The following is a 43,567-nucleotide window of genomic DNA, read 5'->3' as shown; positions in this document are numbered from 1 at the left end:
GCCGCCTGGGAGGAGGAAGTCGTCATCAGCCGAAGTAACGGACGCGGATGGCGTCGATCGCAACGGCGATGAAGATCATGAAGCCGCCGATCATGCCGACATAGAAGGACGGGACCGCAATGATGGCGAGGCCCACCTGGATCACCGTGAGCAACAGCACGCCGCCCAGCACGCCAACCACATTGCCGCGTCCACCGAAGACGCTGACGCCGCCGATGATGGGGGCCGCGATGGCGTAGAGAAGGTAGCTGGACCCCTGGTTGGACGTGATGGCCATCTGCCACGACCCCAGCAGGAACCCGCCCACGCCCGCTAGGAACCCGGCGATCGTGAAGGTTATGATCTTGACGTGGTCCACGCGGATGCCGGCCGAATTCGACGCGATCGGATTGCCGCCGACCGCATAGATGCCGCGTCCGAGAACGGTCTTGCGCAAAAGCACGGCTATCGCGATCAGCGCCGCCACGAAGATGATCGGCATGACCGGCCAGCCGCCGATGGTCGCCTGGCCGATCCAGACATAGCCGTCGGGCAGGTTGGTAATGGTACGCCCCTGCGTCAGCGCCAGCAGCGCGCCCTGCAGGATGATCATCATGGACAGCGTCTGGATGAGCGACACCATGCGCAGCTTGGTGATGCACAGGCCGTTGAAGAAGCCGATCAGCGTCGCCACCGCCACGCCGATCAGCATGGCGAAAAACCAGGGGAAGCCGAGATTGGAATAGACCATGGCGCCGATCGCGGAGGAGAAACCGAGATTGGCCGGCAGTGAAAGATCGATCTCGGCCACCAGCAGCGGCAGGGCGACGGCAAGTCCGATCATGCCGAGCACGGTCGCCTGCACCATGATGTTCTGCAGGTTGAAGGTGGTGAAGAAATATTCGTTGAACAGGCCGAAGATCACCACCAGGGCGACCAGCCAGATCCACACGACATTGTGCAGCACCCATCCCAGAATGGAGGTGCCCTCCCCGCTGGCGGACCTGGTAGCCGCCGATGCAAGGGCGGGAGTGGCTTGGCTCATGGTTTCCTCCTTCGACGCCTGCTGCTCAGCCATGGGATGCAGTACCCTGGCGCAGCCGCTCGCTCGATATCGCAGCGCCCGTGATCTCCTCCCGGACGGCTCCGTTGTCGAAGATGCAGACGCGGTCCACGGAGCGGACGATCTCGTCCGTATCGGTTGAGACGATGATGACGGCAACGCCGCTGCGGCTGAGATTGTCGATGATGCGCAGCACGTCCTGCTTGACGCCCACGTCGATGCCGCGCGTCGGCTCGTCGAGAATGAGAAGGCGCGGCCCGGTCGCCAGCACGCGTCCGAGGCACACTTTCTGCTGGTTTCCGCCGCTCAACGTGTCGACCGTCGCGGACGGCCCCGAAGCCTTGATGCCCATCGCCTCGAAATAGCGGTCTGACAGGCTCCGCTCGGCGTCGGCGCTCAGGAAGCCGGACCTTGCGACCGAAGCCAGCGAGGAAAGCGAGATGTTCTCGCTGATCGTCATATGCTTGACGAGACCGTCGCGATGCCGGTCGTCCGAAAGGAATGCGATGCCGGCGTCGAATGCGTCGCGCGGCGAGGAGGGAAGCCTGCGCGGCCCTTCCCCGGCAAAGGCAATCGTTCCTGATCGAATCGGAACGAGACCGAAGATCGCGCGCACCAGTTCCTTGGCGCCGGCGCCCGGAAGGCCGGTGAAGCCGACGATCTCGCCGGCATGCAGGTCCAGCGCCTCGACCCGTACGCCTGCACTGACGACGGAGCGCAGGCTGACGGCCGGCGCTTCGTCGGCGAATTGCCGCCGCTCCCGCTGGAACAGGACGAGCCCCCTGCCAAGCACGAGCTCCGACAATTGCTCGGAGGTCAGCGCCTGGACGTCCTCGGTTCCGCCGGCGAGCACGCCGTCGCGCAGCACCGAGCAGGCGTCGCAGATTTCCAGGATCTCGTCATTGTAGTGCGAGATGAAGATGAAAGTGACGCCCTGCGCCTTGAGGTCGCGCATGAAGGAGAAGAGCTGCGCCCTGTCCTCCACGGTCAAGGCCGCGGTAGGCTCGTCGAGGATGATGATCTTGCCGCCGCTGAACATGGCGCGCAGGATGTTGAGCTTGCGCCGGGCCACGGCGTCGAGGCGGCCGGCCATCAACTGCGGATCGATGCCGGTTCCCTCCAGCATACGCGCTGCCTCGGAGCGCAACCTGCCCCATCTGACGAAGCCGCCGGCAGACGGCCATATGCCAAGCATGAGATTCTCGGCGGCCGTCAGATGATCGACGATCATCGGCTCCTGCGTGACCAGGAAGACGCCCGCCTCCTCCATCGCCTTGATGTCGACATTGGCGATGGCCCGGCCGTCGAGGGAGATCGTGCCCGATGTCGGGGTGCGCTGGCCGGAGATCAGGGACACGAGAGTGGATTTGCCAGCGCCGTTCTCGCCCAGAAGACCGTGAATGGTGCCCCGGCGAAGGCCGAGCGAGACGTTATTCAGCGCCAGAACGGGACCATAGCGTTTGGTCAGATTCTCGACCCTGAGGATGAACGGGTCCTGCTCCGATGAGACTGCCGAGGGTGCTGTCAAAATGAGCTCTCCGACGAAGACCAGAAAGGAAACTTCCCTTCGGCGCCGACGCGCCACGCCGGCGCGGGGCCAGCGTGGCGCAGGTCATGTCTGCGACCAATCGCGATCAGGCATTGGGCGCGATCAGGTGTAGGGAATGCCCCAATCCTTCTCCGCGATCGCACCCCAGTGGCGCTTGTCGGCAGCATTCTCCCCGTCGATGACGAATGGCGGGATGATCAGGGTCGGACCGGTCTTGCCGGCAACGATCTCGCCCTGCTCCCAGAAATACTTCTTGTTCTCGTAGGCGCCGATCGGAACCGCCTCGTCCTTGAGCGAGTGCTTGACCAGCATTTCGACCGCTATCTCGCCATAGGCGATCGGATCCTGCGAGACGCAGGCGTCCATGTAGCCTTCCTGGATCCACTTCAGCGCGATCGGCTCGCCGTCGATGTTGACGAAGATGACGTGGCCATCCTCGCCCACCTTCTTCCAGCGGTTCTTCTGCTGCAGCGCCGTGACGATGCCGCGCGACGGCGAATCGCTCGGCGCATGGACCGCGTCGAGATCCGGATATTCCGACAGCGTCGAAAGCGTCACCGACAGCATCTGGTCGAGAGCGCCCTCGGTCGGGCGGGCCAGATAGTTGATGTCGGGATACTTGGCGAATTCCTCGTCCATGCCTTCCTTGCGCAGCCGCCAGGCCACGCTCTGCAGGGCGCCAAAGCAGTTGAGCACCGTGCCCTTGGGGCTGCCGTGCTTCTTGGTCAGCCGCTTGATGATCTCCTGCGCGGCTATCACGCCGCCGAGCTTGTTGTCGAAGCTGACGGTGATGGCGACATCGCCGCCATCCGCGGGCGTGTCGATGATGGCGACGGGAATCTTCTTCATGTTGTAGCGGCGGATCGCCGAAACGATCGCCTGGCTGTCGATCGGATCCGACACGAGCGCCGACGGCTGGCTCAGCATCAGGCTCTGCCACTGCTCGAGCTGCCTGGTATTGTCGAAGCTGGCATTGGTGGCCTGGAAGCGCATCTTGCTCGCCTCCACGGCGCGCTTCACCGCCTCTTCCTGAATGACGAAGAAATAATAATCGAGGCTCTTGTTGCTGTAGGGGATGAAGCCTTCATCCGCCCAGGCAGCGCGCCCCAACAGCGTGCTGGCGCCGGCCGCGATACCCAAAGAGCCGCCGGCCTTGAGCAGGCCGCGACGAGTCAATCCATCCAATCTGTCCATATGCTTCCTCCCTCGGTTCATCTAGTAATACTAGATTTATAGAAATCCTTCAAGCCTTTTTCGTGGCCTTCGGCAACAAGAATATTGGCTGGCGCATGGTCGAAGCCTCAAAAAATTACGTTATAAAATCCATTGTAATTCAGTGTGTTGAAGCGTTTTACGGATTCGGCGAGGCGAGCGCCGTCGCGCGTCATGCCGCCGCCTGCGGTGCGCGCAACAAAATATCGCGAATATGTAGTAGTCACTACTTATTGCGTAGCTTCACATATGCGGTGCCGTCAAAGCAGCCGACGACCATTCCCTGCGACTCCCGCGTGAAAAGGCCGTTTTCCACCACGCCGGGAATGCGATTGAGCTCGATCTCGAGTTTCGCCGGCGCGGGAATGACGCCGCAGCGACAGTCGAGGATGAAATTGCCGCTGTCGGTCACGACCGGCTGGCCGTCCCGCATCCTGCGTTCGATCGCCGCCCCCTTCACGCGATTGTCCACGAGCGCGTCGGCGACCATCCGCTCGGTCTGCTTCCAGGCGAACTGCACCACTTCGACGGGCAGCGGAAAGGCGCCGAGGCTGTCGACGATCTTGCTCTCGTCGCAGATGGTGATCATGCGTTTCGAGGCGTGCGCCACGATCTTTTCCCACAGCAGGCACGCCCCCCCGCCCTTGATCATGTTGAAGTCGTGATCGATCTCGTCGGGGCCGTCGATCGTCAGGTCGATCTCGCCGATGTCGTTGGGATCGGTGATCGCGATGCCGACCTCCCGCGCCACGTCGTTGGTCGAGCGGGACGTGGTGGTGCAGGTCAGCTTCATGCCCCGCGCGACATGATTGCCGAGCTCGCGCACGAAGAAGTGCGACGTCGTCCCCGAGCCCAGGCCTAGCTTCATGCCGTCCCGAACGAATTCCTCGATCACCCTGCGGCCGGCGGCTTTCTTCGCCTCGTCCTGTGCAGTCATCAGTGCTCCCCGCTATGCCCGCGTCCGCCATCGCGAACGCAGATCAGATCTTTTCCGTCTGCCAGAAATCGAGCGCCGGAAGCTGATCCGGAAACTCGCTGCCGCTGGTCATCGCGATCGCGGTGACGAGCATGTTCACCACCAGGTGGTGGTAGAGCCGGGACGCCAGCGGCGTCATCAGCTCCGTGCGATCGTAGGGCAGGACCGAGATCAGCAGGTCCGATACCTGGGCCAGCGGGCATTCCGCGGCCGTGACCGAAAGCACGCGCGCGCCCTTCGCCCGCGCGGCGATCGCGATGTCGACCATCTGCTTGGTGTGGCCCGACTGCGAGAAGATCAGCACCACCTCGTTTGGCCTGGACGTCTCGGCATGAAGCCATTGCTTCTTGCGCCCGATGAGCGCCGCGCACCGCATGCCGAGCCGCTGGAACTTGTGCTCGGCATCCAGCGCCGTGATCTCCGAAATGCCGCTGGCGTAGATGCCGACCCAGCTTGCGGCGTGCAGAAGCCTGGCCCCCTCGTCGACCTGCTGCGGGTCGAGGTCTTCCAGCAGCCGCTGGATCGCGTTGAGCGAATTGCGCGCCGTCTTGCGCACGACGTTCTGGATGGAATCGTCGGGCACGATCTGCTCATAGGCGAATGGCGCCGACGGAACGAGGCTCTGCGCCAGGTGCAGCTTGAAATCCTGATAGCCCTGGAAACCGAAGCGACGGCAGAAGCGCATGATCGTCGGGTCGCTGACCTCGCATTCCTGCGACAGCCGCGCCATGCTCATGTGAATGACGTCCGAAGGATTGGCGCTGACGAAGCGCGCGACGCGCAGCTCGGCCGAGCCCATCCCCTCGCTTTCCTGCAGGATGCGCTGGAGCAGACTGCCCGCCATCGTCAATCCTCCCTGCCGCCGTCGTTCGTGTCGTCGAGGTCACGCAGGCGGGTCAGCCGCCTGGAAGGCTCGACGTCGATATGGCGGCCGCCACCCCAGGGCACGGCATAGAAGGGAATGCCGGCGGCAGCGGCGGTCGTCTTGTCCACCATCGTGTCGCCGACATAGGCCCAGGGTCGTCCATTCAGCTTCATCCGCTCGGCCACCGTCATCAGATGCGCCGGATCAGGCTTGCTCGCCGGCGCGATGTCGGCGCCGACGACGGCATCGAACAGGTCGGCAATGCCGAGGATGCCGAGAATATTCACCGTCAGGTCGTGCGGCTTGTTGGTGCAGATGCCAAGCCTGATGCCATTGTCATGCAATGCCTCGAGATCCTCGCGCACATGCGGATAGAAAAGTGTCTTGTCGGCCGGCCTGCGCGCATAATTGTCGAGGTATTCCTCCAGCGCGGTATCGATCGTCGCATCGTCGGAAGGCAGATCAAGCGAAACGAACAGGTCATGAACCAGGCGGCGTGCCCCGAAGCCGATAAACCTTTCCACCGTCTCCACGCTCTGGGTCGGCCAGCGGTTGCGCTCCAGCACCAGGTTGAGCGCGGCCGCGATGTCGGGCGCGCTGTCGATAAGCGTGCCGTCGAGGTCGAAGACCAGCGCCTCGTAGCGATGGGATCGGGTTGCAGTGGGCATTCGTCTCCCCGCTTCTTATCGGTCCAGACCGGAACCGGATATGGTCGAAAAGGCCCCGGACAAGTCATCGTAGAGGCCCGCATAGATCGCAAACGCCTCGCGCATCGCGGCAGTGCCGGCCGCGTCCGGCGTTTCGCGGGTCACCGCGCGGCAGGATTTCGCCGCCTCGTCCGCATCGGGCCACATGCCGACGCCCACCCCGGCGACAAGGGCCGCGCCGAATGCTCCGCCTTCAGCAGCGCCTTCCGTCGTGACGATGTCGCAGCCAAAGAGGTCGGCCTGCATCTGACGCCACAATACAGAACGCGCCCCGCCGCCCGATGCCTTGATGACGCCGCGGCCGACGCCCGCTGCCTCCATCAGGCGATAGATGTCGAAGAGCGAATGCGTCACCCCTTCCATCAGGCTGCGCGCCATGTCCGCCGCGCCGTGACGGGCGGTGAGACCCACGAAGCCGCCGCGCGCCGATGGCTCAGGATGCGGGCAGCGTTCGCCATTGAGATAGGGCAGGAAGACGAGCCCGCGTGACCCGGCCCGTGCATCGGCCGCGATCCCGGCAATGTCCTTCGCCGAAAGCGCCTCGCCGCCGCGGAACCCCGCCAGCATGCCGCGGAACCACTCCATCGCCCCTCCGGCATTGAGCGAAACGCCCATGCAGTGCCATTTCGCCGGCGCGACGTTGCAGAATACCTGCAGCCGGCCGTCCGGATTGGCGACCGGCTCATCGAGCGCGGCCGCGACGATGCCGGCCGTGCCGATCGTTGTCTGCAACTCGCCGGGCGCTATCACGCCCGAGCCTATGGTCTGGATGACGCTGTCGCCGCCGCCGCCGGCAACCGGAGTGCCTTCGGAAATGCCGAAAAGCGCTGCCCCGGACCGGCTGACCCTGCCGGTGACGACATGCGACTCATGGCAGGGCGGCAGGATCGCGGGATCGATCTCCAGAATATCCAGCAAGCCGGAGGCCCAGCGCCGTGCCCGTGTGTCGAACAACCCGGTGCCAGAGGCATCGGAAACCTCCGTCGCGACCTCGCCGGTAAGGACGAGGCGCAGATAGTCCTTGGGATTGACCACATGACGCAGCCGCCTGAACAGCTCCGGCTCGTGATCGCGCATCCACAGGATCTTGCCGCCGGTAAACCCGACCAGCATGCGGTTGTTGGTCCGCGCCAGAAGGCCCTCTATCCCACCCGCGCGCTCGGTGATCGCGTCGCATTCGGCACCGTTGCGCTGGTCGTTCCACAGGATAGCCGGGCGCAGCACCTCGTGGCCGGCATCGAGCGGCGTCAGGCCGTGCATCTGGCCGGACAGGCCGACCGCTGCGATCCCGACGTCCGGACGCTCGGCAAGAACCGCCGCAACCGCCGCACGGGCGCCGTCGATCCACAAGGCCGGATCCTGCTCGGTCCAGCCGGGACGGGGCTGCGACAGTCCGTATGTCTCGGTGCGGCTCACCAGCACCGTACCCTCGCCGTCGATGAGCAGTGCCTTGCAGCCTGACGTTCCGATATCGATGCCGAGGAGCGCCTGGGTCACGGGCCTACCTCGCCTTTGGCTCGCCATAGCGGATGCGGACATGCTTGAAATTCATATATTCGAGCATGCCCTCGCGGCCGTGCTCGTAGCCGACGCCGCTCTGCTTCCGCCCGCCATAGGGCGCGTTCATGATTCCCGCATCGACGTTGTTGACGGCGACATTGCCGTAGTCGAGGCGGGTCGAGACATGGCGCACCTCGTCCATGTCGCGGGCGTAGAGATAGGAGGCGAGGCCGTAGGGCGTGTCGTTTGCCAGTTCGATCGCCTCGTCGAGGCCGTCATAGGCCATGACGCCGACGAGCGGACCGAATGTCTCCTCGGTCATCACTTTCATGGCATGCGTGCAATCGGCCACCACCGTCGGGCGGAAGAAATGCCCGCGCGCAAAAACCTCGCCTTGCGGCGCGCCGCCGCCCGCCACGAGCCGCGCGCCCTTCGACAGCGCATCGGCCAGATGATCCTGCGTCTTGGCCAGCGGTTCGGCGGACGCCATTGCGCCGACATCTGCGTCGGGAAGGTCGATGCCATTGCCGATCACCAGTTGGTCGGCGGCGCGCCCGAGCCTCGCTGTGAAGTCGTCTGCGACGGTGTGCTGGACATAGATGCGGTTAATCGCGATGCAGATCTGTCCCATGTTGCGGAAGGAGCGTCGCGCGGCCCCCTTCACCGCGGCGTCGATATCGGCCGACGCCGTCACGATCAGCGGGCAGTTGCCACCGAGCTCCAGCGACAGCCGCTTGATGGTCGGGCACGATTGCTGGATGCGCAGGCCCACCGCGCTGGAGCCGGTAAAAGCGATCTTGTCGACACCGGAATGCTCGACCAGCGCCTGGCCAACCTTGGAGCCCGGGCCGGTCACCACATTGACGACACCCGCCGGTATGCCCGCCTCCTCAGCCATGCGTGCGATCGCCAGCGCCGTGAACGGCGTCAGTTCCGCCGGCTTGATGACGATGGTGCAACCCGCGGCCAGCGCTCCGCACAGCTTCCAGCCGATCAGCTCGGCCGGATAGTTCCAGGGCGTAATGGCGCCCACCACGCCGATCGGCTCGCGCACGACCAGGCTGTCGATATCGGTGGTCGTGTTCGGAACGATCTCGCCATGGATGCGCACCGCCTCCTCGGCATAGAAATGACAGGCCTCGGCAAGCTTCAAGACCTCGCCCCGCGCCTCGTTGAGCGGCTTGCCCTGCTCCAGCGTCATCGTGCGCGCCATGGCGTCGGCGTGGGCGGCAACCGCCTCGCCAAGCCGGTGAAGCGCCTTCGACCGCTCGACCGGCGCCAGCCGTGACCATGACCCGAACGCCTTGCGCGCCGCCGAAACGGCGGCATCGATTTCCGGCCCGGTGGCCGACGCTACATGCCCCAGCACCTCTCCGGTAGCCGGATTCTCGACGGGAATCTGCGCGCCTTCGCCACGCCTCCACACACCGTCGACAAAGAGCATGCCGGCCAGTTCCTGAATCACGTTCCTCAATCCTCCCGATCGAACCCGCGGCTCTTTTCGCGTCAATCGTCAATAACTAGATTTACTACATCGCGCAACCGTCTTGAAACGCGCCGCGACCCAGGCTGCTAGAAGCACTGGCATTCTCTCTATAAAATATTGTTTTGTATATGCTATTATTCACGTTATCTGCATTTTCCAGACATTGACATGGCACCGGGAGGCAAGGAATTGATCTGAAAACCCAATTCAGGCAGGATGAGGCACCGGACAAAATGTTAGTTCTACTACTACCAAAAACTCGTGCAAGAACGCGAAAAATTGGCTAGAGACGCCTGCGAAGCGGTCATTCAAGCGACTCTTCGGGAGGAAAACTACATCTTCTGTCCTTTGGGCCAGATCTGCGGATACGCATAGCGGAGGAAACGCGTCCATGTCCTACCTGTCTAAATTCGATCTCTCGGGTCGTCGCGCTCTCGTGACCGGTGCAGGCCAGGGGATCGGTGAGGCCTGCGCCACCGCCCTTGCCGAGGCCGGCGCGCATGTCGCGGTAACGGACCTGAACGGCGCCGCCGCCAAGGCAGTCGCGGACCGGTTGACGGACAAGGGCTGGAAAGCGGAATCGCACGAACTCGACGTGACCGATAAGGCCGCGCTCGATTCCCTCGCCGCCTCATTGCCGGCCATGGACATCCTGGTCTGCAACGCCGGCATCGCTTCCAACACCCCTGCCGAAGACGTTTCCGACGAGGAGTGGGACCGCGTCATCGGCATCAACCTGACCGGGGTCTTCAAGACCTGCCGCGCCTTCGGCCGCGGGATGCTGGAAGCCGGCCGCGGCTCGATCGTCAATATCGGGTCGATGTCGGCCGATATCGTCAACACGCCGCAGCCCCAATGCCACTACAACGCCTCCAAGGCCGGGGTGCACCACCTCACGCGGTCGCTGGCGGTCGAATGGGCGCCGCGTGGCGTGCGCGTCAATGCGGTCGCGCCGACCTATATCCAGACGCCGCTGCTTGCCGACCTCGAGGACAGCAAGGACATGGTCGACCGCTGGATAGATCTCACGCCCATGAAGCGGATGGGCCAGGCGGACGAGATCGCCTCGGTCGTCCTGTTTCTGGCTTCCGACGCGTCGAGCCTGATGACCGGCTCCATCGTCTCGGCCGATGCCGGCTACACCTCGATCTGAGACCGGAGAAACCCATGCCGACCGCATTGGTGCTCGAAAGGCAAGGTGAACTGAGCCTGCGCGACATCGCGCTCGACCAGACGCTGGGCGACAACGACGTCCGCATCCGCATGGAAGTGGTGGGCATCTGCGGCAGCGATGTCCATTATTATACGCATGGGCGGATCGGACCTTTCGTTGTCAACGCGCCGATGGTGCTTGGGCATGAAGGCGCGGGAACCGTCATCGAGACAGGGACGGGGGTGAAGGGCCTCGCGGCCGGCGACCGCGTCTGCGTCGAACCCGGCGTGCCGGACTTCACTTCGCGGGCCAGCAAGCTCGGCCTCTACAATCTGGACCCGACGCTTACCTTCTGGGCGACGCCGCCGGTACACGGCTGCCTGACCCCGGAGGTCGTGCATCCGGCCGCCCTGACCTTCAGGCTGCCGGACAATGTCAGCTTCGCGGAAGGCGCGATGGTCGAGCCGCTGGCCGTCGGCATGCAGGCGGCCGTCAAGGCGCGCATCACGCCGGGCGATCGCGCCCTGGTGCTCGGTGCCGGCCCGATCGGCATCGTCGTCGCGCTGGCCGCCCTTGCCGGAGGCTGCGCCGAGGTGCTGATCGCCGATCCCATGGAGGCCAAGCTCGACGTTGCCGAACGCTATGACGGAATCACGGCGCTGCGCGCCGCCGGCGGAACCGTGTCCGAGCAGATCGCGAAGGCGACGGATTTCTGGGGTGTCGACCTGGTGTTCGAATGCTCGGGCGCCGGCGCTGCCTATGACGGGATCGCGGATCTCCTGCGGCCGGGCGGCGCGCTGGTCCTGGTCGGAATGCCGGTGAAGCCGGTCAGTGTGGACATCGTCGCTCTCCAGGCGAGGGAAATCCGCATCGAGACGGTATTCCGCTACGCCAATGTCTACGACAGGGCCATCGGCCTGCTGGCGAGCGGCAAGATCGACGTGAAGCCGCTGATCACCGAGACGTTCGACTTCGCCGGAAGCGTCGCCGCGTTCGACCGCGCCGCGCAAGGCCGTCCGACGGACGTCAAACTGCAGATCCGCATGCGCTGATCTTGCAAGCCGCGGGCGGAGCCGGAGGCCGCCTGCCCGGAGGAAGGGAGGACGACTTGAGCGACGAGCTCTATCTCGCCATCGACGTTGGGACGGGCAGCGTACGCGCGGCGCTCGTCGACAGGACCGGCAGGCCGACCGCCATCCGTGCCTTCGAGCACGAGCAGATCGTGCCCGAATACGGCTGGTCGGAACAGCGCCCGGCCGACTGGTGGGCCGGCGTGACGCGCGCCATCCGCGCGGTGCTGGACGACGTGCCGGACGCGGCGCGACGCATCGCGGCCATCTGCGGCTGCGGCCACATGCACGGGACGGTGCTGCTCGATGCCAACGGAGAACTGACCCGCGATACGGTCCCCTTGTGGAACGACAAGCGCACCATGGGTCAGGTCGCGGCGTTCGAGAAGCGCTACAAGCTGGACGAGTTCATCGCCGAGAGCGGCAATCCCCCTGCCCCGCCCTGGCCAGGGTTCAAGCTGCAATGGATCCGCGACAACGATCCGGAAGCATATCGCCGCGCGGCGGTGGTGCTGATGCCCAAGGACTACGTGAATTACCGCCTCACCGGCGAGATCACGATGGACCGCACCGAGGCCGCCTGCTCCTTCATGATGGACCCGCGCACCGGCGACTGGTCGCAGTCGATGTGCGACCGGCTGGAGCTCGATCGCGGCAAGCTGACGACGATCCGCGAGCCGGTCGAGGTGCTGGGCGGCGTAAGCGCGCCGGCGGCGCGCGAGACGGGGCTCCGCGCCGGAACGCCCGTCCTCGTCGGCGGCGGCGACTATCCCGTCGCCCTGCTCGGCTCGGGCGTATGCCGCCCCGGACTCGGATCGGACGTGACCGGCACCTCATGCATCATCACGGTCGTCGCCGACCAGCCGCTTCTGGCGCCCGAGATCTCCAATGTCGGTACGCCGGAAGGCAATTGGGGCGCCTTCATCCTGCTCGAGACCGGCGGCGACGCCATGCGCTGGGCGCGCCGCGCCTTCCATGAGAATGGCTGGAGCTATGAGGAAATCGCCGCCAAGGCGGCGGAAGCGCAGGCCGGCGCCCAGCGGCTCTTCTTCATGCCCTATCTCGTCGGCGAGCGTTTCGGCGAGCATCGCAATGCCCGCGCGCAATTCTTCGGCATCACCGCCGAGCACGGGCTGGCCCAGCTTCACCGCGCCGTGCTCGAAGGCGTGGCCTTCGGCGCCACGCGACACCTGCATCTGATGGAGGACATTTCCGGCCGCAAGGTCGAGCGGATCGTTGCCTCGAGCGGCGGAGCGAAGTCGGACCTGTGGCTGAAGATCAAGGCGAGCGCCTACAACATTCCGATCCTGTTGCCAAAGGAGCCGGAATGCGGCGTCGTCGGCGCCGCGGCGCTGGCCGCGACCGCGGAAGGCAGGTTCCCGAGCGCCGAGGACGCGGCCGCAGCCTTCGTGCGCTACGAGCGCGAGATCCTGCCTGATCCCGACTGGGCCGAAACCTACGCGCGGATGCAGCCATTCTTCGAAAAGCTCTACCACCATTCGCAGGCGCTCTATGACGATCTCGACCGGCTTTAGCGCACCGGGCGGAACCGGCGAGAAGTCGTTTGACAGCCTGTCGCCCCGGCTATACCTGTCCGTACAGGATGATAAGTTAAGGAGATGGACCGGTGACGGATCATGCGCGTGACCATCGCAGGCTGGCCAACGCCATCAGGGCTTTGACCATGGACGCCGTACAGGCCAACAATTCCGGCCATCCCGGAACGGCGATGGGCATGGCCGATATCGCCGAGGTGCTCTGGAACGATTTCCTGAGCCATAACCCGGCCGATCCGGACTGGCCGAACCGCGACCGCTTCGTGCAGTCGAACGGCCATGGATCGATGCTCATCTATTCATTGCTGCATCTGGCCGGCTACGACCTTTCGCTGGACGACCTGCGCAGGCATCGGCAATTCGGCTCCAGAACGCCCGGGCATCCGGAACGCGGGATGACGCCGGGTGTCGAAACGACGACCGGTCCCCTCGGGCAGGGTTTTGCGACCGCGGTCGGCATGGCGCTCGCCGAACGCCGGCTGGCCGAGGAATTCAACCGCGACGGCTTCCCCGTGGTCGATCACTTCACCTATGTCTTTGCCGGCGACGGCTGCCTGATGGAAGGCATCAGCCAGGAAGCGGCTTCGCTCGCCGGCACGCTCGGCCTCTCCAAGCTGATCACCGTCTATGACGACAACAATATCTCCATCGACGGAGAGGTCGGCGACTGGTTCGCCGATGACACCGCAGCCCGTTTCCGCTCGCTGAACTGGCACGTGATTGCCGACGTTGACGGGCACGATCCCGCCGCTGTCCACGCGGCCTACCAGGCCGCGCGTGCCTCCGACCGGCCGACGCTGATCTGCTGCAAGACGACCATCGGCTTCGGCTCGCCCAACAAACAGGGCAAGGAGGAATCGCACGGTGCGCCGCTCGGCGTGGAGGAAGTGGCCCTGACGCGCAAGGCGCTCGGCTGGCCCCATGCACCCTTCGAGATCCCGGAAGATGTCGCTGCCGGCTGGGATGGGCGCGGGAAAGGCAAGGCCGCGCAAGCCGAATGGGATCGGATGTTTGCCGCCTACCGGACATCCCATCCCGAACTCGCGGCCGAATTCAGCCGCAGGATGAAGGGCGAGCGGCCTCCCGGTCTCGACGCGCTGGTGAAACAGGAGGCGGCCGCCATCATCGAAAAACCCGCGGTCGATCAGCCGTTGCGCAAGGCGTCGAACCGTGTTGCCGGGCTGATGGTCGAGGCCGCCCCCGAGCTGGTCGGCGGCTCTGCTGATCTCAGCGAGTCGACGCTGGCCTGGACCCAAGGGTCCCGCTCCATCCGGCCGGGCGACTTCTCCGGCAATTTCGTTCACTACGGGGTACGCGAGTTCGCCATGTCGGCGATGATGAACGGCATGGCCGCCCACGGCGGCGTGGTCCCCTATGGCTCGACCTACCTGGTGTTCAGCGATTACAGCCGCAACGCCGTGCGCCTTGCGTCCCTCATGAAGCTGCGCTCCATCTTCATCTACACCCATGATTCCATCGGCGTCGGCGAGGACGGGCCGACCCACCAGCCATCGGAGCAGCTTGTGGCGCTGCGTGCGATTCCGGATTTCTCCGTATGGCGGCCGGGAAGCGAGCTGGAGGCGCTCATCGCCTGGGATGAGAGCCTGCTCCGCGACGGACCGAGCGCCATGGTGCTGGCAAGGCAGGGCAGCAAGGGCGTCGACCACCAGCCCGGTGACGACGAGAAGATCCGCAAGGGCGGCTACGTGCTTTCCGACCCGGCCACCGGCGCGGCGCCCGATGTCGTGCTGGCCGGCACCGGTTCGGAGCTCGTCCTGGTTCGTCAGGCCGCCGCGCGGCTCGCGGCGGAGGGCGTGGCCGTGCGCGTCGTGTCCGTTCCCAATGCCAATATCTTTGCGCGCCAGCCCGAGGAATACCGGTCGAGCATCCTGCCGCGCCACCTGCCGACCGTCGTGGTCGAGGCAGCGTCATCCCTCTACTGGTATCAGTTCCTCGGCGGACGCCGAAGGATCATCGGCGTCGACCGTTTCGGCGAATCCGCACCCGGCGCGGAAGTGTTCTCCCACTTCGGCTTCACCGTGGACGCCATTGCGGAAGCGGCCCTGGCTCTTCTCGCCGACAAGGGCGACGTCTTTGCGGTTACCGCATAGACGGGCGACGGGAGCGCTCTGAATGTTCCTCGGAATCGACCTTGGCACCGGCTCCGTCAAGGCGCTGCTGATCGACGAGACCGGGCGGCCTGTCGCAGAGGCGAGCCGCGCCTACGAGCTCCGATCGCCCGTCCCGGGCCATGCCGAGACGGACCCGGAACTGTGGTGGTCGAAGACCGTGGAGGCCGTGCGCGAGGCATGCGCGGAGCATGGCGAGGCGGTGCGCGGCATCGGCCTGTCCGGCCAGGGACATGGATTCGTCCTGGCGGATGCGCAGGGAACACCGCTCAGGCCGGCCATTCTGTGGCCGGACCTGCGAACGCGACAGGAAGTCCAGGACGCGCTGGCGCTCGACGGCGATTTGCGGCTGTCGCTGTGCAATCCCGTCGCCACGGGCATGGCGGGGCTGGGCCTGTTGTGGCTCAAGCGGCATGAGCCCGCCCTCCTCGGCCAGGCCAGCGTCGCACTCTCGCCGAAGGACTGGCTGCGGCTGCGGTTGACGGGCGAGCGCGCGACCGAGCCCGCCGACGCTTCGATGACGCTGCTCTACGACATGGGCAACGATGGCTGGGCGGAACCCTTCGCCGAAAGCCTCGGGGTCGATCTCTCCCTGCTGCCGCCGCTTCGCGCCTCGACGGACGTCGCTGGCGGCCTTGCCGGCCCGGCTGCCTCCGCACTTCGCCTGCCGCGGGGCATTCCCGTTGCCCACGGGCTCTCCGATACCGCCGCATGCCTGCTTGGGCTCGGCCAGACCGCGCCCGGCGAGACGGTGCTTCAAGTGGGATCCGGCATACAGATGATGGCGGTGGTCGATCGCGCCACGCCGGAGCTCCAGCCCTTCTACAACACCTTCCGCGGAGTCGGCGCGGGCATCTACAAGATGGCCGCGCTGCAGAACGGCGGCACCGTGTTCGAATGGGCGCGCCGCGTTCTCGGCGCCGAATGGACGGAAATGTATGCGCGCGCCTTCGCGCCGGGGGTCGACAATGGCGGGGCGGTCTTCCTGCCCTATGTGAGCGGCGAACGCGCACCGTTGCTCGACCCGCAGGCGAGCGCGGTCTGGTCCGACATGCGCCTCGGCGCCGGACGCGACCAGATCATCCGCTCGGTGTTCGAGGGCGTGGCGCTGGCGGTACGCGACAGTTGGGACGCTCTGAAAGCGACCGGCGTCGAAGCGTCGTCCATGCTGCTGACCGGGGGCGGCGCGACCGACCCGCGCTGGCGGCAGATGCTGGCGGACATCGTCGGCGTGCCGATGCGTCCGTTTCAAGGCCGCGATGCCGCGGCGCTGGGCGCGGCCTATATCGGCGGCATGGCCGCCGGACATTGGGGCGGGATATCCGAGCTTCCCTTCATCACGTCCAGCGAACCCCTGCTCGAGCCGCGTCCCTTTCCCGGCCTCGACGATCTCCTGGCACGCTTTCGCGCCACCTATCGCGCCCTGAAATCCAACCGCGACGTCTAGTCGTGGCGTTCAGCCCTTCTGACGGTAGAGATCGATGCTGAGGCGGGTCCGGTCCGGATGATGCCAGGATTCGTAGTATTCGATCGCCCTGCCGTCCTGGTCGAACGTCGTCTCCCGGTTGAACAGGACCCGGTCGCCTCGTTGCAGATCCAGCAGCGACGCGATGTGGCTGTCGGCACGGCCAATCTCGATCGCGCGCTTGCCCGTCGAAGCGATGACGCCGCAGGCTTCGTCCAACCAGTCATAGAGCGACTTGGTCTCGAGTCCGTCGAAATCGAGAAGCGCTGAAAAGCGGCTGAGCGGCAGGTAGTTCTGGACGACGAGCAGCAACTGCCCGTCGACGTAGCGCACGCGCTCGAGAAAGACGACCCTGTTGTCGCCGATCGCCTCCGCGACATGCGCCGGCGCCACTATCGCCTCCTGCCGCAACACTTTCGTGGTGAGTGTGAAACCCGCCTTGGCCATGCCCTCCTGCAGCGGGTCCAGCCGCTGCTGCAGCACGATCGGCACCTTCTTTTCCCGGACGAAGGCGCCGCGCCCGCGCTCGGTCTCGATCAGCCCGTCCAGCGCGAGCGACTGGAGGGCCTGCCGGACCACGGAGCGCGAGACCCCGTATTCGGCGCACATCTCATGCTCGGAGGGCAGCTTGCCGCCACTGGCGATCGCACCCGAGGCGATCTCCGACCGCAGATGCTGGGCAAGCTGGAAATAGAGCGGAACGGGCGTGGTTCGATCGATCATGGGGGTACCCGGTGAAGCCGCCGGGACCGTAGCGCGGTCCGGACAGCCGGACAACCGGCGGCTCCGGGCGCCACGTCTCAAATCGTCATTCTGTATTTTTGCTACATATATATTGCCCATGCTACCAATCCAAGGGTGAAAATAGCCACAACTACCCTCTCAAGGACGATGTTTCTCTCGTCACCGCCCATTGACAGCGATCATAAATGTAGTTTTATTACAAAAACTGAAGCGGTCTTACGAAGGGTGGCGGGGAGGCCCGATATGTGCTCAGGAATGCTCCGGCCGAACGGTCGGAGTGCGCTCGTCACCGGCGGCAGCCGCGGCATCGGCTGTGAATGCGCCCGTGCGCGGCGGCATGGGCGCACGGGTCGTCCCGTCGGCACGTGGCAACGCGGAAGACAATGACGATCACCCATACGCGCCAAGAGTTCTGACATGGCCAGTCCCGTATCCGAAACCATGCCCGACCTGCTCGATTTCGCGGGCCGGTCGGTTTTCATAACCGGCGCGGCCGCGGGCATCGGGCGCGCCGTGGCCGACGCCTTTGCCGCGCGCGGCGCGCGCCTTGCGCTGATGGACCGCGATCCGCGTATCGAGGAAGGCGCGCGCTCGCTTGGTGACGGCCACCTCGGGCTGGTCGGCGATGTCACCGACGAGGACAGCGTCCAGCGCTGCGTCCGGGCCGCGGAGCGGGCATTCGGCGGCATCGACATCCTCGTCAACAATGCCGGCATCGGCCCGCTCGCCCCGGCGGAAAGCTATCCGACCGCGGAGTGGGACCGCACGCTCGGCATCAATCTCAAGGGCGCGTTCCTCGTCGCGCGCACGGTCGCGCCGGCCATGCTCGACCGCGGCAAGGGCCGCATCGTCAACATGGCCTCTCAGGCGGCGGCGATCGGCATCGAAGGCCATGTCGCCTATTGCGCCTCCAAGGCCGGCATCATCGGCATGACCAATTGCATGGCGCTCGAATGGGGGCCGCGTGGCGTCACCGTCAACGCCGTTTCGCCCACCGTGGTGGAGACGGAGCTCGGCCTGACCGGCTGGGCGGGCGAAAAGGGCGTCAGGGCGCGGGCCGCGATCCCGACCCGCCGCTTCGCCAAGCCATGGGAGGTCGCGGCCGCCGTTCTCTATCTCGCCGGCGATGGCGCGGGGATGGTCAACGGCGCCAACCTCGCGATCGATGGCGGCTACACGATCGTCTAGAGCCTGATCCCAAAAGTGGGTCGCAAGCATGAAATGGAAGGACCGATACTCGTGAAGAAACATTTCGAACCGGTCGGTTGCGACGTCGACCTTGCGACCGGAGCAATGACCAATGCCACCGGCAGCTACGAGAAGCGCTTCGGCGATCTCGCCGGTCTCTACGGCGACGAGGCAGCCTTCGAGGCCATGCGCGCCGAGTGGGACGACAGGGTGGTCTATGCCGTTTCGGATTTCCGCCCTTCCGACCGGGCCGGCGACGTGATCTTCGGCGTCACGCGCATGGCGCCCGGCAAGGTGGGCGAGGAGTTCTTCATCACCCGGGGCCACATCCACCGGCAGGCCGACCGCCCTGAAATCTACTACGGCCAGAAGGGCAAGGGCCTGATGCTGATGGAATCGCCGGAGGGGGAGACGCGCATCGTCGAGATCGAGCCCCTCACCTGCTGCTACGTACCACCTTACTGGATCCACCGTTCGGTCAATACGGGCGCCGAAGAGTTCGTGATGCTGTTCTGCTACCCGGCGGATTCGGGCCAGGATTACACCATCATCGAGCGCTCGGGCGGCATGCGCAGCCGCATCGTCGACGACGGTGCGGGCGGCTGGAAGGCGGTCGAGAATCCCAACTGGCATCCACGCGACGAAGCCGCGCTCGCGGCAGTCTACGCCTCTTCGAAAAAGGACGCGGCATGACCTACCAGCCGGCCACGCAACCCACCTTCTACTTCATCGGCGTCACCACGGCGAAAAGCTCCATCATGCGGGTGTTTCCCGCCTGGGCCAGGCATCTTGGCCTCAAGGATGCGGTCATCAGGGGCATGGATTTTCCGCTTCATGCCGACCCGCAGGCCTATCGCGATGCCGTTTCCTTCATCAAGGATGACCCGCTCTCGCTGGGCGCGCTGGTGACGACGCACAAGCTGGACCTGTTCAAGGCCGCGCACGACCTGTTCGACGAGATCGACCCGCATGCCCGCGCCATGAACGAGACGAGCTGCCTCTCCAAGCGCGACGGCAGGCTGATCTGTCACGCCAAGGATCCGATCTCCTCCGGCCTGGCGATCGACAACTTCCTGCCAAGAGACCATTTCGGGCATACCGGCGCCGAATTGATGTCCATGGGCGCCGGCGGCTCCACCATCGCGATCACCTGGCACCTCATGCGCCCCGAGCGCGGGCCGGACCGTCCGTCCCGCGTGGTGGTGACGAACCGTTCGCAACCGCGGCTGGACGAGATCAGGCATTTTCACGAAGGCCTGGGCTTCGGCGTACCGGTCGAATACGTCCTGGCCGACAGGCCGGAACTGAACGACGATGCGATGGCCAGGCTCAAGCCCGGATCGCTTGTCATCAACGCGACCGGCCTGGGCAAGGACGCCCCCGGATCGCCGCTCACCGACGCCGGTATCTTTCCCGAACGCGGCATAGCATGGGATCTCAACTACCGCGGCGATCTCGTCTTCCTCGACCAGGCAAACCGGCAGAAGGCCGAGCGCCATCTGCAGGTGGAGGATGGATGGACCTACTTCATCCATGGCTGGACGCAGGTCATCGCCGAAGTCTTCCATATCGACATCCCGACATCCGGGCCGGAGTTCGACGAGATTTCGCGTATCGCCATCGAAGCGGCAAAGAGCTGAGCCATGGCACGCATTCTCGTCACCCCCCGCTCGCTCACCCAGGACCCGCCGCGCGAGCTTTCCATCCTCACCGAGGCGGGCCACGAATTGGTCTTTTCCACCCCCGGCAAGCTGCCGGGCGAAGAGGAACTGATCGAGCTCCTGCCCGGCTGCACCGGCTGGCTTGCCGGCATCGAACCCGTCAGCCCGCGGGTGATCGCCGCCGCCGACACCCTCAAGGCCGTGTCGCGCAACGGTACCGGCGTCGACAACCTGCCGCTGGCCGACCTCGAACGAAAGGGCGTGCGCGTTCTGCGTGCCGAAGGCGCCAACGCGACCGGTGTGGCGGAACTGGCGGTAGCATTGATGCTCGCGGTCCTGCGCGGCATCCCGGCCGCCGATCACGGCATCAAGGCGGGGGGCTGGCCGCGGCAGCGCGGCAAGGAGATGCGCGGACGGGTGGTCGGCGTCGTCGGCTGCGGCGCGGTCGGGCGCCAGGTGGCGCAGATTGCATCCGCCATGGGGTCGCAGATCATCGGCTACGACCCCTATCCCCGCGACTTCGCCACCAGCGGACCATTCTCCTGGGCGTCGCTGGACGAGCTTTTCTCGCAATCGGACGTCGTCTCGCTGCATTGCCCGCCGCTTGCCGACGGCACCTTCCTCATCGACGAGGCGCGCGTGGAATCCATGCGACCGGGCTCGGTCATCGTGAATACGGCACGCGCGGCGCTGGTCGACGAGCAAGCGCTGCGCGCTGCGCTGGACGGAGGCCGGCTGCACGGCTACGGCACGGACGTGTTTGCGGTCGAGCCGCCGGAAAGCGGAAGCCTGGCCTTTCATCCGAAGGTCGTGGCCACCAGTCACATAGGCGGCTTTACCGAGGAGAGCGTCAGCCGCGCGACCGAAGCGGCGATCCGCAACTTGCTCGACGCCTTAGCGAGCTGATGGCGCGACTGGACGTCCTCGATCTTGCCGGACCGCCGGCCGCCGGCCCGAACTCAGCGCCAACGGCGTTCCCGGCAATCTCTCGCTCGACGAGGCCATCGGTATCGCCCGCCTGCTGGACGCCGATGCCGCCGTCTTCCACCACTACGGCATGTTCGCATTCAACACCTCCGACCCGCAGGCGATAGACGCGGCGGCCGAGGCCCCCGATGCGGGGCGGTTGCGAAACAAAATTGCTTAGGGCACAAACCGGCAGAGAATATCTGGTTTCCCAGAGCTGACGGATCGGCTCGCGGGCATCTGCGCCTTCCGCGGTGCCGTATCGCCGTGCGGCCAAGCGCCGGTGCAGGCAAACCGTCCGGCAGCCTCGCAGCCGCAACGGATATCCATGCCGCGCAAGCCAAGAGTCTCCGAAACGATCGGAACCAACGAGAACGTCATCGAGACGGTCCGCACACGCATCGACCTCCTGCGCAAGTCCGACCGCAAGGTGGCCGAAGTCGTGCTCGACAATCCGCGCCGCATCCTTCACGCGACCCTTGCCGAGACCGCGGAATGGGCCAGCGTCAGCCAGCCGACGGTGATCCGCTTCTGCACCTCGATCGGCTGCCTGGGCTATCAGGACTTCAAGCTGCGGCTGGCGCAGTCGCTCGCGCTCGGCACGCCCGCCACCCATTCGGTCATCATGCCCAGCGACAGCCCCGAGGAGGTCGCGGAAAAGATATTCGACTACACGATCACCAGCCTGGACTGGGTTCGCAGCCGCCTCGACGGCGAGGCGATCCGCAAGGCGGTCGACATCCTCGCCAATGCCAGACGAATCGAATTCTTCGGCTTCGGCGCATCCGGCATCGTCGCGCGCGACGCTCAACAGAAATTTCCGCTCTTTGACGTGCCGTGCGGCGTGGAGATCGATTCGCACCAGCAAATCATGGCGGCCTCCATGCTCAACCCGGGCGACGTGCTGGTGGTGATCTCGAACACCGCCGCGACCACCTCCCTCTTCGGCACCGCGGAGCTTGCGCGCAAGCGCGGCGCGGTCGTTCTGGGCCTCGTCGGGATGCACGGTCCGCTGGTCGAGCATTGCGATCACGTGGTCCTCGTCGAGACACTGGACAACACCAACATCTACACGCCGACGATCTCGCGCATCGCCGCCCTGGCCGTCATCGACATTCTCTCGACCTCGGTCGCGCTGCGGCGGGGCGAGGAGCACGTCGAGAGCTTCGGCGAGATGAAGAGGCACCTGAGCTATCTGCGCACGAGCGACCGCTGATCGCGTACCTGTAGTACTGATTCCCGATATATTTCTGCCTGACTGATGCGAAATAGCCCTGCTTCGTTGACATTTTTGTAGTCGTGCTACAGAAATGGCCGGCATTCAGTCCGGGAGGAGCAGGGGCATGTCGGCCGTCGCATCGGCACCCGCAAGCATGGACGCGGCGGAGCTCGCCGCCCTCATCGACATCAGCGCGGTCCAGGCGTTCCACACCGAGCAGGATATCCGCGCTCTGGCGAAGATCGCGACGGAGAACCGCTTCGTCGCGGCCCATGCCCTGCCGCATTTCGTGCCGCTCCTGCGCAGCCTCATTCCGGCCGGCGCCTTCACCATGGTAGGCGGCCCGGTCGGCTTCCCCTCGGGCGGCCACGCCACCCGGACCAAGATCGTCGAAGCCACCGCCCTGGTCGCCGACGGGGCGCAGGAACTCGACATGATGATGAATATCGGCCGGCTGAAGTCTGGCGACACCGACTATGTGGCCAAGGAAATCGCGGCCGTGGCGGAAGCCATCGCACCCGTGCCGCTGAAGGTGATCATCGAATTGTACCATTTGAACGACGAGGAGATTCGTCGCGCCAGCGAGATCGTCGCCGAGAGCGGCGCGGCATTTGTCAAGACCGGGACAGGATGGACACCGAGCGCAACGACGGTCGAGAAGATCCGCATCATCGCCAAGACCGTGCGCGGCCGCGTCGCCATCAAGGCGTCCGGCGGCATCCGCGGCCTTGAGACGATCCGCGAAATGGTCGGCCTTGGCGTCAGCCGCTTCGGCATCAACACCAGGACGGCCGTCGATCTCCTTCGCCAATGCGCGGCGCTGCCGGGCGGCAGGCTGGTCCTGTCCGACACGGCCTAGGTCTGCGAATGCCGCGTTCTGTCGCCGCATTCGATCTCGGCACGGGCGGGATCAAGGGAGGCATTTTCGACGCTGGCGGCATCTGCCTTGCCGAGCATGTCGTCCCCTACCAGACGCTCTTCCCCGCCCCGTCCCGCCACGAGCAGCGGCCGCAGGACTGGTGGCAGGCCTTTCTCGACTGCCTGCGCGCGCTGCTCGCCCGGCCCGAGGTCGATGCCTTGCAGATCGCGGCCATCGCGCTGTCCGGCCACAGCCTCGGCTGCATCCCGCTGGATGAAGACGGCGCCCTTTTGCAGGATGCCGTGCCGATCTGGTCGGACGGCCGCGCCGCAGCACAGGCCGACGCCTTCTTCACGCGCTTCGACCGGGTCGATTGGTACCAGATGACCGGGAACGGCTTTCCCGCGCCGCTCTACACGCTGTTCAAGATCATGTGGCTGCGCGACGAGGCGCCGGAGGTCTTTGCGCGCATCCGCACCGTCATCGGCACCAAGGATTACCTCAACCTGCGCCTGACCGGCCGCATCGCGACGGACGTCTCCTACGCGTCGGGCTCCGGCTGTTTCGATCTGAGGGCCGGCCGCTATTCGGATGAAATCCTCGCCGCCGCCGGCATCGATCCCACCCTGCTTCCGCCGGTCATCGCATCGACGGAGGCGGTCGGCGCGCTGCGCGCCGAAATCCGTGACGAATTCGGCCTCGCATCCGACGTCAAGGTCGTGGCGGGAGGCGTCGACAACAGTTGCATGGCGCTCGGCGCCGCGACCTTCGCCGAGGGCGACATCTTCAGCTCCATGGGATCGTCGAGCTGGCTCACCGTTTCGTCGGCAAGGCCGCTGCTCGATGACGATGTCCACTCCTATGCCTTCGCGCATGTCGTGCCCGGCCAGTTCATCTCCGCCACGTCCATCTTTTCTTCCGGCACCAGCATGGGCTGGATCCGCGATCGTCTGATGCCCGACATTGGGGAAGAGGCGGCCGCCAGCGGTCGCAACGCCTATGAGGCGATGATCGAACGCGGGCTCACCTCGCCTCCGGGAGCGCGCGGGTTGCTGTTCGTGCCGACGCTGGCCGGCGGCACGGCCCTGGAAGGCGGCCCGTCGGTTCGCGGCGCGTTCGTGGGGCTGGACCTGCAGCACGAGCGCGCCGACATCATCCGCGCGGGACTGGAAGGCATCGCCCTGGGCCTGCGCGTGGCGCTCGATGAGTTGCGCCGCATGACCGCGGTCAGCGACGAGATCATCGCCGTCGGCGGCGGCGCGCAGAGCACCGCCTGGCGACAAATCTTCGCCGACATCTTCGACTGCACAATCCTCAAGACGGGAGTGGACCAGGAAGCCGCGGCGCTCGGCGCGGCGGCGCTGGCGCTGGTCGGAATCGGCCTATGGAAGGATTTCGAGACGGTTCGCGCGCTCCACGTGCCGGAGGGCCGATCGCGGCCGCGACCACGAAATCGCGCCGTCTACGACGCGGCACTGACGGCCTATCGGCAGGCGGCGGAGCAGCAGAAGCAACTTGCGGGCGGGCTGGAGGCGCTGCGCGCAATATCGGACTGAACACGGCGTCGGCCGGCGCGCCGGCGACCGCTCCAGGCAACAGGACAACTCAGATCGGAGAAACGACAATGGACGACATCATCGGCACATTCAGCAAGGATCTCTTCAAGGGCAAGTCGGTGCTCGTCACCGGCGGCTCAAGCGGCATCGGGCTGGCGATCGCCCAGGGCTTTGCCGGGCTCGGCGGCCAGGTGACCGCAATCGGAAACTCGGCAGCGAAGCTGGAGGCGGCCGCGAAGGATCCGGCCAACCGGGGCATCCGATTCAAGCAGGTCGACGTCCGGGACCTCAAGGCGATCAGGGATTTTGTCGCAACCCTCGACAAGCTCGACGTGCTGGTGAACGGCGCCGGCATCGCCCGCCCCACGGCCGAGTTCGAGGACGAGACCTACACGGAAGTCATGGACGTCAATCTCAACAGCCAGATGCGCTTCGCCATGGCCGCGCACCCCCTGCTCAAGGCATCGAAGGGGTCGATCATCAACATCGCCTCGATGCTGAGCTACGTCAGCGATCCGGTGGTTCCGGCCTATGGGGCGAGCAAGACCGGCGTGCTCGGCCTCACCCGCCATCTCGCCCATGCCTTCGGGCCGGACGGCATCCGCGTCAATGCCATTTCGCCCGGCTATCACAAGACCGACATGACCAAGAGCCTGTGGACGGATCCCGAGCCCGCCGCAAAGATCGAACAGCGCTCGGCGCTCAAGCGCTGGGGCACCGTCGACGACCTCGTGGGAACCGCGATCTTCCTGTCGTCGCCGGCCGCGGCTTTCGTGACCGGAGCCGACCTTCCCGTCGATGGCGGCTTTGTGGTCGGCGGCTTCTAGGACCGGCGCCCCGCCAGCACGGGCGTCGAGAGGAAAGCTGCCGGAACGCCGCCCGTAACCGTAGTTATACTACCCATCCGGATTCTGCGTCCGATTCGGCGACACGAGCCGCCTTCGCCGAATTTTCCTTGAGTAGTCTTCCTTTTCGTCCAATCACGCGGCAAACCGGCCAACGAATGGGCGCATGCAACTTGTCCGAACAGGATTATTGGATGCGCGACATTTTTGTAGTTGAATTACAAAATGGCTTTGTTAACATCCCTTCACCGGGGTCCTGATGAGGCTTGCCGGGGCGCGGTTCGGTGGGGCCGCCGCAACTGCTTTTTCGGCCTTAGGCGGCCTTTAGGGAGGAAAGAATGCGATACGGATTTTCCAGATTCATGGGCTATGCCGCGCCGGTTGCGCTGGCGGCCGGCCTGATCTCGGCGGCGGCGCTTCCGGCCAATGCCGAGGACCAGATGCCGATCGAGATCACCATCGGCTGGGCGCCGCCGGACATCACCGGCGTGTTCAAGACCGCGACGGATTTCTTCCAGAAATCCGCCGACGAAGCCAACCAGCACGGTTTCAACGTCACGCTCATCACCCGCTCCCAGACCAGCCCGACCGCCTTCGCCGAGCAGGTCGCGAACATCGAGGACATGATCCAGCGCGGCGTGGACGTCATCGCCGTCTCGCCCGCCGAGGTGGCCACCGTGACGCCTGCGCTGAAGCGGGCGCGCGAGGCCGGCATTCCGGTCATCATCGTGAACCTGCTGGAACCGATCCAGGGTGTTGACGTCAACTCCTATATCGGCTTCGACAATTCGGACGGCGGACGCGTCAGCGCCAATGCCGTGGCCGACTATTTCGGCGCGCCCGGCGTCCTGGGCAGTGGCGACAAGGTCGATGTCCAGCCCGACACCTATCTCGACCTCGCCTTCTGGAACGATCTGGTGTCGAAGGAAAGCGAAGCCGACCGCGCCAATGTCAAGGCGCGGGGCGCCATCATCGAGGGCGTCGCCGGCGGCTTCTACTCCACCGAGCGCCTCAAGGGCTTCCGCGAGGTGCTGGAGCAGTTCCCGGGCATCGAGATCGTCGGCAATCCCTGCGCCGGCGACTGGAACCGCGAAAAGGGCACGCGCTGCGCGGAGGATATCCTGCAGGCCAATCCCGATAACCTGGACTTCATCTGGGCGGCGTCCAACGAGATGGGCCTCGGCGCCATGCTCGCGGCCAACGCACAGGGCCGGCTGGAAACGGCAGACGACGGTCCCAACACCGGCGACAACAAAGTGGCGATCTTCACCAACGACGTGACGCCGGAGTCGGTCGACCGCATCGCCGAGGGAAAGATGATCGCAGAGACCACCCACGGCTTCGCGGACTGGGGATGGTTCGGCACCAAGTTCGCGGTGCAACTGGCCTGCGGCATCGACACGCCCAAGACCTACGACATTCGTCCGCGCACGGTCTACAAGGACAACGCCCGCAACTTCTATCCCGAGCCGAAGCTTGAGGCGATCGACTGGGACAGCATCCACGCGAGCTGCAAGAAGGCGGATAAGTAGTCACGCCGACACGGAAGGGCAGCGCGCTTCGGCCGCTGCCCTTTCCGCCAATCCTCTCGCCGGCTCCGGACTGCGCTTGGCCGAAGCGGCAAACGTCCGAGACACGCCTTGAGCGAACCCGAAATCCTCCTGAAGCTCGACCAGGTCGAGAAGCGCTTCCCCGGTGTCATCGCGCTCCGGTCCATCTCTATGGATCTGAGGGCGGGTGAGGTGCAGGTCCTGCTTGGCGAGAACGGCGCGGGCAAGTCCACGCTGATGAAGATTCTCGCCGGCGAGTACCGGGCGAGCGCCGGAACGGTCACGATCGGCGGCAAGGCGGTCTCCACGCTGACCCCGGAAACGGCGGGCGAGCTCGGCATCGGCCTTGTCCATCAGGAGCTGAGCCTCGTTCCCGCACTCAGCGTCACCGAGAATATCTTCCTCAATCGCCTGCCGCGCGGCCCGCTTGGACGCATCAACTGGCGCAAGGCGCACGACATGGCGCGGCGCGCGCTCGGCGAGCTTGGCGTATCGATCGACCCGACCATCGAGGTGCGCAGGCTGGAGGTTGCGGAACAGCAGCTCGTCGAAATCGCCCGTGTCCTCGAACGCGGCCCCCGGATCCTGCTGCTGGACGAGCCGACCTCGGCCTTGTCCGACGGCGAGCGGCTGCGTCTCTTCGATGTCATCCGCCGTCTGAAGACCCGCGGCGTCGGCATGATCTATATTTCGCACCACCTCGCCGAGATCCCCATGATCGCCGACCGCGTCACGGTACTGCGCGACGGCGTGGTGGTGGAGACCCTTCCCGCCGAGAAAGCGGATGAGGAGACCGTGGTGCGGATGATGGTGGGCCGCACGCTCGACGAGCAGTTTCCCAAGCAGGTGGCGGAGATCGGCACACCGGCGCTCGCGGTCGAGAACCTTGCTTCCGGCAACTCGCTGAAGGACATCTCCTTCACCCTGCGCCGTGGCGAGATCCTCGGCATCTATGGCCTCATGGGCGCGGGCCAGTCCGAGGTTGCGCCGGCCCTGTTCGGCCTGCAGCCGATCAAGGCCGGCAGCGTTGCCGTAGACGGCAAGCCCGTGCACTTTTCCTATTCCTCGAACGCCATTGCCGCCGGGCTCGGGCTGATTTCACGCGACCGGCGCCAGAGCCTGGTGCCGATGCAGCCCGTCGGCCCGAATCTCAGCCTGTCATGGCTGTCGCGCCGCCGCCTGCTCGCTCCGCTGGAGCTGAAGCGCGAGCGTGAGGAAAGCGAGCGCTATGTGAAGGAGCTCCGGGTTCGTCCCTCCTCGCTCACACATCAGCTCATGTTCTTCAGCGGCGGCAATCAGCAGAAGGTCATCCTCGCGCGCTGGATGTCGAGCGGCGCGCATACGCTCATCTTCGACGAGCCGACCCGCGGCATCGATGTCGGCGCCAAGGCCGAGGTCTTCGCGCTGATGAGCCGCCTGGTGAACGAAGGTGCGGCGATCCTGATGATCTCGTCCGAACTCAACGAGCTGATCGGCATGGCCGATCGTGTGCTCGTACTGCATGGCGGTCGCGTCACGGCTGAACTCGACCGCGACCAGCTTTCCCAGGAAAACCTGCTCCGTCACGCGAGCTGAGGACCCAATCCATGAGCGAATCGACCGCGACAAAGACCTCGGACGAAGCGGCCATAGCCGCGCAATCCGGTCGAGCCCATCTACGGCACCTGCTGTTCCAGGCAGGTCCGCTGATCGCACTGATCCTGCTCATGGCCTACCTCTCCTTCGCCACGTCGAACTTTCTGACGGTCGACAATCTTTCGAACGTCGCCCGCCAGAGCGCCTTCGTCGCGATCGTCGCCGTGGGACAGACTTTCGTCATCCTCACCGGCGGCATCGACCTCTCCGTGGCTGCCATCGCCGCCCTGTCCGCCTCGATCACCGCCGTTCTGCTGACGCAGCCGCTCGCCCTGCTCGGCTTCGATTTCGGCCTGCTGCCGCCCGAGCTCGCGGTGGCGATCGGATTGCTGATGGGCCTCGTGGCGGGCGCCTTCAACGGCTGGGTCATCGCAACCTTCAAGATTCCCGATTTCATCGCGACGCTGGGCACGATGACGATCTTCCGGGGAGCCGCGCTTCTGGTCACCGACGGCCTGCCCGTGCCCTCTTTCGATGCGCAGCGGCAGCTTCCCGACACGTTGATCTGGGTTGGCGGCGGAACCCTGTTCGGCTTTCCCGTCAGCGCTCTCCTGGCGCTGCTGTGCGGGCTGATCGCCTGGTACGTGCTGCGCTACACGGTCCTGGGGCGCGCCATCTACGCGGTCGGCGGCAACAGGGAGGCGGCGCGCGTTTCGGGCATTTCCATCGAGCGCACCAAGATCATGACCTACGCGATTTCCGGCCTTCTGGCAGCCATTGCCGGCATCGTTCTGGTCGGCCGTCTCAACTCGGCCAACGCCCTGATGGCGGAAGGCGAGGAACTGCGCTCCATCGCTTCGGTCGTCATCGGCGGCACGAACCTGTTCGGCGGCGAAGGCAGCGTCCTCGGCTCGATTGTCGGCGCGGCCATCATCGGCGTCCTCGGCAACGGCCTCAACCTGCTCGACGTCAGTCCCTTCTGGCAGCGCATCGCGCAGGGCTTCGTCATCGTCGTCGTCGTGATCTTCGATCAGTGGCGCCGGCGCAGCATGACACGCATCTGACAGGCATGGAAACCGGAGCCCTGGAAGGCAGCGCATGAACAAACTCGGCTTGCACGCGAATGTCTGGGTCAAGGACTGGAGCCGCGACGAGTGTACCCATGCCGTCGCCAGGACGGCGGAACTCGGCTTCGACATTATCGAGATATCAGCTCCCGATCCCCGGGCCATGGATCTCGCCTTCACCCGCAGGCAGGTGGAAGCGGCCGGCATCGAGGCGGTCATGTCGCTCGGTCTCGACAGTTCCAGCGATATCTCCAGCAACGATCCCGATCGCGTCAGAGCCGGTGAAAAGCGGCTCGACGAAGTCGTGTCCGGCGCGCGCGACGTGGGCGCGAAATATGTCGGCGGGATTCTCTATTCCGCCTTCCAGAAATATGCCGAACCACCGACCGAAGCCGGCATCATGGGCGCCGCCGACGCTATTCGTCGTGCGGCCGAGAAGGCGGCCGCCAGCGGCATCACGCTGGGCATGGAGGTCGTCAATCGCTACGAGTCCAACATGCTCAACACAGCCGCCCAGGCGGTCGAATTCTGCAGGCTCGTGGATGTCCCGAACGTCAAGGTGCACCTCGACAGCTATCACATGAACATAGAGGAAGCGAATGTCGAGGCGGCTATCGTCGATACCGGCGGCCACCTCGGCTATATTCATATCGGCGAGTCCAACCGCGGCTATCTCGGGGCCGGCTCCGTCGATTTCCAGCGCATCTTCGCGGGACTGGCGCGCATCGGCTACGAGGGGCCGATCACTTTCGAATCGTTTTCTTCGGTGGTCGTCTCGCAGCCGCTATGCGGCATTCTCGGCATCTGGCGCAACCTGTGGGAAGATGGCGAAGACCTTGCCCGTCATGCCCGAGCATTCATCCTGGCCCAGCTTCAGGCCGCGCGCGAGGGATTGGCGGACGGCCCCCGTTCCCGGCTGATCGGCCACGCCTAGATCGGCACGCATCCGAGCCCGCAGGCCGGCGGCCGCTCTTTGGAGAGCAGAAATCGAAGGCTCGCAGCCCTGCTATGCCTCTCCAATCCGTCCGGTCACGTCAGCGACGGTCGACGGGGAGATCAAACCCCGCCTCGACGAGAAGCCTGTCGACGGCGACGAAGTCGATAGGCCGGGTGGTGTCGATGGACAGGAGCTTACCCTCTCCGATCGGCTGTGCGCGTTCCGTCAAGGCCATCAGCTCCTGCACATATTCAAGGCCCGGATGCCCGACCGAGCGCAGGGCGACACGGCTTGCATATCTTTGACCAATCACTTCGGCCGGCGCGTGGCACCAGATTTCCACAATGTCGCCGAGCCCGGCTTTGGCGAGATGCTGCCTCAGGAGATCGGCGGGCTGAAAGCCGAACCAGGCCTCGACGACCACGGTATGGGGAGTGGGAAAAGCGGCGATCGTATCGAATATCGCAGCGTAGGCGGCACGGCCCAGCTTCCGGTTATAGTCGCGGTCACCGGTGCCTATCTCGGCAAAAAAAGGTTCCTTGACCGTATCCAGGGCGAAGACCGGCCAGTTGTAGCGACCACTGATGGCGCGGGCGACCGTGCTCTTTCCGCTGGCCGGTACACCATTCACCAACACCGCTCGCTTCATCTCGCAACCTGCTCCGGGTTGGCCGCTACCCAGGCACCGCCCACCACGCCGGCCGTATCGCCCAGCGCCGCCGGCACCACCTCCGACTGGTACCAAGGCGACTCGGCGGGTACGAACGAGAGCGCTCTTGCGGCGACGGCACCCAAACCGCCGCCCAGAACTATCCTTTCGGGATCGAGGCTTGCGACAAGGCTGTCGATCGCCGCTCTGAGCGGGCCGGCCCAGTTGACCAGAATGTCCCGGGCGAATGCCTCGCCGGCCTCGGCCGCGTCGGCCAGCGCTTCGGCCCGCATCGAGCCCGGCAAGCCGGCCTCGAGCATAAGCTGCCCGAGCCGCGTGCCGGAGCTCGTCGTCTCGACGCAGCCACTGCGGCCGCAGGCACAAGGCCGGCCGGGGCGTTCCACGGTGACATGGCCGAACTGGCATGCGCAGCGCATCCCGCGAAGGATCCGTCCCTCGACCACCGCCGCACCGCCGATACCAGTACCAATGGTAAGCATGACGGCGTTGTCCGTCCCGCGTGCCGCACCGAAAATCCATTCTGCCACGAGAGCAAGATTGGCGTCGGTATCAATGACCACCGGCCTGCCGATGGCTGTCTCCACGGCCGCTGCGAAGCCGAATCCCGACAAATCCAGGAAACCGCCCGAGAGCACCTGACGTTCCTTCACGTCAACCCGGCCCGGCACGCCAATGCCGATGCCAACGACCGCCGGGGTCGTCAGCTCGCGACTAAGAGCGATGATCGAAGCGAACGCATCTTTCGAATTGCCATCGGTGCGCGCGGACCGCGTCTCCCGGATATTTCCGTCCAGGTCGACTCTTGCAACGCGAAGATTCGTGCCACCTACGTCGACGCCAATCGCTTCCATGCGTGTCGGCTCATGCGCGGCTTTGACGAACGACGGAATTGATCTCTTTCAGGCGCAGGATACCGATGTCCGTCAGCCGTTGGCGGGTAACCTCCCGGTCAAGCGAGATGCAGTCTTTCCAAACCGCCCGGCCGGCGATGACCCCGGCAGCCCCCTTCGCCACCGCCGATCGAACCTGATCGAGAAAGGTGGCATGGTCGACACCGGCAGATAGAATCGTCCAGGGCGTTCCGTCCGCCATATCATTGATCGTCGCACACGATTCCGGAGTGCCGGGATAGGGGACCTTGAGGACCTTTGCCCCGCAATCGAGCGAAATCCTCACGCCTCCCTCGACCAGCGCCGGCATCGCCTCGGCGTATGCCTCCTTGCTTTCTCCCTCGAGGGCATAGGTCAGAAACTCGACAACGAGAAGCAGGTCCTCTCGGGCGAAATCATCGATGCAGCGCTTCAGGATGTCGATGTTGTGATCGTTGGCCTCCGGCCGGTCGGCGCGCAGATAGACCATGATCTTGCCGCCGGTGCCGCCAAGGGCCCGTACCCGGCGTGCGTCGACGTTCTTGGCAAGGCGCGAAAGACGATAACCGGCAGGATCCGTGTCGAAGCCGGACGCATCGAGCCCGACCAGGAGGCCGACATCGCGTGGCAGCGCGCCGCTCTCGACAACGCCGGGCAGCGCGCAAACCGGATCCAGCAGGAAGCAGGAGGCCTCCGCGCCAAGGTAGCGCACGATGTCGGACTTCACCAACCCAAGGTCGGAATCGCTTATCGCGGCCTGTTTTTCGGGATCGCTCGCGAGGAGCGACCGCATGCCACCGCGCTGGTCACAGGCGATGGCAACGACAGCGCCTTCAGGGGTGCAGATCTGCTGGAAGCCGCGTAGCTCTGCAGTCGTGAAATTTCTCATGTGCATCTGTTCCCCTGTCAACCACCTATCATCGCGCGAACGATCTCGTTCGGCTCCGTCGCCGACGTCGGGAAGTCACCGACTTTGGCCCCTCGTCGCATTACGAATATCCGGTCCGATATCTCGAAGACGTCCTGCATATTGTGGCTGATCAGGATGACGGGTACGCCACGGCTCTTGAGGAGACGGATCAGATCCATGACCTTGCGCTGTTCCGGCACCCCGAGCGCGGCCGTCGGCTCGTCCATGACCATGATCCGCGCTTGCCAATACACGGCGCGTGAGATGGCCACGGCCTGCCGCTGGCCACCCGACAACGCGCGCACCGGCGCATTGAGATCGGGTATCCGGATATGCAGTTCGTCGAGTACCGTGCGCGCTCTGTCGCGCATCTCGGCCTGGTCAAGTCCCGGCAGCAATCCGAAACGGCGCCGGCGTATCTCGCGGCCGAGAAAGATATTGTCGGCCGCGGTGAGATTGTCGCATAGCGCGAGGTCCTGGTAGATGGTCTCGATGCCGGCGGCGCGGGCGTCTTCGGGCGAAGCGAATACCTTCTGCTCGCCATCGAGAGAGACCGTGCCACCATCGGCCCGAAAGACGCCGGAGATCATCTGGACCAGCGTCGACTTGCCCGCTCCGTTGTCACCAACCAGAGCCAGCACCTCTCCCGCGGCAAGATCGAGATCGACGTTGTCTACCGCGACCAGGCCTCCGAAGCGCTTGACCATTCCGCGACAGCTGAGGATCGCCGTGGTGCTTGATTCACTCACCGCACGATCCTCAGCTTCGCCTGGTCGGCAAGCACGGCGAGAATAATGACCGCGCCAACGGCGGCGTATTGCCAGAACGGATCGATACCGAGGAGCACAAGGCCATTCTGGATAACGGCTATGATCATCGCGCCGACCAGCGTGCCGCCGATCCGCCCTTCGCCCCCGAACAGCGAGGCACCGCCTATGACGATTGCCGCGATCGAGGAGAGGAGCAGCGCGTCGCCGGAACTGGCAACGCCGCCGGTGTATCGCAGCACGTACATGAGGCCCGCGAGCGAGGCCATCACCGACGAGAGGACATAGACCTTGAAGAGGTCGCGCTTGACGGGAATACCGGCACGCAGGGCGGCTTTGGCGCTGCCGCCAATGGCATAGACATGACGCCCGAACTGGGTGGACGAAAGCAGATAAGCGCAGGTCGCGGTCAAGACCCCAGCGTAAAGGAGCTGCAGCGGAATGAAGCTCCGGACATTCCGCATTTCGGGCCCCGTCACGCCCTCCGGCAATCCGAACAGCCCGAGGCCGAAGGTCGAATGCCAATAGACGACGTAACCGTTGCCCAGCGCACCGAGACCCGGGATCTGGATACTTACCGGCGGGCCACCGGACAATACGAAAGCCAGCCCCTGGGCGATGCCGAGCGTACCGAGGGTGGCGATGAAGGGGGAAACGTTCAGCCTCGCGACGACAAAGCCGTTGAAGAGGCCGGCGGTGATGCCAACCCCGAGGCCGCCTGCCATGCCCGCGAGCAGGGCAACCGGCAGCGGGTATCCCACCATATTCTGCATGATCAGCGAGATGACGACCGTCGCGAGGCCCATCACGTAGCCGACCGAGAGGTCGATTCCCCCGGTGATGATGACGAAGGTCTGGCCGAGCGCGAGAACGAGGACGATCGCGGTGTTCGCCCCCATCGCCTGGAAGTTGAAGAGATCGAAGAAGTGCGGGGCCGTCGCAGTGAAGAATGCGATCAGCGCGAGGAGGAAGAGCCACGCCCAGACGCGGCCAATGAGCCGCACCGCCTGAACCCCGACACCAGGGGCGCCGGCCGTATCGGCGCCCCCTGACGATTGAACGGTCATCTTCGATATCGTTCGATCGGCTGCGATAGGCGGCCGTTCCTACTTGTCCTTGTAGATCGCGGCCTGAGCCTCGGGAGTATCGACATTCTCGCGAGTGATAACCACGAATGGCGTCGCGAGCTTCCTCGGGATGTCCGCGGTCTTGCCGTCGAGTGCGTCGACGATGTACTGCACCGCGGTTGCGCCGATCAGCGCAGGCTGTTGAGCGATCACGATGTCCACCACCTCGGCGCGAAGGTCGTCGATCGCCTGTTCCGGCGCGTCGAAACTCGCGATCTTGACGGTACCGGCCAGGTTCGCGGTCTTGACCGCGGCGGACGCGCCCTGGGCGCTGAAGAGGTTGCCGCCGAAGATCGCGGTGATGTTCGGATTCTTCTGGAGCGCGGCCTGGGTCTGTGTGGTGGCGATGGTGGCGTTGCTCTGGGTATAGTCGACGCCGGCGAGTTCAACCGCGCCATTCGTGGCTTCGACCGCGGCCAGGCAGCCGTCGCGGCGCGCTACGTCGGATGGAACGTTGGGAGTGGAGACGAGGACGTAGAGGGTCCCTTTTCCACCCATACCCTCGATCAACGTTTCGCAAGCGAGCTTGCCACCGCCGAAATTGTCGGAGGCAACGTAGCTAAGCGGGAAGGTCACCGACCCGTTCGCATAATCACCGTCGCCGATGAACTGGTCGGTCGTCACGACGGGGATACCCATGTCATTCGCACGCTGGAGCACTGCGATCATCGCCTGCGGATCATTCGGCACGGCGATCAGGCCATCGACCTTGCGCGCGATCATGGCATCGACGATCGGGGTCTGAATCGCAGGATTCCACTGCGACGGCCCATCGGCGAGCAAGGTGACGCCAAGCTCATCCGCCTTCGCCTGGGCACCCTTCTCCATCGTCACATAGAAAGCATCGCCCTTGATGCCGTAGACGAGGGCGATGGTGCGCTTGTCCTGAGCCGACGCGCTGCCGGCGATGGCGGCCACGGAAAAGGCGGCTGCGGCAATACCCAACCATTTCGTCCGAATTTTCATCTGTTTCCTCCCACGCCTCAAGGGCCTAGATTTCGTCCCGATAACCGACAGACGGGCAGCGACGGCGGCCGCTGGCATCGCGGTCAATGCTAGATGTAACTAATTACAGAACGAGATTGCAATACGAAATTTCCATGGATCCAGCCTCTCCCACCTCTCGCACGCTTCTCTATGCGGTGGCACGCCTCCACTACGAGAAGGATCTGTCGCAACGCCAGATCGCCGAGCAGATGCAGATTTCGACTGCAACGGTCTCGCGCCTGATAAAGCGTGCCCGGGAAGAAGGCATCGTGCGCATCGAGATCGGCGAGTTCGTCGGAACCGACGAGCTTGCGGAGCAACTTCGCGAAGCGCTCGGCCTCGCCCATGTCGCGATCGCCCAGAGTGCCCCGAACCCGGGGGCGATGGCCGCCATTGCCGACCCGGTAGGCCAACTTTTGCGCAAGACGGGACTCGGAGCAGGCTCGGTCCTCGGTCTCGGTTGGGGCCGTACCATCTGGGAAGTGATCCAGATCGGGTTGCCCCAGATCCACGGCGTCACGACGGTGCCGTTATGCGGCGGTATTCCGGAAGCCGCGGCGCATTTTCAGGTCGGCGAGATGGTTCGCCTCGCGGCCACCCAACTCGGCGGCACGCCCAAGTTCCTTCACGTCCCCTACCTTCTCGCCGACGAGACCCGAAAGGCCCTCACCAAGGATCCACGGATTCGGGAAAGCCTTGAGCTATGGGATCGGCTGGATACCGTTATCGTCGGCGTCGGCCGACCTCATGGGGGGGCGAGTTCGACAACCGATGTGTCACTGACACCGAAGGATGCGGCGATCGATCATGCAGCGGGCGACGTGCTGCTACGCTATTTCGACGCCACGGGACGGCGAGTCCATTGGCAGGAAGAACGCATGCTCGTCGCGATCGAGCCGAAACAGCTGCTCAAGGTGCCGTTTCGAATAGGCGCCGCCGTTTCCGGGGCCAAGGCGATCAGCATCGTTGGCGCCGCGCGAAGCGGCCTGATAAATGCCCTGGCAACCGACACGAGCACCGCGGCGCATATCCTTCAGATCGCACGGGCTGAGTAGAAAGCGAAGGCGCGTCCCGCTGCCAACCCGCCAGGGACCGCGTCGCGAAGGGACCGGAAGTCCGGTAAGGGACGCCGCCTAACCCTGCGTCTTCTCGTATGCGGCAATCTCGTCAGCGAGTTCCTCGCGAATCCAGCGCATCGCCGCGTTGCCGGCCGGAATGCCGGCATAGATGCCGGTCTGCATGACCATCGCGCGAAGCTCCTCGAGGCTGACGCCGTTGTTGAGGGCCGGCCTCAGGTGGATCTTGAACTCCTCCTCGCGGTGGAGGGCGATCATCATGGCCAGCGTCAGGAGCGAGCGTGTCTTGCGGGGAAGGGTCGGATCGGTCCAGACATCGTGCCAGGCGTGGCGCGTGAGGAAATCCTGCCAGGGCATGGCGAAGGCGCCGGCTCGTTCGAGCGCGCGTTGGACATAGGCGTCGCCGAGCACCGAGGCACGGGTCACGAGGCCCCTGGCGAAAGCCCCTTCTGGAGCGTCGGGCTCGTGGCGGGCGAGGAAGGCGGCGAGCTGGGCCGTCACGGCCTCGGGCTTCTCGACCGAGATGATGTGGGCGGCGCCGGAAACGACGACCATCTCCGACCCTGCGATCTGCTCGCGCAGATATTCGGCCATGGCCGGCGGCGTCGCCGGGTCCTGGTCGCCGACGATGATCAGGGTCGGCGCCTTGATCGCGCCGACCTCTCGGCGGAGGTCGAAGCTGCCGATCGCCTCGCAGCAGCGGCCGTAGCCGACGGGATCGGTGGCGTTGAAGCGTTGGCGATAGGCGTCGATCACCGCCGGCTCGCGGGCCATGAAGGCGGGGGTGAACCAGCGCGGCAGCAGTTGTTCGACCACCGATGCCATGCCGTCGCGGCGGACGGTGTCGGACCGGTTCTGCCAGAATTCGGGCGTCGGAAATTCCGCTGTCGTAGCGACGAGAATCAGGCTGCGGGCCCGGTCGGGATGGGCGAGGGTGAAGGCCTGCGCGGTCATGCCGCCGATCGAGAGGCCCGCGATATGGGCGCTGTCGATGCCGAGAGCGTCGAACAGGCCGGCGAGGTCGGTGGCGAGGTCGGCCATGGTCGTCGGCTGGTCGACGGAGGCCGAACGGCCGTGGCCGCGCGCGTCGTAGCGAATGCAGCGGTAGCGCTCGCTGAGTGCGGCGAATTGCGCGTCCCAGATGTCGAGCGAGCAGCCGACCGAGTGGGCGAAGACAACAACGGGCGCGCGTGACGGACCGGCTTCCTCGTAATAGAGATCGACGCCGTTGGCTTTGACGATGGGCACGGGTCAGCTCTTCCTCTTGGCGGGCGCGAGGCGGGCGCGGACGGCCCTGGCCTCGGCGACGATCGGGGGAACGGCAGCCGCGGCGGCATCGATCGCGGGAGCGGTCGACAGCGCGGCCTCGACGGCCGGGCGGGACTTTCCGGGCGCGGCCGCGAGGACAAGCGCGGCAAAGGACCCGGCCCGGTCACGCGCCGCGTCGGCCGCTTCCGCGACGAGACGGTGGGCCTTGTCGCGCCCGAGCGACGGGACAAGCGCGGCGGCCACCCCGCCCGCCATCGGCATGCCGCCGGTAATGTCGAGATTGGCTTTCATCCGGGCGGTGTCGACGACCAGGCCGGCGGCGAGAGCGCGGGACTCGCGCAGGGCGCCTGACGCAAGGCCAAAGAGCGCGGGCAACGCGTGCCATTCGGCGTGCCACAGCCCGGCAGGCCGTTGGTATTCGGCCGCCATTGCGTTGAGAAGGGTGACGACATAGCCGGCGGCCGCAGCATGGGCCGCGAGGATGACCGTGGCCGCGACGGGGTTGCGCTTGTGCGGCATCGCCGAGGATCCACCGCGGCCGGGCGCATGGGGCTCCGCCACCTCGCCAACCTCGGTCGCGGCGAGGCGGGCGACGTCGGTCGCCATTTTGGCGAGTGCGCCGATGAGGACCGCGACCCATGTTCCGGCCTCGGCCATGCGGCCGCGAAGCGTGTGCCACGAGGCGGCCGGCGCGGCGAGGCCGAGGTCGCGGGCCATGGCGGCCCTGACGCTGTCGGCGTGACCGCCGAGACCGGTGAGGGTTCCGACCGGGCCACCGAGCGACAGCGCAAGCACACGCTGCCGAAGCGCCGGCAGTTGTGCTGCCGCTTCGCCGATCCCGGCCAGCCAGGTGGCGACAACATAGCCGAAGGTGACGGGGGCGGCGTGCTGGCCATAGCTGCGTCCGACGCAGGGCGTCGCGCGGTGGCGACGGGCGAGGCGGGCAAGGCCGCCGAGGACCTCGCGCAGATCGACGGCGATCAGATCGAAGGCCTCGGCCACCTGGAGAACGAGTGCGGTATCGGCGATGTCCTGGGTCGTGGTCGCGAAATGGACGCTCGCGCGCAGCTTTTGCGGGAGCTTGCCCTGCAGCGCCCTGACAAAGGGAATGACGGGAACGCCAGCGACCGCGGTCTCGCGCCCGAGCGCCGCGAGGTCGAAGGCGGCGGGGGAGATGCGGTCGATCGCCGGGGCCAGCGCCTTGTCGACCAGGCCGGATTTCGCCTCCGCCCGCGCCAGCGCGGCCTCTACCCGCAGCATTGCCGCGATCCGCGCCCGGTCGTCGAACACCGCGCGCATGGCATCGGCCGCGAAGAGCGGTCCGGTGATCGCTGAATCAAGGGCGGAAAATGTCATCTGCCGGCCGTGCCTTGCGCGGTTGGTCGCCTGACGGGGTCAGGCCTGTCATTCGCTCGACATGCGGGAGGGTCGAGCCGAAGCTGTCGGCAATGAAACGGTCGGCGAATGTCCATTCGCTCCGCGTTCGGCACATTCAAAGGATCGTGACCGCTTCAGTTTTGGCATCTCGTCAAAATCGCGCGCGCCCGGTCCCCGTTTGCCTGTCGCGATCCCGGCCTCCGCCGTCTCCCTGATCGCATCCTCATGATTTATTATACGCGTGGGTTCGTCCAGAAATTTCCAACGTCCGGCTGTCGAGCGGTGCAGTCGAGTGAGGGCCTCGGTGGTCGCAGGACGGACGGACAGACAGGATATTGTGCGGGCCGATGCCGGCAAGGTAGCCGGCCGACGTGACATGCGGCGGAACGAACCAGGCGACCGGCTCGGTGGCATCGGCGGACGAGCTGGCGCCGGGCAATGTTGACCGGGGCCGGCGAAGCAGGCAGCCTGCCGCCGAAACGCATCTTCCTCCGGTGCTGACGTGGCGATCGCGAGCCGGTGCCGCAACCATCCGGACCAACCCGCGCCGGGAGAGACTGGCATGGCAAGACTGAAGCGCCTCGGCCAGCCGGTGGTCTCGGAGGACAATGATCTTCGCATCCGCGCGGCGTGGCTCTATCACAGCCAGGGCCTGACCCAGAAGGAGGTCGCGGAGCGACTGGGCGTCAGCCGGGGCACGGTGATCCGCCTGCTCAACGAAGCGGCCGAACGCGGCGACGTCCAGATCTGGATCAACGAATCCGAAAGCGCCTGCGTCGCCCTCGCCAGCCAGCTCGAACAGGTATTCGACCTCGATGAGGCGATCGTCGTTCCCGGAGCGAGCGGCGACGCTGCCGCCCGTTCGGTCGGCATCGCGCTCGGGCAGTTCCTGTCGCAGGTCGTGACCGAAGACATGACGGTCGGCGTCGGCTGGGGCCGAACGCTTACGGCATCGTTGACCAGCCTTCGCCCGGCACGCCGGAGCGGCGTCAAGATCGTCTCGCTGCTCGGCGGCATGGTCGAGGCGCGCGACAGCAACCCCCTGGAATTCAGCTGGCGGATGGCGACACGCTTCGGCGCCGATTGCTACCTCTTCGTCGCTCCGGCATTCGTCGATTCGGCCGAGACGAGGACGCGGCTGATCGAAAAATGCGGGCTCGACCGCATCCTCGAACTGGCCAAGTCCCTCGATATCGCGGTGCTCAGCGTCGGCGACATCGGGCGGGAATCCACCTCCCTCAGCGCGTCGATGGTGACCGGCGAAGAACTCGGTGAGGTCGTGGCAAAGGGTGCGGTCTCCGACGTGCTCTGCAATTTCCTCGACCGCGACGGGCGAAGCGTCGATCACCCGCTCAACGAGCGGGTGATGAGCATCGACCTCGATCGTCTTCGCAAGGCGGGCCACCTCGTCATCGCGACCGGGGGCGCGCACCGGGCAGTAGCGATCGCCGCGGCCATCAGCCGGATCGGCTGCAATACGCTGGTGACCGACGAGACGGCGGCCGCCGCCCTGCTCGACCTGAAGGCGGGCTGACCACCCGCAACGCCTCTACCCGCCGCCGCTCTGCTTGCTCCGCTTCATGAAGCGCTCGTTCATCCGCGCTTGCGCCTCGTCCGAGCCATCGTGATACGTCCCGAACCATGCGTCGATCGGCATCAGGTCGTTGCCGTAATTGCACTCGAAGTATTTGTGATGGAGGTAGTGGAAATAGTCGCCGGTCCTGACCGCGGCATTTCCCTTGATGATCACCCGCTCGAACCCGGAATGGCCCTGCGACGGGGTGAAGGCGAGATGCTGCAGGTGGAAGATGACGTGGATCGGATGGGACGGGATGATCCAGTGGATCAGCACGCCCGAGAAATAGAGCGCATGCTCGACCGGATGCATCGCCATTCCCGACCACGGTCCGGGATTGGCGTTCTTGTGATGCAGGGCATGGACCGTGCGGTAGAGCGGCGGCCAGTGGATCAGCCGGTGGACCAGATAGAAATGGACCTCGCGGAACAGCGGAATGAGCAGCAGGAGAATGATGCAATAGACCGGATGGGCAGCGAAATCGACATACGGGATGTAGCCGTTCGCCATCGCCCATAGCGACAACACCTCATAGGCCGACCAGATCGGCACCGCGCCGACGACGGTCCAGAACATGTTGTCGAGGACCTGGTTCCGGAACAGGAAGATCGGATTGTCGCGGGCGAGCCACTTGCCGTTGTACTTGTAGTCCGTGCCCTGCGCCCGCTGGACGTAGAGGCGAAGATGCCAGGCGCCGCAGACGAGGAAGATCAGGCCCATGTTGCGGAGGAGGATGACCGCGATCCAGCCGACCTCGAGGTTCCGCATGGTCTCGATGTCAGGCGTCAGCCAGAGCCACGTGACGGTCGCGATAGCGAGATAAAGCGCGTTCCACGGAAAGATATAGCCTTGCCAGCCGAAGAACCATTTCAGGGTCGGAATCGGCCGGATGGGCCATTCGAAGAGCGGCGGCGACTTGATGTTGTTCGGCGGACGCCAGTCACCACGCCGGTCACGGGTTCCAATATCGGTCGTTGTCACGTGACGCCCCTCCCCGACGGTCACCAACGGGCACCTGCCGTTTCGTTATCGAATCCGTTGGATCCGGGCGGACAGGCGATCCTGCTCACGCAAGAGCAATAAGACTAGCGCCGACACCTCTGATTGAGAAGGCCGGGAAATGAGTGCTTTTCATCACCGGGAACCGGAGAGGCGCGCCATCGGCGGATAAGGGCTCGTCACACCGGGTCACTGACCGGCGAGCAATCCATCGCAGAAGGCAATCCCGTTCCGCAGGATTTCGTCTTCGGTCTCGCGATATCCGTAGACCTGGGCCTCGTATTCGACCGATAGCGCGCCCTTGTAGCCGGCACCTTTCAGACCGGCGACGAGGGCCGGAAAGTCGATGCTGCCCTGCCCGAGTGGCGGGAACGCGAACTGCGGATAGACGCCCTTGCCGTCCTTGAGATGCACGTGGCCGACGAGGTCGGCCAGCTCATCGACGACGCGACGCGGGTCCTCCGCCTGAACCTCGAGATGGCTCGGGTCGAAATTGACCTTGAACGGGACGCCCGGAATGTCCCTCCGCATCGCGTGATAGTCGTCGACGCCGTGGAACAGATGCCCGGCGATCGCCTCGATGCCGAGATCGGCGTTGCGTGCGGCGGCATAGGCCACGGTTTGCTCCACCGCCTCCATGAACCATGCCCAAGCCGTGCTCCGATCGACGTTGTCGGGCTTCGGGCCGGAGAGGATATGGACGAAGGGCGAGCCGACATCGACGGCGATATCGGTACAGCCATTGACGAAGGCGATGGCGGCGGCCCGCGATGCGGGGTCCTCCTCGACCATGGCGACATGCGCACCGACGGCAGGGATCGCGAGGGCGCGCGACGCACATGCGGCCTTCACCGCCGCCCTCTCCGCGGCGCCGGTCTCCGGGGTGATATGGGGCGGCGCCCAGGGCAGCGTCTCGGCATTCAGCTCGATCGCCGTATAGCCCGCGCCGGCGACAAGATCGATGGCCTCGGTCAGGGATCGCGATGGAAGGCCGACGCTGTGGAAACAGGAATACATGCCGCGCCTCACCGGTATTCGGGAACGACGAAGGGGGCGTCTTCCG

38 protein-coding genes are annotated in these 43,567 nt (G+C 65.3%); 19 read left to right on the top strand and 19 right to left on the bottom strand.

All coding sequences use genetic code 11. The annotated features are described in order from the left end of the window. Positions 1-25: 25 nt before the first annotated feature. From KDJ86_RS16585 to KDJ86_RS16550, 8 genes are all read right to left on the bottom strand, one after another. Positions 26-1,024: an ABC transporter permease gene (locus KDJ86_RS16585; RefSeq protein WP_291748324.1), complete on the bottom strand. Its 999-nt coding sequence runs from the start codon at positions 1,022-1,024 to the stop codon at positions 26-28. A 25-nt stretch (positions 1,025-1,049) separates the two neighbouring features. Continuing rightward, on the bottom strand, positions 1,050-2,570 hold the full coding sequence (locus KDJ86_RS16580; RefSeq protein WP_291748322.1) for a sugar ABC transporter ATP-binding protein: 1,521 nt from the start codon (positions 2,568-2,570) through the stop codon (positions 1,050-1,052). Between the two features lie 123 nt (positions 2,571-2,693). After that, a complete protein-coding gene (locus KDJ86_RS16575; RefSeq protein WP_291748319.1) occupies positions 2,694-3,785 on the bottom strand; it encodes a substrate-binding domain-containing protein in 1,092 nt (363 codons plus the stop codon). 244 nt (positions 3,786-4,029) lie between these two features. Continuing rightward, positions 4,030-4,740 carry a ribose 5-phosphate isomerase A gene (gene rpiA / locus KDJ86_RS16570; protein ID WP_291748317.1) on the bottom strand — a complete coding sequence of 237 codons (711 nt, stop codon included), beginning with the start codon at positions 4,738-4,740 and terminating at the stop codon, positions 4,030-4,032. Positions 4,741-4,783: 43 nt separating this feature from the next. Further along, positions 4,784-5,623: a MurR/RpiR family transcriptional regulator gene (locus KDJ86_RS16565; RefSeq protein WP_291748315.1), complete on the bottom strand. Its 840-nt coding sequence runs from the start codon at positions 5,621-5,623 to the stop codon at positions 4,784-4,786. 2 nt (positions 5,624-5,625) lie between these two features. After that, the gene (locus tag KDJ86_RS16560; protein WP_291748313.1) at positions 5,626-6,312 is read right to left on the bottom strand and encodes an HAD family hydrolase; all 687 of its coding nucleotides are present in this window, start codon (positions 6,310-6,312) and stop codon (positions 5,626-5,628) included. Positions 6,313-6,327: 15 nt separating this feature from the next. Then, positions 6,328-7,848, bottom strand: a complete 1,521-nt coding sequence (xylB, locus tag KDJ86_RS16555; RefSeq protein WP_291748310.1) for a xylulokinase — start codon at positions 7,846-7,848, stop codon at positions 6,328-6,330. A 4-nt stretch (positions 7,849-7,852) separates the two neighbouring features. After that, a complete protein-coding gene (locus KDJ86_RS16550) occupies positions 7,853-9,316 on the bottom strand; it encodes an aldehyde dehydrogenase family protein (RefSeq protein ID WP_291748307.1) in 1,464 nt (487 codons plus the stop codon). A gap of 412 nt (positions 9,317-9,728) precedes the next feature. Between KDJ86_RS16550 and KDJ86_RS16545 the strand changes: the two genes are divergently transcribed. The 5 genes from KDJ86_RS16545 to KDJ86_RS16525 all read left to right on the top strand — a co-directional run bounded on the left by KDJ86_RS16545 (position 9,729) and on the right by KDJ86_RS16525 (position 16,692). Next, positions 9,729-10,490 (top strand): SDR family NAD(P)-dependent oxidoreductase, encoded by a 762-nt coding sequence (locus KDJ86_RS16545; protein ID WP_291748304.1) that lies wholly within the window; start codon positions 9,729-9,731, stop codon positions 10,488-10,490. A 14-nt stretch (positions 10,491-10,504) separates the two neighbouring features. Then, entirely contained in the window at positions 10,505-11,542 is a 1,038-nt protein-coding gene (locus KDJ86_RS16540; protein ID WP_291748302.1) for an NAD(P)-dependent alcohol dehydrogenase, read from the top strand. Between the two features lie 56 nt (positions 11,543-11,598). Beyond that, positions 11,599-13,095: a xylulokinase gene (locus KDJ86_RS16535; RefSeq protein ID WP_291748299.1), complete on the top strand. Its 1,497-nt coding sequence runs from the start codon at positions 11,599-11,601 to the stop codon at positions 13,093-13,095. A gap of 92 nt (positions 13,096-13,187) precedes the next feature. Beyond that, positions 13,188-15,227: a transketolase gene (tkt, locus tag KDJ86_RS16530; protein WP_291748296.1), complete on the top strand. Its 2,040-nt coding sequence runs from the start codon at positions 13,188-13,190 to the stop codon at positions 15,225-15,227. A 22-nt stretch (positions 15,228-15,249) separates the two neighbouring features. Further along, positions 15,250-16,692 carry a xylulokinase gene (locus tag KDJ86_RS16525; protein WP_291748292.1) on the top strand — a complete coding sequence of 481 codons (1,443 nt, stop codon included), beginning with the start codon at positions 15,250-15,252 and terminating at the stop codon, positions 16,690-16,692. A 9-nt stretch (positions 16,693-16,701) separates the two neighbouring features. On the opposite strand, the gene KDJ86_RS16520 is transcribed toward KDJ86_RS16525, so the two are convergent. Continuing rightward, positions 16,702-17,433, bottom strand: a complete 732-nt coding sequence (locus tag KDJ86_RS16520; protein WP_291748289.1) for a GntR family transcriptional regulator — start codon at positions 17,431-17,433, stop codon at positions 16,702-16,704. Positions 17,434-17,871: 438 nt separating this feature from the next. Here KDJ86_RS16520 and KDJ86_RS16515 point away from each other — a divergent pair, with 438 nt between their 5' ends. The 12 genes from KDJ86_RS16515 (at position 17,872) to KDJ86_RS16460 (ending at position 30,874) form a co-directional block, all read left to right on the top strand. After that, positions 17,872-18,642 carry an SDR family oxidoreductase gene (locus tag KDJ86_RS16515; RefSeq protein WP_291748288.1) on the top strand — a complete coding sequence of 257 codons (771 nt, stop codon included), beginning with the start codon at positions 17,872-17,874 and terminating at the stop codon, positions 18,640-18,642. 51 nt (positions 18,643-18,693) lie between these two features. Continuing rightward, the gene (locus tag KDJ86_RS16510) at positions 18,694-19,335 is read left to right on the top strand and encodes a glucose-6-phosphate isomerase (protein ID WP_291748285.1); all 642 of its coding nucleotides are present in this window, start codon (positions 18,694-18,696) and stop codon (positions 19,333-19,335) included. Continuing rightward, positions 19,332-20,282: a shikimate dehydrogenase family protein gene (locus KDJ86_RS16505; protein ID WP_291748283.1), complete on the top strand. Its 951-nt coding sequence runs from the start codon at positions 19,332-19,334 to the stop codon at positions 20,280-20,282. The genes KDJ86_RS16510 and KDJ86_RS16505 overlap by 4 nt, the downstream gene beginning before the upstream one ends. 3 nt (positions 20,283-20,285) lie before the next feature. Continuing rightward, entirely contained in the window at positions 20,286-21,209 is a 924-nt protein-coding gene (locus tag KDJ86_RS16500; RefSeq protein WP_291748280.1) for a phosphoglycerate dehydrogenase, read from the top strand. A 388-nt stretch (positions 21,210-21,597) separates the two neighbouring features. Continuing rightward, complete coding sequence (locus KDJ86_RS16495) at positions 21,598-22,485, top strand: SIS domain-containing protein (protein ID WP_291748277.1); 888 nt, start codon at positions 21,598-21,600, stop codon at positions 22,483-22,485. Between the two features lie 127 nt (positions 22,486-22,612). Further along, positions 22,613-23,347, top strand: a complete 735-nt coding sequence (gene deoC, locus KDJ86_RS16490) for a deoxyribose-phosphate aldolase (RefSeq protein ID WP_291748275.1) — start codon at positions 22,613-22,615, stop codon at positions 23,345-23,347. A gap of 8 nt (positions 23,348-23,355) precedes the next feature. Then, positions 23,356-24,903 carry a xylulokinase gene (locus tag KDJ86_RS16485; RefSeq protein WP_291748272.1) on the top strand — a complete coding sequence of 516 codons (1,548 nt, stop codon included), beginning with the start codon at positions 23,356-23,358 and terminating at the stop codon, positions 24,901-24,903. Between the two features lie 68 nt (positions 24,904-24,971). Further along, on the top strand, positions 24,972-25,730 hold the full coding sequence (locus KDJ86_RS16480; protein WP_291748270.1) for an SDR family NAD(P)-dependent oxidoreductase: 759 nt from the start codon (positions 24,972-24,974) through the stop codon (positions 25,728-25,730). A gap of 380 nt (positions 25,731-26,110) precedes the next feature. After that, the gene (locus tag KDJ86_RS16475) at positions 26,111-27,280 is read left to right on the top strand and encodes a sugar ABC transporter substrate-binding protein (protein WP_367116835.1); all 1,170 of its coding nucleotides are present in this window, start codon (positions 26,111-26,113) and stop codon (positions 27,278-27,280) included. A gap of 108 nt (positions 27,281-27,388) precedes the next feature. Next, a complete protein-coding gene (locus KDJ86_RS16470) occupies positions 27,389-28,873 on the top strand; it encodes a sugar ABC transporter ATP-binding protein (protein WP_291748263.1) in 1,485 nt (494 codons plus the stop codon). Positions 28,874-28,884: 11 nt separating this feature from the next. After that, positions 28,885-29,937 carry an ABC transporter permease gene (locus KDJ86_RS16465; RefSeq protein WP_291748260.1) on the top strand — a complete coding sequence of 351 codons (1,053 nt, stop codon included), beginning with the start codon at positions 28,885-28,887 and terminating at the stop codon, positions 29,935-29,937. 34 nt (positions 29,938-29,971) lie between these two features. Further along, positions 29,972-30,874, top strand: coding sequence for a sugar phosphate isomerase/epimerase family protein (locus tag KDJ86_RS16460; protein WP_291748258.1), 903 nt, complete (start codon positions 29,972-29,974; stop codon positions 30,872-30,874). A 100-nt stretch (positions 30,875-30,974) separates the two neighbouring features. On the opposite strand, the gene KDJ86_RS16455 is transcribed toward KDJ86_RS16460, so the two are convergent. The 6 genes from KDJ86_RS16455 to KDJ86_RS16430 are packed head-to-tail and all read right to left on the bottom strand — an operon-like array spanning position 30,975 to position 36,186. Beyond that, entirely contained in the window at positions 30,975-31,526 is a 552-nt protein-coding gene (locus KDJ86_RS16455; protein ID WP_291748256.1) for a P-loop nucleotide/nucleoside kinase family protein, read from the bottom strand. Further along, entirely contained in the window at positions 31,523-32,398 is an 876-nt protein-coding gene (locus tag KDJ86_RS16450; RefSeq protein WP_291748253.1) for an ROK family protein, read from the bottom strand. The genes KDJ86_RS16455 and KDJ86_RS16450 overlap by 4 nt, the downstream gene beginning before the upstream one ends. A gap of 10 nt (positions 32,399-32,408) precedes the next feature. After that, positions 32,409-33,305, bottom strand: coding sequence for a tagatose-bisphosphate aldolase (locus KDJ86_RS16445; protein WP_291748251.1), 897 nt, complete (start codon positions 33,303-33,305; stop codon positions 32,409-32,411). A gap of 17 nt (positions 33,306-33,322) precedes the next feature. Next, complete coding sequence (locus tag KDJ86_RS16440) at positions 33,323-34,033, bottom strand: ATP-binding cassette domain-containing protein (RefSeq protein ID WP_291748328.1); 711 nt, start codon at positions 34,031-34,033, stop codon at positions 33,323-33,325. A 38-nt stretch (positions 34,034-34,071) separates the two neighbouring features. Next, on the bottom strand, positions 34,072-35,160 hold the full coding sequence (locus KDJ86_RS16435; protein ID WP_291748247.1) for an ABC transporter permease: 1,089 nt from the start codon (positions 35,158-35,160) through the stop codon (positions 34,072-34,074). Between the two features lie 39 nt (positions 35,161-35,199). Further along, positions 35,200-36,186 carry an ABC transporter substrate-binding protein gene (locus KDJ86_RS16430; protein WP_291748244.1) on the bottom strand — a complete coding sequence of 329 codons (987 nt, stop codon included), beginning with the start codon at positions 36,184-36,186 and terminating at the stop codon, positions 35,200-35,202. Between the two features lie 134 nt (positions 36,187-36,320). On the opposite strand from KDJ86_RS16430, the gene KDJ86_RS16425 reads away from it, so the two are divergent. After that, on the top strand, positions 36,321-37,262 hold the full coding sequence (locus tag KDJ86_RS16425) for a sugar-binding transcriptional regulator (RefSeq protein ID WP_291748241.1): 942 nt from the start codon (positions 36,321-36,323) through the stop codon (positions 37,260-37,262). 78 nt (positions 37,263-37,340) lie between these two features. Here KDJ86_RS16425 and pcaDC read toward each other — a convergent pair whose 3' ends face one another. Both pcaDC and KDJ86_RS16415 read right to left on the bottom strand, forming a co-directional pair. Further along, the gene (gene pcaDC / locus KDJ86_RS16420) at positions 37,341-38,531 is read right to left on the bottom strand and encodes a bifunctional 3-oxoadipate enol-lactonase/4-carboxymuconolactone decarboxylase PcaDC (protein WP_291748236.1); all 1,191 of its coding nucleotides are present in this window, start codon (positions 38,529-38,531) and stop codon (positions 37,341-37,343) included. A 3-nt stretch (positions 38,532-38,534) separates the two neighbouring features. Then, positions 38,535-39,908 carry a class-II fumarase/aspartase family protein gene (locus tag KDJ86_RS16415; RefSeq protein ID WP_291748233.1) on the bottom strand — a complete coding sequence of 458 codons (1,374 nt, stop codon included), beginning with the start codon at positions 39,906-39,908 and terminating at the stop codon, positions 38,535-38,537. Between the two features lie 583 nt (positions 39,909-40,491). On the opposite strand from KDJ86_RS16415, the gene KDJ86_RS16410 reads away from it, so the two are divergent. After that, positions 40,492-41,463 (top strand): sugar-binding transcriptional regulator, encoded by a 972-nt coding sequence (locus KDJ86_RS16410; protein ID WP_291748230.1) that lies wholly within the window; start codon positions 40,492-40,494, stop codon positions 41,461-41,463. Between the two features lie 15 nt (positions 41,464-41,478). On the opposite strand, the gene KDJ86_RS16405 is transcribed toward KDJ86_RS16410, so the two are convergent. Next, positions 41,479-42,486 carry a sterol desaturase family protein gene (locus tag KDJ86_RS16405; RefSeq protein WP_291748228.1) on the bottom strand — a complete coding sequence of 336 codons (1,008 nt, stop codon included), beginning with the start codon at positions 42,484-42,486 and terminating at the stop codon, positions 41,479-41,481. Between the two features lie 207 nt (positions 42,487-42,693). Next, a complete protein-coding gene (locus KDJ86_RS16400; RefSeq protein ID WP_291748225.1) occupies positions 42,694-43,521 on the bottom strand; it encodes a sugar phosphate isomerase/epimerase family protein in 828 nt (275 codons plus the stop codon). Between the last annotated feature and the right edge of the window lie 46 nt (positions 43,522-43,567).

The sequence above is a fragment of the Bauldia sp. genome, assembly GCF_020442045.1.
Taxonomy (GTDB): domain Bacteria; phylum Pseudomonadota; class Alphaproteobacteria; order Rhizobiales; family Kaistiaceae; genus Bauldia.
Note: the sequence above shows the minus strand (reverse complement) of the source record. Positions and strands in the feature narration are given on the sequence as shown.

Bases quoted from the DNA above. Each gene is read 5' to 3' on its own strand.
- KDJ86_RS16585 (WP_291748324.1), bottom strand. From the start codon at position 1,024: ATGAGCCAAGCCACTCCCGCCCTTGCATCGGCGGCTACCAGGTCCGCC.
- KDJ86_RS16575 (WP_291748319.1), bottom strand. From the start codon at position 3,785: ATGGACAGATTGGATGGATTGACTCGTCGCGGCCTGCTCAAGGCCGGC.
- rpiA (WP_291748317.1), bottom strand. From the start codon at position 4,740: ATGACTGCACAGGACGAGGCGAAGAAAGCCGCCGGCCGCAGGGTGATC.
- KDJ86_RS16565 (WP_291748315.1), bottom strand. From the start codon at position 5,623: ATGGCGGGCAGTCTGCTCCAGCGCATCCTGCAGGAAAGCGAGGGGATG.
- KDJ86_RS16560 (WP_291748313.1), bottom strand. From the start codon at position 6,312: ATGCCCACTGCAACCCGATCCCATCGCTACGAGGCGCTGGTCTTCGAC.
- KDJ86_RS16545 (WP_291748304.1), top strand. From the start codon at position 9,729: ATGTCCTACCTGTCTAAATTCGATCTCTCGGGTCGTCGCGCTCTCGTG.
- KDJ86_RS16540 (WP_291748302.1), top strand. From the start codon at position 10,505: ATGCCGACCGCATTGGTGCTCGAAAGGCAAGGTGAACTGAGCCTGCGC.
- KDJ86_RS16525 (WP_291748292.1), top strand. From the start codon at position 15,250: ATGTTCCTCGGAATCGACCTTGGCACCGGCTCCGTCAAGGCGCTGCTG.
- KDJ86_RS16520 (WP_291748289.1), bottom strand. From the start codon at position 17,433: ATGATCGATCGAACCACGCCCGTTCCGCTCTATTTCCAGCTTGCCCAG.
- KDJ86_RS16515 (WP_291748288.1), top strand. From the start codon at position 17,872: ATGGCCAGTCCCGTATCCGAAACCATGCCCGACCTGCTCGATTTCGCG.
- KDJ86_RS16505 (WP_291748283.1), top strand. From the start codon at position 19,332: ATGACCTACCAGCCGGCCACGCAACCCACCTTCTACTTCATCGGCGTC.
- KDJ86_RS16500 (WP_291748280.1), top strand. From the start codon at position 20,286: ATGGCACGCATTCTCGTCACCCCCCGCTCGCTCACCCAGGACCCGCCG.
- KDJ86_RS16495 (WP_291748277.1), top strand. From the start codon at position 21,598: ATGCCGCGCAAGCCAAGAGTCTCCGAAACGATCGGAACCAACGAGAAC.
- deoC (WP_291748275.1), top strand. From the start codon at position 22,613: ATGTCGGCCGTCGCATCGGCACCCGCAAGCATGGACGCGGCGGAGCTC.
- KDJ86_RS16485 (WP_291748272.1), top strand. From the start codon at position 23,356: ATGCCGCGTTCTGTCGCCGCATTCGATCTCGGCACGGGCGGGATCAAG.
- KDJ86_RS16480 (WP_291748270.1), top strand. From the start codon at position 24,972: ATGGACGACATCATCGGCACATTCAGCAAGGATCTCTTCAAGGGCAAG.
- KDJ86_RS16475 (WP_367116835.1), top strand. From the start codon at position 26,111: ATGGGCTATGCCGCGCCGGTTGCGCTGGCGGCCGGCCTGATCTCGGCG.
- KDJ86_RS16465 (WP_291748260.1), top strand. From the start codon at position 28,885: ATGAGCGAATCGACCGCGACAAAGACCTCGGACGAAGCGGCCATAGCC.
- KDJ86_RS16460 (WP_291748258.1), top strand. From the start codon at position 29,972: ATGAACAAACTCGGCTTGCACGCGAATGTCTGGGTCAAGGACTGGAGC.
- KDJ86_RS16455 (WP_291748256.1), bottom strand. From the start codon at position 31,526: ATGAAGCGAGCGGTGTTGGTGAATGGTGTACCGGCCAGCGGAAAGAGC.
- KDJ86_RS16450 (WP_291748253.1), bottom strand. From the start codon at position 32,398: ATGGAAGCGATTGGCGTCGACGTAGGTGGCACGAATCTTCGCGTTGCA.
- KDJ86_RS16445 (WP_291748251.1), bottom strand. From the start codon at position 33,305: ATGAGAAATTTCACGACTGCAGAGCTACGCGGCTTCCAGCAGATCTGC.
- KDJ86_RS16440 (WP_291748328.1), bottom strand. From the start codon at position 34,033: ATGGTCAAGCGCTTCGGAGGCCTGGTCGCGGTAGACAACGTCGATCTC.
- KDJ86_RS16435 (WP_291748247.1), bottom strand. From the start codon at position 35,160: ATGACCGTTCAATCGTCAGGGGGCGCCGATACGGCCGGCGCCCCTGGT.
- KDJ86_RS16430 (WP_291748244.1), bottom strand. From the start codon at position 36,186: ATGAAAATTCGGACGAAATGGTTGGGTATTGCCGCAGCCGCCTTTTCC.
- KDJ86_RS16425 (WP_291748241.1), top strand. From the start codon at position 36,321: ATGGATCCAGCCTCTCCCACCTCTCGCACGCTTCTCTATGCGGTGGCA.
- KDJ86_RS16415 (WP_291748233.1), bottom strand. From the start codon at position 39,908: ATGACATTTTCCGCCCTTGATTCAGCGATCACCGGACCGCTCTTCGCG.
- KDJ86_RS16410 (WP_291748230.1), top strand. From the start codon at position 40,492: ATGGCAAGACTGAAGCGCCTCGGCCAGCCGGTGGTCTCGGAGGACAAT.
- KDJ86_RS16400 (WP_291748225.1), bottom strand. From the start codon at position 43,521: ATGTATTCCTGTTTCCACAGCGTCGGCCTTCCATCGCGATCCCTGACC.